A 50,080-nucleotide genomic window follows, 5' to 3' on the forward strand; every position below is an offset into this window, starting at 1 on the left:
AAAAAGAAATGTACTCTCCTTCATCTGAAGCCATCGTTTCTATCCCTATTTCAATCGGCGTGGATAGTACACGTCCCCACTTGCGTTCATTTTCTGTTATTTCAGCAATGCCGTTTTCTTTATCCGCGTGGTTTCGGTACGCCATAATTGTGACTTCATCAGCGTACTGAATAACCCACCGCCCAAGCGAACCGGAACCGTTGCTATTTTTGAATGGAACTTCGTCAAACCAAAACGGTATATCTACAGCAAGCGGCAAGTGTAACTCATGAGACTGTACAGCGGCTTGAGAAATAACATATTGATACTGCAGAATACTTTTCGCGCGATTATTTTCCCAACTTTTATACAAATAAGGCTCTACATCCAAATGAACCCCTGAAAATTGCTGTTGCTCGTCTGCTTCTGCTTGGTAAGCTGTTATCCAATTAAAAAATGCTTCCTGCTCTTCTATACCAGAAGACCCTATCCAATAAGGAGCGCCGTTAAGTGCGTAAACATTTATGCCCTTGGCTTGTGCTTGTTGAATAAAGTGCCTATATAGGTAAGGTAAAAGATGAGTATCAATTTGCAAATAAACGTTTGTCACCTTTTTTTCTTGAAGCTTTTCGAGGATAGCTTCTTGGTTCAGCATCCATTTCTTTGTATCCCACACCCACGTCGACAGCGGTATATTCATCTCTGCATTCACCTTTGATCCACATCCTATTCCTTTCCCCATATTACACAGCCATACAACCACCAGAAAAATAAGAACGCACTTGCTTTTCACACTCTTTTTCCTCCTTTATACGAGCCAGAACTCATATAAAGAGAGTCTGACAGCTTGGCACAACTTTATGGTGAATTTCCCCCTTAAATCTGTAGCTTTTAGCAAACTCCTCCTTATCAATTTTTTGCAGCTTAATCTCTATACGTTCTATCGGTTGCTTGATTTATTTCTCTATATCTTTCTTATTAAATAAATATGCCTGTTTTGGATGGTTTGGCTGATTTGGATATTTCAACTGTAATTGTCCTTTTCGTAATAGCTTTGTTAAATAATTATTACGTACTCCATCCGGCGTTCTTTCTAGTAAATAAGCAAACTCTTTAAGCATGAGCGGTTTTTCTTTACATAACTCAAGAATAATATGTTCCATCTGATTCGGCGAAAGCCGTTTTTTTTCACGAGCCAGCGCTGCAATATCCCATAGCTTCGTATCAATATTCTCTACATTTACCAAATTAGAAGAATTCTCTCCTTGTTCATTATTATAGGAGTTATGATTATTATTACAGGAGTTAACATCGTTATTGTATAAGTTACTCTCGTTATTACAGTAGTTATCTTCCCTATTTAAGGAGTTAACATCGTTATTGTATGACTTTAACTCCTCTATTAATTCTTTATTATAGGAGTAATCGTTTTTATTATAGGAGTATATTTCGACATCGTTTTCAGGTTTATTTTGATATTTTTCGACATCTTTAAAATTATTTCCCGAATCATCTATAGACGTATTATAAGTGTCTTTTTCAGAAGAACTTACCTGTCTTTCTTGAGTGGACAGAGATAACATGACCACTGTACGATGCATAGAAACATCTTGATCAATAGCCGGCGTTTTATAATGATGCAGGCTCCAATTTTGCTTTACTTTTTTCAAACCAGAGCCCGAACGTTCACATAGCCCTAGTAAACTAAATAGCTTAACGATATTTGGGTTTCGAAGTTGACTAACGGTATTGCTAAAAACTGAGTCTGTAGGTACTAACAAAAGACCTGGATTAGAAAAAACGTAATGAGAAGGTTGCTTTTCTAAAATAACGCCGCCCTCGCCATTATAATCTGCATGAATAAGCATATTAATCAAAACTTCTGTTAAAGAGGAAGCGATTGACGGCTGAGGTTCGCTATTACGAACAATTTCATGAATATGAAAATAAAAATCAAAAATATTTCCTGACCACGTCCCGTCTTGAGAGGTAAAGCGCTCTGTCCATTCTTCGTTCCCTTTACTTTCCCGGTATTCTAAAAAGTATTGTGGTAAAACTTCTGTGATAATCCGTTCTTCACTGAATAAAAGCAGGCCTGCGAGTGTGACTCCCTCTTTATGGGTATCTCTAACCTTTCCCCAAGCTCCTACTTTGTATAAAAACTCCTTTGTTTCAAGTGCATTCCAAGGATGAGCTGGTTTTACTTCAGCAAACCGATCCCGGTAGCTTTTGATCGTATCAAAATTTAATTCGTTTAATCCATAGTGCTCTAGGATGAGATTATCTTGTAACATATTCAACTCTCCTATTATCTTTGTATATTTATTTAACAGCGCGAATATGCTGTTTCGTACCTCTTGTTACTAACGTACTAACTTTATTTATCTAGATGCCATCAGTACACCAAAGTCCAGTCCGTAGATTGTACTTCTGCTGTGCAATTTCTTCTAAATCGATATATACATCTTATCTATTCTATCATTTTTTCTTTATTCTCTCCTTCATTTTTCAATCTTCAAAACAGTCGAGTTTATTGTGTAAAAGCTGTGGATATTTATCTTTATCCACAGCTTTTACACAGACTACAAACCCTTTTCTAGCTGTTTCAATATAAATTTGTTATAATACCCTTCATAACAACGGATTAAGTGAGGGATTACGTATGGAAAAAGCTACATTTGCAGGTGGATGTTTCTGGTGTATGGTTACACCTTTTGAAGAGCTAGAAGGTATTCACGGCATTGTATCAGGATATATGGGGGGAACTGTGGATAACCCTACTTATGAGCAAGTAAAATCTGGAACAAGCGGTTACTACGAAGTGGTTCAAATCACATTTGACCCCGAAGTGTTTCCGTATAAACGTTTATTAGATCTTTATTGGCCGCAAATTGATCCAACAGATGACGGAGGTCAATTTCAAGATCGCGGCTCGCAGTATCGAACAGCAATTTTTTACCATAACGACAGCCAAAAACAAGCAGCTGAAGGGACGAAGCTAGAGGTCGCAGAAAGCGGACGTTTTAAAAAACCAATCGTAACAAGCATTCTTCCTGCCTCTACGTTTTATGAAGCCGAAGAGTATCACCAAGATTTCCACAAGAAAAATCCAAAGCATTATAAAGAAGACCGTGCTAAGTCCGGTCGAGATGAATTTATTCAAGAGAACTGGAAATAATTCTTGTGTTCAAAATAAAGCCGCATAGCACGTGCTATGCGGCTTTGTTTTACCAATTATCTGTATACGTCATTGTTGTTGAAGGTACGCTCCAATATTGCTGCGAAGGCTGCCATGCTTTTAACGATCCATCAGCTCTCTTCACAATTGCTTTAAATTGAACATTTTGACTCGCAGGAAAATAGACGGTGCCTCTCCAATCAGCTGTAGATGAATTATATGTTAATTTAATTGGATACATGGACGTATCCCACTGACCTAGCTCAGCTCTGTCTCCAACAATATAAACCGTTTCTCCTAATGCGGTTGGCGCATTTTTTACTACAACCGTTTGCGCAACAGGTGTAACGCCCAACGTATTTTTAAATTGCCCCATCAGCGTATCATTGTTAATAACATCGTAGAAACGAAGCAACGTAAATCCTGCAAAATTATAGTTAAAGGCCATTTCAGCTGCTTTTTTATATTGATCTTCACTGCCTATAGTTAAAGCATTTTCCCCGTTTAAAACAACTCCTTTTGCATTCGCAATACCTGCTACCTGGCGTACAAGTGTCTTTGGCATAGAATATTCTGGATAACTTCCGCTGTCCGTCATTTCTAAGCACGTAAACGTTATATCTAATTTAGCTGTTTTAAACGCATCTAAAAGCGCATTGTAATCATTATATCCAGCAGGTTTTTCTGCAGCATGAGGAATCGTGGGATTGTTATACTGCCAATGAATTCCCGCCACTTTTGCACCGATTGGTACGTTAAAGGTGGAATCAAAAGCCTGATGAGCTAACTGTCCAATACGTTTTGTGTGATCTTCCAAAGCTCCTTGATACCATGCTAAGAAATCTTTTCCATAAGCTGTTGAATAACCATCTTTTAAGAACTGATAGCCATCTGACGGCGGTAAAATTTGCGATGCAGACGTTAAATTGGTTCCCCATGCTTGATTAATGCCCGCGAGTGAACCGTATTTAGTCAAAGCATATGATTGAAACTTGCTTTTGGCAAAGTTCGTATACACTTGAAATTTCCCTCTAGACGGATAGCCGGTTCCGTCTGCTGCTGTATAAGACGGATAACGAATTTCACCTGCAGGGCCTCCTGATAAATAGATTTTAGCAATCACTTCTTTATAAGGTGCTAACGCTTGCGCAAATGCCGTGTAGAGCTCACCGTATTGCTTAGAAATAACGTCTGTTGCAAGCGGGCTTAGCGTTTCTTTATTTATCGTTCCCGTTTCAGATTTAAAGTAAAGGCTATCATCGCTTTTTAAGTTCCATACCCAAGATGGAAGCGGAACGTTACAATCATCTCCTACATTGCCTCCGCACTGATGAGTAGAAATAATAGGAACGATCTTTATACCTGCATTACGAGCAGCTTGAGCAAAGCGCTGCGCATAGGAAAAATCAAACTGCTGATCGCCGTTTTTCTCCATATCTCCCCACCAGAAGTCTACTGTCACTGCATAAAATCCATTTTGTTTCGCTTTGCGTAAATCGTTCTCAAAGGCTTCCCATGTCGTATAGTCTGTTACCTTTTTTAAAGGCGCCATTAAATAGGTTTTGTAACCTGGATTCATTGAATTTCCATCTACGGCAGCCACTCCGTTAATTGGACTTAAAATGAAAGCGTTAACAAAAATGAATATCAAAACGAAAGCCAATCCTTTTTTACATAGCTGTTTCATATCTTCCCTCCATTTTTTTCAAAATCACCTATAGGTATTCGGCGGATTTTAGTTTTTTCCTTTTTCTTTTATAAAAAAAAGACGCCCTGCCAGGACGCCTCCTTCATTAGTTCCAAATCTCATTCACCCATTCAGGATGGTCAATAAACGGGTTGCGGTTATGCTGATAATCTGAATAAATAATGTCATTTCTACGTCGTTCTCGATCATCTACTGGATCTTGGGCGTTCCATTGAAGAAGCACAGATAATTTCCCGTGATAAGGAGCAGTGCCATTATTTACTGTGTTATTAAGTTCTAAGTCAGGCTCATCACTTACATCGCCTTCATAGCGCACGGCCATATAAAACAACATACGAGCCACGTCGCCTTTTACTTGATCTCGAGGTTCCCATGAATCACTGTCAAAATAATTTCCGAGTGCTTCGCTATGTTCCGTCCCTCCGTTATCAAAATCTAAGTTTCCTCTCGTACTGTTTACAGACACGTCGGTTGGACGTAAGTGATGAAGATCTGTTCCAGGTCCCATAGCTGTTCCAAAATCCCCGTGAGACTTTGCCCAGACGTGCTCACGATTCCAATCGTCCACTCCGCCTCCATTTGTACTCTTAGCCTGTGAACGCCCCGTGTAGAGCAAAATAACGTTATTTACGTTAGCTGGATCTTCATCCGTTTTCTTTAAAGCTTCCCATACGGCTGAATACGACAGTTCTGTATGATGATCAATAATGTTATGAAGCTCTGTCTTTAAGGTATTTCCTGTTTTTCCAGCTGCAGTACGATAATAGTCTTCTACTGGAACAGTTGGCTCTGTGGGATCTGGAGCCGGATCAGTTCCTCCTGTTTCTGTACTGATAGAAGTAACTGATTTTATTCCTGGGTGTGAAAAATAAGGAGTGAGTGTGCCCGTAACAGTAAGATTTTTCCGTTTTAACTCCGAGTGACTTTGAAGTCCAAATGTACTTCGCAAATTTGAAGGAATTTGAACGTATACCATCTTGTCTGTATTGGTTTCATTTGCACTATCAGCAAGTGCAAGTGCATAATCGTTTGGGTAATTGCTCGTAATAACTGTAGATGTGCCTGTAGGTTGACCTACTACATATCCTTTAACCGTTTGTACACTATTGTTTTGATTCTCAAGAGCTTGTGCAACAGATAAAAATGCGGCTGCTTGACTAACAGGAGTTAAGCTCACTAAAAGAACAAAAACAAGCAGGGATAGTGCCCATGTTTTTTTACACAGATCGTATAATTTCACTTTTTTATTCCTCCTATATGATAGGTTTGAAAACTAGTTTTCTTCCACCTCTTTATATTATTTTTTCACTGTGAATTCCCTGCCTCTTTTTTGTTAAGTTTTATAGTGAAAAAGATGTATTCTTCTTTACAGTGACGGCCACTTTATGCGAAGGGTTATATTTTTAAAAGTCCACATTGGAAAAAGCATTATGTGTCTTTCTTTATATATGGTATAATCAACCGAATCGTAAAAGAGCTTATACCATTTCAGAAAATGAAATGATTTAAATAGAAATGAGGATTGTGTATGCTTAGTTTTGACGAAAAATTAGCTATTATTTCATCGTTTCCAGAGCTGCATCGAAAAGATGTATCTTTAGGACGCGTGAATTTTCATTATGAAGAAAGCGTGTACGATAAAACGGTTGTTGTGCATCATCTGCATCCTAACGGAAATGGATTTGTATATGGAGGGTTTTTAAAAGGATATGAAACAAATGACAAAGGTCTTGTAAATATCCGTGATTATACAGAAGAAGAGCTTCGCTCAATTATTGAAGCTTCTATTGAATCTTTGTCAACCCTTCCTGATACAGCTAGAGAAGAAGCTATTGTAGGGAATGGAAATGAACAGCGCTGGAACGGTCCAGACAATGCAACGCTTTTACTTGTTCATGAAGATGATCTGTGGAATGTTTATTCTGGCTTGAATTTAGAGGCAGCATTTCTATCTTACGAAGAAGCCGAAGATTATTTGTTTGAAGAAGGCTTCCGCCGCCTGTAAATTTACGTCTATACGCAAAAACCTCGCTGTTGATTAACAGCGAGGTTTTTTCATTTTTTCACAGAAGGCTGAGGGCTAATGCGCGGTATTAAAACCGCAAATAATACAACAACCCCCACACCAATCAATAATAAATAAAACCATTGTAGGTCTGATGACTTTTCAGAGGCAGTTTGTTCTGTTCGATCTTTCTTGTAGGAAGTGTTTTTAGAAGAAAACAAGTTATATTCTTTTGCTTTCGCAGAAATCGTATTATCTTCAGCTGATGCGTTCGCAAAAAGACTTTCTTTTAAGCTCTCTTTCTCTGCATCTTCCTCTTTTTCAAATGTAAGATCCTTTATTTCCTCCGGAATATTTCCTACTTCTTTTTTATTTTCCAGCAAAGATTCGGGGTCCAAGTTAATCGGATCATCCTTATATACATTTGGTTTAATCTCTTCAACGTTTCCGTCATCATCTTCAGCCGCTGCTGCTATAGGGAAACAAAGAAGTGAAAAAATAAGAACAATACTTCCAATCTTCTTATTAAGCACTATAGGTTTCATCATTTTCAACCTCTTTAGTCGTCTTTAAAGCACGAATAATAGATGGCAGAACACTTAAAACGGCAGTCATTCCCAGTAATACAATAAGCGCCTGTCCAAACAGCGACTGCGTATCATATTGAATTGACATATATACTTTAGATACTGGATCTTCGTAATTAAAGTTTGGCATAGATAAGTTAAGAAGTGGGGTAATATAAAATAAAATCAACCCTACTGTCGTCACCCATCCAGCGAAGCTCCCTAATAAGAAAGCAATACGTACGAGTGTAGATGTAGCAAGTAATAAGACAATCGTAAAGATTGACCATTCCATTGCCCGGTCTCCCGATAACGAATAAATATTAAGGCTAAAGATACTTACCATTAACCCTACAATCAAATTCAATAACCCAAACAGCGTACCTTTCACAAGCATAGGTGCATGTCGGTAGTATTGACTGAAATAGCCAATTAGTAAGCTGCTGATTAAGATAATAACCAAAATGACAACTGGTGGAACCTCTTTTACTTTTTCAGCCGGCACTTCACCGCTTACTTGAAGAGGATTGGCTAAATAATGATAAACGTAATCATTATTCTGTCCATCTACTAATGTATTATTTAACAAACGGTATACCTGGCCGCGAACCAACTTCGTTGAATCCACGTTTTGGGCCCACTTGCTGTTAAGCGTGTCAGCTTTATCCTGGACTTCATTTACACGCTTCTGCAATTCATCTGTGTATGTGACAACATTTGCTTGTCTTTCACCTAAAGATGAAATGAGTTCGTTCATTCCCTTCAACTCTTGACCCATGCTTTGTTGCAGCGTCATTAAGCCCGTTACGTCCGGAGCTTCTTTCTTTTCTAATGCTTGGTCTTCACCTGCGCTAGATTGAAGCTCTTGATTCATTGCATTTGCTTTTTCTTGAATAGCTGATAGCTCTTCCATAATAGATGCTTGTTCAGCATCAACTGTTTGTCCATATTGATCAGCAAAATCTTGCACTGAACTTTGGAACTGTGCTAACTCTTCTTTTGTTAGAGACAGGTTTTGTTGGATTTGCTTACGTGCATCTTGAGAAGAGACGGTGCCAGCTAACGCCTGCTGTAAACTTCCCTTAATAGAGTCATTGTTAAGGACGCTGTTCTGTATGTCTGTATTTCCTACCTGAGCTAAAGTCAAATCATACTGCGATAAATCACCGTAGTACTTTAGCAGATCTTCTGCACTGCTGCTTTGAATCTTACCTGAGAATGTATTGCTCAACTTTTCCTTGCGAGAAGCTGAAAGGTTTGGAGAAGATAAAATTTTATCTTCTTTGTTTGTAATCATCGTAATGAGATTGTCTACATTCACACTACCTTTAGAAGGCTTTTTGTCGTCTTCTTTCAACTTTTCATTCTCTTTTTTTAATCGTTCATTTTCTTCTTGAAGCTTAGCAATTTGACTGCTGGACGACTTGGTCGCTTCTTCTAAGTCTTTCTCTGCTTTGTTTTTCTGTGCTGTCAAAGACTTAACGTCTGCTTCCAAACTGGCAATTTTCTGCTTCAGCGCATCCGTATTTTCTCCTGAAGCTTCCGGCTGAACTGTTACATTTTGCAGCTCATCTTTGACTGCTTGTACCTGTATTTTCAGATTAGCCACTTTTTCAAGCGCACTTTTCACAGCATTGGATGTACCTGATGCATCCGGTGTGTCCGGTGTTTCAGGCGTTTCAGGCGTTTCCGTTCCCTCAGATGTCTCAGGTGCTTCAGGTGTTTCGTTCACCATTCCTTGGAGCTGCTGTTCTAAGTCTTCAAGACCTTTTGATATATCATCAAGCTTTGCTGTTTGCTGAGATAAATCCACTTTAATTGGTTCTGACGTTCCTTCGCCTTGACCAGCATCTGGCTGAGTTCCATCATCTTCTCCAGGATCCGTCGGCGTCTCTCCACCTTGATTCGGATCTGGCTGAGTTCCGTCACCTTCCCCAGGGTCCATTGGCGTCTCTCCGCCTTGAGTAGGGTCTGGCTGAGTTCCATCACTTTCCCCTGGATCCGTTGAGCCTCCGCCACTATCATTTGATGAAGCTGTCTCTAGCTGCGCACGAAGCGGCTTTAGCTTACTTTCAATTTGATTTAGGGTTGTTTGCTCAGACTGCTGTTTATAGGAACTGACTATTTGGCCGTTCAAATCTTGCAGAGCTTTTTCTTGTTCACTGATGTTATCCGCTTGTTGGTCTCCAAGTTCTCCAACGGCTTTTTGATTTTGATCCAACTGCTGTTGAATGGAAGATAAGCCACTAAACACTTGATTGGCCTGCTCATTAAAATTTTGCTTAGAGCTTGGCTGATTAGATTCAAGGGAAGAAAGCCCTTCTTGAATCGCAGTGACGCTTTGAGCCTGCGTTTTTTCAAGCATTTGTTTCTGTGTTTCTTGATATGTTTGATATTGATTTACATATTCAATAAAGCTGTTTAAATTCTTTTCAACCTGTTCTACGTCGCCTTGTCTGTCACTCGAACCTTTTTCTGCTTTATTTACATTATCTTGGATTTGCTGAAGAATTTTCTTTTGATCATTTAATTCACCTGCTAAATCTTTTGAATTCGGTTTATAAAAAGCGACCATTGTTTTTTGAAAGGCGATTTCTTTATTTAGAATTTTATCGAACTGTCCGCGTACTTTATCCACTTCCTGTGATACATAACTCCAGTACAAAGAGGACATTTCATTATTAACCTTTGTAGTAGCATCTTCTAATTCCCCTACTACTTTTTCCTTATTAACTGCGTTAAGCTGACTTTGAACTTTGTATTCCAAAGTAGCTTTTTCTGGCTTTTTTTCCTGATACGATAAAATATTTTGTGAGAAAGTCGAGGGAATATAGATAACCGCATCATATTTTCCATTCTGTAAACCGCTTGTAGCTGCGCTTCGTCCAAGCACGGTCCATTGATAATCCGACCCCTCCTGTAAAAGAGGAGTCACTTTTTCTCCAAACTCTATCGCTTTTTCACTATTTTCTTTTACTCCATTATCTTCGTTAACCACCGCAATCGTTCTTGTTGAGTTTTCTGTGACTTGCAGCGGATTGTCTCCAATATACTGGAAAAAGAAAGAAGGAAGAGCCAAAATTAAAACAACAGCTAATATGACTTTAAGTGTATACTTACGCTGTTCGGTCATGTTAAGATCTTCCTTTCACTTACACATAGCGGGATTTGAATTCTTGTTTCTTTTCCACTTTTAATATAATAACCGAAGCCAGGATTAACGTCGGCTTCTTTTCGGTCATAAGGAAGTGTAAATAAGCTTTGCTCTGTTTTCTTCATCAGCAGCACAGCTTGGCTAATTTGCTTCACTTCTGTTGTTAACGCGTCAAATCCTTTTGAAAACTCATTGTTGTTCCCTGCAACAATCAAGTTAAAGCCCAGGTGACTATAATTTTTCATCAATTTTGTAATACGATCCTGCAGGACGCTGTCTAAGTTTTGCTGGAATCGTACAAATCCGTCTACTACAAGCATGATCGGAGCAAATGAAAGACTGTGTACCGTTCCTTCCTGCACTGCTTCCAAATACTTATTTTCACGTCGCTGCAACCGTTCTTCAGTTAAATCAAGCCAGTCGATAATCTGTTCTTTTGTTTCCATGTAAACAACTTCATCTTCAGCTGTATAACTTGATAAACCGCGATCAACCGAATCAAATAATCCGATTTGCTTCACGCCTTGTTCAAGCGCTGTTTGCAGTATGACCTTCACTACATTTGTTTTTCCTTTTTGCGTCTGCCCCATGACGATGCAATGCTTATTTTTCGTAAAGTTCATATGCACCGGTCGAACAAACTCTTCATCTAACCCAAGAGGAATGACTCCTTTTTCCCGAATAACCCTTCTGTCCGTCATAAACTCGGCAAGCACAAGTTTCGATGACAGCATTGGTACAGGCTCCGGAACAGTAGCATCAGCATATTGATTCTTTAATCGTTGAATGTGCAGCTTAACTGTATCAAAAATTTCAAAATCATCTTTTCCTTCCGCAGGTAAAAACAGCTGCGCAAAATAAGGCTGATCCGTTTTGATAATAGCCCGGCCTGGAATAGACTCTAGCGCATACGGCGTACGTCCTAAAATAGAATACGCTTCTGAATGATCCATTAAATAATGAACAACCTTCGTTTTCAAGTTATTCATAAGCGACTGACGAATAGAATTCACGCGCGTCGCGGTAAAGATCATATAAATTCCTAAAGACTGGCCGTCACGCACGAGCTGTGTGAACTGCATTTCTAGATCTTGCATTTCTTCTTTGACAAGATCAAAATTATCAATCGTGATAAAAATTAGAGGAAGCTCTTCTGAACTTAGAGCATTATACATTTTGATATTGCTAACTTCCTGCTGTTGAAATAACTGCTTTCGCCTTGCGATTTCTTGTTTGATAATCGTCATAAATTTTTCAATTTTACGCATTTGATCCATTAAGAAATAATCCGCCGTATGAGGCAGCTGACGAAGCGGCAGCAGCGTGCCGTTTCCAAAGTCAAAAATGTAATAATGAAGCTGCTCCGGGCTTTGTCTTTCAGCTAGACTAAGAAGCAACATCATGACTGTAAACGATTTACCGTATCCTGACGAACCAAATATACCAATGTTTCCATCGTCCATCAGCTGATAGTTGTATACCGTTTGACTTTGCTTTTCCGGTTCATCAATCAAGCCAATTGGGAATACGCCGTCTCGCTTCTCTGTGTACTCACTGCGAAGCAATCTCTCTTTAAGAGGCGGCAGCCATGGACTATTTAATTTTTTGATAGCTAGTTCCTGCTGCGTTTTTTCAATTTTTTGCACCACAACATCAATTTCTGCTTCCGCTTGTTTAGATGACGTCTGCTGAGTAGATACATCAGATAAAGGAATCAACCCGAGATCTGTGACAATGGCGACTTCATCTTCAGCCCCATACGTATCTTCCATGTACGGCGCGCCGCTCCAAGCTGACTGAAACAGTTCATACACTTCATTATTTCCAACCTGCAGATAGCCTCGACCCGTCACCGTAATAGAAGCAGCGTCTGCATTTTTTAAGATTTCTTTACTGTCAGCGGCATCTTGGACTTTTAAAGCTACTTTAAAGCGCGCATTACTCCATATTTGATCGTCAATAACACCGCCTGGCTTTTGCGTGGCTAAAATTAAATGAACTCCTAGACTACGTCCAATGCGCGCCGCGCTCACTAATTCCCGAATGAACTCTGGTTCTTCACTTTTTAACTCGGCAAACTCATCCGAGATTAAGAATAAATGAGGCAGAGGTTCTTCTGCCATACCTTGCTTATATAAATCTGTATAGTCATTAATGTGATTGACTTCATATCTATCAAACAAGCGCTGGCGTCGCTTTAATTCACTTTTAATAGAAGCTAAGGCTCTTGTACTAAAATTCTTACTTCCTTCAATATTTGTAATGGTTCCAAGCAGATGAGGCATGTTTTTAAACGGCTGAGCCATTCCTCCGCCCTTATAGTCAATCAATAAAAACGCGACTTCATGGGGATGGAAATTCACTGCTAGCGAAAGAATGTACGTTTGTAAGAATTCACTTTTCCCTGACCCCGTCGTACCTGCAAGTAATCCATGAGGGCCGTGAGCCTTTTCATGAAGATTTAGTTCAACAATATCTTCTTTTCCTTTTAACCCAATAGGAACTGCTAGCGACTTAGCTGATTCATTGCTTTGCCACCTTTGCATGATATCCAACTCACCAATTTCTCTTGCTTTAAATAATTCTAAGAATGAAACGCTATTTGGAATTGAGTTGGTCATGCCAACTTGGTGATCCAATGTCCGCAGCATCCTTGCAAATCTTTCATTATAATCAAGCGTGTGTTTATCAAGCTGAAATGGAATATTCACAGCCTTTTGCTTTTGAATTAATATATCCCCCTCGGATTCGTTAATATAACGGACGAGTGTATGAACATGCTCCGTTAAGCTTTCCTTTGTCTCTGCCGCAAATATCGCAGAAAACCCAAGGTGAGGGTGATACCCTTCTAAATACTCTAAGATAACGTGATCTGCAATTAACTGCTGATTCGTAATAATAAAAACAAAGTGAGGCAAGAAAACCCCTTCTCCTTTTGCTTCATCCAAATCGCGTTCTCTCAGCATTTCATAAATAGAAGATAAAAGCTGATCTCTCGTTTGTTCATTATAGATGAAACCTTTCGCAAAAGAATGCGGAAGCTGAAAATGCGGAAGCCATTTCATCCATTCCCACTCTTTATATTCTTCTTCATCAAAAATGAATACGAATCTTACGTCATGATAACTGTGGGAAAATGCCAGCTGTCCTACAAGCTGATGCAGTTCATTCTTCACCGTTTTCATCTTTCCTACCAGACCGATAGAGCCTAAACCTAAATGAGCGGTAACAGGGGCATTTTTCACTTCTCGATAGACCTTTTCCATGTGCTGAGACTGCTCAAGCAAATCATCAATTTCTCGATTAGCCATATCTCCGCTATTCAAAGAAATTTGGTAGCTTCCCGGAACTGTTCCTGTTCCAAGGCGCACCTGTAAAAAATCACTGCTTTCTACAGTTCGTTCCCAAATTCGATCAGAAATCTGTTCTGTTAAATATTTCATTCGTTCAAACGTCGGAAAATGATAAGATAATACATCTCGTTGAACTGATACTAGTTCTTGTAATTCCTCGCGCTTGTTCTCTAAATACTTTGTATAAATTCGACGACGACGCTCCTGCCGCTTCTTGCGCTGTTTTTTATCTTTGAAATATTGAACAGTAGATACAATCAGCGTGGTCGTAAACATCATGACAGATATAATAATAAAAATTCCCCTAGGCTGAATAATCGAGACCGTACCCATGACTAAAAGCATGACTAATGGCGGTAAAATAGTAAGCCATAAGCTTCGGTTATTTTCATCATTGTCTTGCGACGGAAAGGACAAGCTCACCTTATCATTAGGCAAATCATATATCATGCGCGGTGTCCGTCTATAAACCGGGTACTTCTTTTTCATTTCAGAAATAGGCTGTGCCGTAGCTGGAAGCTTAGATGCATAATCATAGCAGCTTTGAATCTTCAGCAAATCTTTTTCGATCAATTGAATTGTCATAGAAGACCATAAAATAAGATCTCCAGGCTGAAGGTTCGTATTCTCTTCTAGTCGGTGTCCGTTAAGATAAAGCGGTTCTTGGTTATAAAAGACCTTCCACTTCCCGTTTATCTTTGATAAGTAAAATCCTTCTTTTGGCTCTATTACACACTTTTCTTTCTGCTGATACACATCAGCTGCTTCATCACTTGTGGAAAACGAGACTTCTGAGCCGTAATCAATATAATAGACAGCTTCTTTAACAGCCGTGTCTGTAAGGACAAAGGTTAAAGCATGTCCTTGTTCTCGCCATACAAACGACTGAGAAACAGATAGCTCTGCTATCCTTTTTTCTCCGTAGGAAATCAAGAGCCGGCCGTTCTTTTCAGATGACAGCGTCATTTGCCCTTTCTCAAACGGATAGGAAAACGTAAAAGTTTGATGCTGAGTGTTTCCTACCGTTGCTTGGCGAAAGGTTTTAAAATCTACAGGCAGCTGCTGATACGTTTGCCCACTAACTACCCAAAGCATATTCATACAACTACCTCCCTACTTCGATTGATCTTCCTGCTGTTTTTTCTGCTCTTCTTGTTTCTTTTTCTCGGCTTCTGCAGCTTTCTGTTCTTCTTCCTGCTGCTTGGCCGCCTGTGCTTCCTCAGCTTGTTTCTCTTCTTGCTGCTTGGCTGCTTCCGCTTCTTGCTGATCATTTTCTTTCTTAAATTCTTCAAGTTCGTTCGCTACTTTATCAAGCTCCTCTTGCTTTTTATCAGCCGCTAAATCGTTGTCTGTCTTTAGCTGACCTTCGTATTTCATTAGTGCATAGATAATTAACGAACGTTCTTCTAACAACCTGCTGACTTCTAGCGCTTTTTTGTTGTCTCCTCGGCCAATGTAAAACCAATAGGCAAAATACTGAGGATCTGACTGAAGCGTAATGGTCTTTAAAGCATTTGCTTTTTGCTCCTCCCCTAACTTTTCATTAACAAGATAGGAAGTTGCTATTTCGTATTGCACAATTTTAGGCATGCTTTCAATGTCATAATCTTCAAGTGTGTCGACTACTTTGCTGTAGTTTTTTTCAAGAAAGTATTCGTTGCTTTCTACAAATGCTTCTTGTTTCGGCTGAGCAAAAAAGTAAGAGTAAAAAGTATAAATAAGAGCTGGAATTAATAAGACAAGTATACCCACAGATGAAAACTTAAAAATGGTCCAGCGTTTTTGAGGAAGTTGAACGAGTGTCTTTTGATGCTTTTCAATTTGAGTTAGCTTATGCTGAACAAATTGACTCAACTCTTCCTCATTGCTGATATGCATTATTTTTTTAGCGTCTTCTTTTAATTGCAAGGTCTCATATAACTTAAAATACTGTTCAAATGTATGTGATGAGTCAACGGCCGCTGCTATCGTAGCCTTTAACTCTTGAAAGCTTTGTTCCTCGTTAGACTCATAAGGAGGTAAACTTTCTTTCACTCCATAGTGTAAAAAAGCCGGACTTAAACTTTTATCAAAAATGATATTTTCTGGACAAATCAACAAATGCAGCCTTGAAAAAGAATGCTGCTTTACCTGTTTGATAAGCTGATCTGCAAACAGCCACTTTTGCTGTTCTTCTTTTCCTCTTAATGCCGTAAAAGGTTGAAATTCAGAGGTAGGCTTAATTGTTATTTTAAGTTCATCATCGCTCATCATGATTTCTTTTTGAAAAGCCATGTTTACATCCTTTAACATTTCAATTTCAACAGAACGATTAAGTCGAATTTTTTCTTTTTGAAAAACAAATGTATATTCATTATTATGACGTGTCATTACAGCTTCGAGCTGTTCTTCTAAGTAAGTCGGTTTCTTCTCTGACATTCTAATAGACTCCTTTAGAGAATTTCGATACAATCACCTGTGGTAATTCCGCAGTTAATCATCGTCTCATTTCCCGAGAAAATAAGATTTTTATTTGAAACACGTATCCACGCACCGTCCTTTGGTGATTGAGTAATCTTTTTAGCTTGCCAAACGATCTCGACTACTTTTTTGAGTGAATGATAGTTTGATAGTCGCAAATCGAACCGATCACCTGTATAGTGCTTTAAGTCTACTGTTACTTCTATATACATAGGGTTTCATCACCTCAAAACATAGAAAAAGCGCCTTCATCTTTTGAGAATAGGGCGCTCCTTTTATTACTTCACTTAGATTATTAGATGAAGTTAACCGCGGATTTGGCTAGCGATTTGGTTATCTGTATCTTCAAGAACGTTTGCAGAGTCATCTAATTGCTTAGCAATCTTTGTAAGTAGGTTAGACATTTCAACGAAAGAAGGCTTTAGTTCTTCGTATTGAGCAGCAAACGCTTCGCTTGAAGCACCTTCCCACATGTCTTGAAGTTGATTTTTCATTGTATCAAGACGACTTACTAATTCTTGAACTTGACCGCTTTCGTTAGTATAACGACCTGCCATGTCGCGAAGCTCTGCTGGTGTTACGCGAATAATTCCTGACATACATATCTCTCCTTCGGTTTATATATTTACTATTATTGTAAGAAACTCTAGTGATAAGGTCAAAGGTTACTTGCAAAAGCCTCCAAAAATGAGAATATGTATCTACAAATACCCCTAAAAAATGCAAATAAAACCTAAACAACCAAGATTTTGTTCTCATTTAAACCTTTTCCATATGATCTATAGGTACCTATTTAAAGGAAAATAAAAACTATAAGACTATTAAATTACATTTTCGTTCATTATCTATAGAACTATTTACTAGTAATAAAAAAGCAGCAGCCTATTTAAGGCCCTGCCTCTTTATATATCTTATATTTATTTAAGATTCAGACATGCTTGGAAAAAGCACATGCGCTTTTTATTTTTTGGCTACTGCTTAAAATAATTTTGATCTTCTTTTAACATCCTTATTTCTTCGGGGATGAATAATTTTGAGAGAGGCGTGTCAGGGTTAAGTAATATCGCTATTTCTTCATTTAATACAGGCAGCATATCCTTAAATGATACGCATACGGTCTTTTCATCTTTCAGCATCTGTTCAATCGGATATTTTGACGAAAAAACAGGTAAATATCGGTACGCTGCGCTTTTCATTGTCTGAACGTAGTGCTCTGCAATCAATATATCTGATGCTCCATGCTCTGAATTCACAACTAGCCATAAATTGCTATTCATTAAAGTTTTATAAAATTGAGCAATTTTCTTATTATCTTTCATTGCTTCAATTAATGATTTTTCTAATAAGTTAAATGTATATTTCATTGCCGAGACAACCCTGTAAGGAACTGTACCATTTCACTTCCAGCGCCATCATATACTTCATTCATTCTCTCTTCACTTCCTCTGTGCTGTCACTAAACATAATGTTTGAAGGATTCATTTCCTGACTTAAAATGCCCAACCCCATTTGAATAACGCCATAAGTAAAAAATTCCGTTCGACTGCATGTAGAACCATTCACTACTTTTTCTTCCCAAGACATAGAAAGCGAATTCCACATAACATTAAGAGTACCTAAAGGTTTTTCAATCGTTCTATGCATATTGTCATACGTATTCCATTCTTTTAAGTTCTTTATATCATTCCACGTATCTTGTGAATGGGTGCTCCCATCGCTCCATACGCTCGACCAAAACTCCGTCCAGCCTGAAGAGCCTTCTAGCTCTCCATCTGCTTTTCTCATTTGTTCTGCCGTGTCTTTTACTAATAAATGTGCGTTTTCCGTTAGCGAATCAAGTTTGCGAATCATATGCTGTAACTCTTCCTGCAAGTCCAGCACTTTATCAATATCTGCAACAGACAAGAAATGTAGATTTGTAGCTTCCCAGCTTAGTTTTTGAAGTGCATCAGCCGTCTGTGAATGAGACTGCTGAATTCGCTCTGCAAATGTCTGCAGCACCTCTGGATTTACTTTTATCTCCATGTATGTCCGTCCCCCTATCTCTTGTAAGCCTTCAGTCATCATCTAAACATTTTTTAAGCCTATACGGAAAGACTCACTTTCTAAAGGAGTGAGTCGATAATGTTATTTATTACGCCGATGCTAACTCTCTTAGTCGTGAAATTTCTAAGCGTAAAGTTTGAAACAATTCATCCCTTACGTCGTACAGATGAAAAGTAGATTGCGTAATATCATTATAAATATCCTCATATGAGCTCTTAGAACGCCCTGACCAATCTGACGCATATTGTTGGTGCGAATTTTGAAACAGATAGATACCCTCTTCAAGAAATTCCATGATACGTTGAACTTCATGTAAATATGATTCTAATTGATCTGCATCTCGACTATATTCTTTACTTTTTCTTCTTCGCTCTATGTCGTCAAAGAGATCATCAATTGCATCCATAAAATGTCCCCACGTCCTTCTTCCTCTTTTATTAGAAGTCTCTTAAAGTAATGTTAAAATAAGGTTACAAAAAACAAAATCCATCATTCAAACTATTTTCATACCTAGGAAAAAATATCTACATTTCTCTTTTTTTACTTATTTATACAGGGAAAATAGAGAAAATAAACAACGCCAGGCTGCTGTAATAAAGCAGTAGACGTTGCTTTTTAGGTTATGACACTGCTGTTATAAAAAGGAAGAATACCTAGTTTACATTCGACCTTTTTGTTTCTTTTTCTTGTTAAACGGCTTTTTTGAAGGTTTTTTAGCTGTACGGGACTGCTCTTTTGTTCCTTCATCCACGATTTCACCCATATAAAGTTCTTTTTTCACTAATGAAAGTTGAAGTTCACGTGCGATTTGTTTTAAATTTCGTTCTTCACGTTCAGTCACAAGAGAAATGACCGTACCTTCTGCTCCCGATCTGCCTGTTCTACCTGAGCGATGTACGTATTGATCTGCATCTTGAGGAACATCGATGTGAATTACATGCGTCAATCCCTTAATGTCTAATCCTCTAGCTGCGACATCCGTTGCTAATAAGACAGGGAAATCTCCTTTTCGAAACCCTTTAATCGTCGTAGCACGATCTTCTTTTTTCGTTTCACTGTGTAAAGAGCCTGCTTCTACACGCTTAAATGTTAATTTTTCTTCAAACTCGATTAAAGTATCAATTCCTTTAAAAAAGGCTAAAGCTTTCATTTGTTCTTGACGAACTAGTTTTCTAAGCACGTCCACTTTATCTCTAGCTTCACTTTTGATGTATACATGCTCTACCTTCGAAGCAGGAAGTTCATCTCTTCCTACCTCTATTTCAAGAGGGTGGTTCATCATATCTTTCGCTAGCGATTTGGTACGTTCTGATACAGTAGCTGAGAAGACTAGGATTTGACGATCACTTAACGCCATTTTTACAATCTGTTGAACCGTTTGAACATGCTCAGGTACAAACAATTGATCCGCTTCATCAATCACAATTGTTTTGACTTCGTGCATTTTTAATTTCTTCATTTTAATTAGCTCGTTCAAACGTCCTGGGGTACCAACAATAATATTAGGACGTTTTTTGAGTTTTTCTAATTGCCGTTTCATATTTGCTCCGCCAATAAACGCAGCGCTTGAAATACCGCTTCCCTGCGACCAAGTTTGAATTTCACCGTGAATTTGCATAACTAATTCATGGGAAGATGCTAAAATAACTGCTTGAATATGAGATGGTCCCGGCTGAATGCGATGTAAGACAGGCAACAAATATGCCAGCGTCTTTCCTGTTCCCGTTGGGGATTCTCCTATTACATCTTTATTAGCTAAAATCTCTGAAATAGCTTTCGTTTGAATGGCAGTAGGCTCATTGAACCCTGCTTTTTTCCATGCCTCTTGTAAAAAAGGCTGTAAAGTCTCTATAAACTGACTCATATCTATCTCCTTTTCCATGCTTTTCTCGATATTATAAACGATTTTTTTCATTTCAATTAAACGAATGTATCAGTGGCCATTTGCGTTAATACTGACCTTAATTTCTATTTATAAATAAACCTTTCTTATCCCAAGGGACCCTGTCAATCCGTCAGTAGAAAAATCGGTTGTTACCTTAACTTTTCTACATCAATAAACATAGCTTCAACTATGATACACTATTGCTTCTATAGAAAACAATATGATCCTCTTTATTATGGACGAAAACTTGTATAAGAAGGAGGTTTTATGTCCTATATGGATCCAGACCAAAGGGCTCAGCTGCTTACTTTCTCTTTTTCACGAAAACAGCCGCCTCTCTGAACTACGAGAGGCGGCTGTTTCGTTCTATAATTGGCATATCAATAGTAACCGTTGTCCCTTTTCCTTTACCGCTTTTAAAATGCATGGTACCTTGATGACGCTCCATGATTTTGTAACACACGGCCAGCCCTAAGCCAGTGCCAGCTTCTTTTGTAGAATAAAACGGCGTTCCTACTTGTTCAATCCTCTCTTGACTCATTCCAATTCCATTGTCTTCAAAGTGAATCAATACTCGTGTATCTTTTTCTTCAACTGTTATTGTAATATGACCTTTCTCCATAATAGCTTCTACACCGTTTTTGATCACATTGATGAACACTTGTTTCAACTGATTTGCATCAGCCGAAACATAAATAGGCCTTTTTGTTGTTTCTTTCAATAAAATAGAAACATTATTTAAATTGGCCTGCGCTTCCATTAGGGTAATAACTTGTTTTAAAATCTCGCATAAATTGGTCTTTTCAAAAGATACATGCTGCTTTTTTCCAAGAATGAGCATTTCACTGGAGATTAAGTTGATGCGGTCGATTTCAGACATCATGATATCTAAATATGTGTCATTTGTTTCCTTAGAGGCTTGCATAACCTGTACAAAACCTTTTAAAGAAGTAAGCGGGTTTCTAATTTCATGTGCGACGGCACCTGCCATTTGTCCAATAACCGACATTTTTTCCGAGGTTATCATAAGCTCTTCATCTTGACGGTATGTAGTAATATCGCGTGCAATCATAAATACACCTACTACCTGCTTATGAACGATAATGGGAAGCAAAGAACACCTCAGCAACCGTCTTTCTCTCTTTCTATTGATCACATTCATTTCGAACTTAGCACCTTTTCCATTCAGCACTTCTTTAAAATACTCTTTACACATATCAAACTCTTCAGCTGCGATAAGAGCTGAAGGTTTCATCTTTTGCAATTCTTCACTGGAGTATCCAACGATTGCTTCACCTTCTGGATTAGCAAGAAGAACTTCACCCGTTTTACTTATTTCAAAAACGCCATCGGGATTATGTTTGAATAAAGATTGATAGTGCTGGTTGCTCGTTTGAAGTTCGTGTTCTTTCACTACGAGCTCTTGCTGGGACTCCACTAGTTTATAAGCTCTCCTATATACCAATCCATACAAAATAATCCCCGTAGCTAAAATAAAAAACCAACCTTTGTATTGTTGAAAAAAAATATATACTTCAAAACGACCTTGCGCTAATGTTCTAGATATATTATCAGATATCAAGATCCATACAGCGCCAATAATGATATATATAATTGAAATTCTTAAAGCTACTTTACGCGCGTGTTTCACCAAATTTTAATCACCTGTTTATCAATATTGATCCCCTGTCTTATTGTCTTTATATGAAGTGTTCACTTTTTGTAGCCATTTCATGCCGTTGTAAAAAATTGATGAATGGCCTGACCTAAGTTACTAATAGATTTTACATTTGCTTGAAAATGATACTGGTGAAGCCACTGACTATGATCGGGTGTCACACCTGTTAAATAAATCTGTACACCCATTAGCTGAAATTCCCATATTAAATGTTCTAGGGCTGCAACACCTCGTTCATCAATTTGACCTATTCCATTAAAGTCAATGATAACTCGATCAACCGTTTCCTCATCTATTTGTCTGAGCAGCCGATGTTCATTTTTCATGATGACTTCCTCAAATAAATCGCCAAATAGAGGTATAAGCACCATGTTGTTCGATAAATGAATAAACGGTCCCGACAGTTCTATAACTCGGTTCATTGCTTTTTCTAATCGTTCTTTTTGCAGCAGCAGTTCTAAGTCTGTTTCAGATAAACGCGCTGTATGTTGTTGGATTTTTTCTGAAAGAATTCTAATTTGAGAATCTTCCTCTACACATATTACATGCGCCTTATCTTGCTCCCATTTGCAATTCACGGTATAAAGAGACATCTTAGCTTTGCGCGAATGCATGACTAATTCTGTTTTTATTTTTTTTTCTGCCCTAATCGTTTTCTAGCTTTGATCTGACTATCTTCGTCAACAATTTCTAAAAAATGTTGAACCTCTCCGAATAAAGTGGCTGCTTCATCAGATCGCGCTAGAATATTCATTTCCTCATCCATAATAAAAACAGGAAGCGGAGCATATTTAATAGTCGACAACCTTAATCCCCCTAATTGATTGATAATGAAAAAACTCTTTCAACTCCTCTAACTGTGCAATAAACCGAACTTGATTTGTTTGAGCAAGAGGAAACTTATAGTTTGAAACTACTCGGCCTCCAACCAAAATAAGCGGCTGATGTTTTGTCTTTTGTAATCCTTCTATATATTCATTTGCTTTTTCTATATGATGAGTTAAACTGAACGAGATTCCTACTAAGTCAGGTTTCCATTGTTCAACAGCGTGCGTTGCATGTAAAAGCGGAGAATCTGCTCCTAAAAGTTTCGTCTGCCATCCGTGCTCTTCAAAGAGAATGGAAATCATTTTTAACCCTAAAAAATGCTGCTCATTTTCTATACACAAAAACAGACCTTTTTTTTCATTTTTAATAACTTCTTCTCTTATACACAATTGATAGCGTGACAAAACATAGTCACAGGTAGTAGTAGCTAAATGTTCATCAGCCACTGAAATTTCATCTTCTTCCCACATCATACCGATTTGAGCCATTGACACTGAAATGAATTGCTGAAAAATATAAAATGTATCGAAACCCTGCTGTCTTTTTTTCCACACAATATTCCAAGCTTCATCTTGATTCCCTGATAACAGTAATTCAGTCAAGCGTTCTATGCTTCCAATCAAGAAACCACCTCTTTTTCAGTCAAACGACTTGTTTTTTTCTTTGTTATTATCAACCATACCACTTAACTCACTGGCACTCTACAGTAAAATATTCTCACACCGACAAAATAGCACCGGACGTCTCTGACAGGTCAATCTCTTTATTTTTCAAAGTCAACGAGGTAGTGATGCAGCAAGTGACGGTTTTGTTCATTGTATAAGTACGCATACACAGGACGTCCTATTGTGCCGTAAGTCATTCTTTCTCCAAGAAGACCTATATCTGTTAGAAATTTTAAATATTTTCGAATAGACACTCTTGAGATTCCCGTTTTTTCAGCTACATCATCGGTCGAAAAAGGGTGATCTTTAAGATGCTCGATGGCTTCTACGATAACTTCTAATGTTCCAGTCGTTAAACCCTTAGGCAATGGCTCTACCGGAGCTTCTTTTATTTTTTTATTAGACAACAGCCCGTCCAATTCCTGTTGATTAAGCTGAGGTTGCTGTTTTAACGTGCGAAATGTTTGTTTGTAAGCCGAAAGTGCTTGATAAAAGCGTTCAAATGTAAAAGGCTTAATCAAATAATCAATCGCTCCGTAGCGTAAAGCTTGCTGAATCGTTTGGGCATCTGAAGCAGCGGTGATAAAAATGACATCTATTTCCTCTTGTTTTGTTCGAATCTCTTGTAAAACTCTCAAACCATTTTGCCCGGGCATAAAGATATCAAGCAGCACTAAATCAACTTGATATTCATTTACCTTCACCAAGGCTTCACGACCCGAATGAGCAACAGCGACTACTGTAAACCCCTCTATCTCTTCAATGTACTTTTGATTAAACTGAGCAACCATGGGGTCATCTTCAACAATTAATACTTTAATCAACTTGATCTCTCCTTGTTTCGTACGGAATATCAATATAGAATGTGGTACCGCTATTTATAAATGAGTCAATGACGATTTGGCCACCTAATTCATCAATCGTTTGCTTTACTAAATGCAGCCCAAACCCTCTGCTCGTGCCTTTTGTAGAAAAGCCTTTCTTGAAAATCTGATTCATTGTATCGGAAGGAATGCCGCAGCCTGTATCCGTGACTTGAATCGTAAGTTTATTGTTTTTATACACAAGCATAACGGACACTTTTTTAGAGGCTTGATGACAAACTGAATCAATTGCATTATCAATTAAATTTCCAATAATGGTAATGAGATGATGAGTAACGTGTGGATCTGAAGGTTCTGGAATAACTTCATCAGCGGAAAATGTCAGTTCTACGCTTTCCTCTCTAGCATAACTCATTTTGCCCATGAGGAACCCTGCCAACGCATGATCTTTAATAGTTTTAGTCACTGAACTAGATTCATCGACACGGTGATTAACAAGCTGATGAATATACGTTTTTAGCTCATCATAATAATTCATCTGCACCATTCCTAAAATCACATGAAGTTTATTCATAAATTCATGCGATTGTGCTCGAAGCGCTTCCACATACATTTTAACACCTGTTAGCTGCTCTGCTAAGATATTAACTTCTGTTTTATCCCTAAACGTAGAAAGTGCCCCTACAATCTCTTCGTTTACTACTAGCGGAACCCTATTAACCACAATGGCTACTCCATTTATGACTTGCTCTTCATCATAATGAGATTCCCCCGTAGACAAAACGTCGTCCAACCTGGAGGTGGGCATATATTCTCGAATAGACAAACCGATTGGCTCTGGTGCTAACCCAGCTTTAACAAATAAGCGGCGTGCAGAACGATTAGCAAGTGTAATATTACCTTCTTTATCAACAGCTATCACTCCTTCACGAACCGACTGCAGCATGGTGCTTCTCTCTTCTAGAATTTTAGCAATTTCAGAAGGTTCCAAGCCAAATAAAATTTTCTTTATGTAATTCGCTAATAAAATAGCACCAAGAACGCCTACAAGTAAACCAATTAATGAACCTAAAACAATTCGACGATGCCCATCTCTAATTGCTTCATTTACATTATTCAAAGAAATCCCCACAGCTACTGCGCCAATTTGCTGATTTTTCTCATTATAAATAGGTGCAAAAGCGCGCAGAGATTTATCAAGCGTTCCTTTTGATACAGATACATAAGATTTCCCGTGCAATGATTTTTGCTCATCGCCTCCGGCAAACCTCTTTCCTATCTTTTTAGGATCTGGGTGAGATTGGCGAATTCCATTCATATCCATAACAACGATAAACAAGACGCTTGATTTTTCACGAATTCGTTTAGTAAATTCTTGAATTGACTGAGGTGTTTTTGTCTCTAGTCCTTCTTTCACGTTCGTTGATTCTGAAATAATCGTAGCAATAGTCCGAGCTTTTTCAGCCTGTTGATCCCGAATATTTTTTCCAATTGAACTGCTAACTAATAAATCCGTTAACAATAGCGATAGAATCACCACCATGCATACAAGCAGCACCGTGATGCTTCGCAGCCCCATTCTTCCGTGTTTCACATTCTTCCCTCGCTTCCCTGCTTTTCTTGTTTATAGCACAAGAAAAAGATCTTATCTAGAGTCAGATAAGATCTTCGCTTATTTAATTTCATTTTTACTGAGTTGATTAACATTTATACAGGAAGGTTAACAATCTACTTTATAGTTTAGGTCCTTTTCGATATTTAAACCATCCCATTTTATAAAAAGCAAAGACCATTACGCCTACAAGCCCAATCATAATGCCAAGTACAATAAAATAATTATATTTCCCCGTCAGTTCCGGCATATATGAAAAGTTCATGCCATAGAGGCCAGCAATAAACGTCAACGGTAAGAAAATAGCTGACATAAGCGTGAGCGTAAACATGATCGAGTTCATACGATCCGAGTTAATGGACATAAAGCTTTCTCGGATGTCATTTGACAAATCCCTGCTTGCTTGCATAATTTCAATCATATTTAATAGGTGGTCATAAATATCATTAAAATAGCGAACCTGCTCTTTTGCTTTTAACGCATTAGTTGACATAATACGATACATTAAATCTCTCATAGGGTTTAAAATGCGGCGCATTCGTGACAAATCACTTCGGATGTCATAAAGCTGCCTCATTAATTCATCCATAGGTTCGTCTTTTGCATTGTCTTCAATGTCGTCTATGTGATCTTCAAATTTATAAAGCACAGGGAAGTATTCGTCAACGGTATGATCTAAGAGTTCATACATGATATCCCATGTTCCATCTTCGGTAGCCTCAGGGTCTTTTTTGATAAGCTCCCACACCCTAGCCACGCTCGTTAGCTTATCCATATGGTAAGTGACTAAAAAGTTATCTCCTACAAACGCAGATACTTCTAAGTGCTCAAGCTCTTCTTTATGAAGGGCATAATAGACTAAAAAATAATGCTCATCATACAACTCAAATTTAGCCCGCTGACCTTGATTTAAACAGTCCTCAACTGCTAAAGGATGAAAATTAAATTGTTCAAGCTGCTTTTTTTCTTCCTCGGTGGGGTTGTAAAAATCAACCCAATACCATTGAAAGTCATGGCTTGAACGAATCTCATTCATTTCTATTTCTTTAATAGCTCCTTCTTTGGTTTTAGCTACAATTTTAATCATAAGATAACCTCTGTCTTTTTTGATACTATTCTCTGCACATACCCTTTTTACCATTTTGTTAAACTTTTTTCTTTTAATGTACGTCTGTTCTTGTCTATACATACGATGATGGTGACGACAAGAGAACAAAACGGTGAGGAGGTATATCCATATGAATGAATTTTACTCCCGGCATGAAGAATATTGGGAAGATGATACAAGACTAGATGAACAGCTTCTAAGAGATATAAACAAAGCTGTAAACGATGAGTTTTCCGCTATTCACTACTATACACGCCTAGCAGAGCTGGCTCCTAATAATCAATTTCAACAAGCTATATCAGGTATTCGGCAGGATGAAATTAAACACTTTGACTGGTTTTCTAAAGCCTATTATGATTTATCAGGCAGCTATCCACAGATTTCATTGAACATAAAACTGCCAAATACTTTTCAAGAAGGGGTCTCTGAATCCATTAAAGATGAAGTAGAAACCGTTCCATTTTATCAATCAATCGCTAGAAGAATCACAAATGCTCGAATTCAAAGCCGCATTGTTCGAGCTGCGAGCGATGAACAGCGCCACGGTCAAATTTTCCGAACCATTCAGTCCCACTTCTCATACTAAATAATACGCTTGCAGTGGCAAGCGTATTATTTGGTATGGTTTTATCATTACCTCTTACTTGGTAGCATTAAATTCTTGTTTGATTTTTTGGAGCAACGCTTGATTTGTTAATACGTCATACCCTGTTAATGCCATTGTTTGTGCCCCGAGTATCATTGCTTCTCTTCCTTGCTCACTTAAAGCTGCTTCTCTAAATTCGTGCGTATGACAAACAAAATAATCATCACAAATTTGAATATAAGGATGAATAGCCGGAACAACTTGGCTTACATTCCCCATATCTAAAGATCCATGATCGCCTTGGTCTTCTGTAATGCTTTGTTCACTTACGCCTAATGAAATGAGATTATTTGTATAGACATCGGATAATGTTTGATTCGTTTGCATATCATCATAAGAAAACTCGTAGTTTGAGATTTTCAATTTTGTTCCCGTGGCTAAAGCAGCACCATTTGCACATGCCTTTACTTTTTCTGTCACTTTATCTACATATGCACGAGTTGAAGCACGGACATAAAATTGCGCTACTGCATAATCAGGCACAACGTTGGCCGCTTTGCCTCCCTCTGTAATCACTCCATGAATTCGTACATCCGGCTTCACATGCTGGCGAAGCGCATTAATACTGTTGAACGTTTGTAATACGCCGTCTAACGCATTGATTCCTTCATGAGGAGCAGCAGCTGCGTGCGCGGATTTTCCGAAGAACTCAAACTGAATGGCATCCATCGCAAGAGAACGTCCGCTTTTTTGGTGGCAGTAATAAGGATGTACCATCATAGCTACGTCTAAATGATTAAAAATACCTTGCTCGGCCATCGTCACTTTGCCGCCTCGTGTTTCCTCTGCAGGCGTGCCGTATACGTATACTTTGCCGCCTGTTTCTGCAACTGCTTTACTAAGACCAATACCAGCTGCAATGGACATGGTTCCAATTAAGTTATGTCCGCATGCATGTCCGAGATCCGGCAAAGCATCATACTCAGCCATAAACCCAATCGACGGACCTGGCTTTTGACTGTCATAAACAGCGGTAAAAGCCGTTGGTAAGTCACATGTACCAATTTCAACTGTGAAGCCTTGTTCTTTTAAAACATCCGTTAATGCTTTGCAAGCTTTGAATTCTTCGTGACCAAGCTCAGGATTTTGCCCAATATATTTGCTTACATCATAAAATGTATCCTGTAATTTATTGATTGTTTCATTTATTAATTGTTTCATTAGTTGTACTCCTCTTTTAAATATTTAAACAAATTATAGTATATTTATTCGTTTTTTGAAAGCTAGTTTTTAAGACGGGTTTTCCTATCACCTTAATATGCCTTATAATTAAATTACTAACTGTTTTAAAGAAGGTATGCATAATGATTAACGTAAAAAAATTCAATTTTTTAGGCGGTCGTATTATTAAAACAGGCATTGCCGTTTTTTTAACTGCGCTCATTTGTCAGGCCATTGGCTGGCCTTATATGCTCGCTGTTATTACAGCTATTGTTACGATTGAATCAACCGCTGCCGATTCTATCAAAAAAGCATTCATCCGCTTTCCTGCTTCAGCAATCGGAGCTGCTTTTGCCATGCTTTACACATTTCTATTAGGGGTAACGCCGCTTACCTATATGCTTGTTGCCATTTCTACTATTATATCCTGTTATAAATTACGTTTACATGCAGGAACACTCGTTGCTACGCTAACAGGAGTGGCTATGCTGACGATTGTGCATGACCATTATTTTATATCGTTTTTAATTCGCTTAGCGACCACTAGTATTGGGCTGCTCACTTCTTCACTTGTGAATATCATCGTTCTTCCTCCTAATTATACACCGATTATTACGGGGAAAATTCAAAATCTCTCAAAACAAATGGGCGGCGTTTTACAGCAAAGAGGCAGTGAGCTTTCCCAAGTACACGCTTGTCATAAACAAACAAAGCTTCAATTTCAGCAGCTTTCTGCTGAAATTGAAAAAATTGAGACGCTTTGTGAGTATCAGCGCAAAGAATGGAAGTTTCACCATTTCACTCGTACAGCTATGAGAAAATTTCACTATGAATATAAAAAACTTTCTCTTATGAGACAGCTTGTCTACCATATTGGTAATTTAATTTATTTGCCTGCTCATCAGCTGCAAAGTGCAAGACATCAAGTAATATGGGATACTTTCACTTCCTTTCATAACGTCTTACAAAATGAACAATATAAAAGCTCTTTGCACCATCAAACGCTTGTTTTGACTTTAAAACAAAGGTTTTGGGCACATAAGCAGGAAGAACACAGAGGGGATCACCCTTTTTCAACAGAAACAACAATGCTGTACGAACTGCTTGCAATTCACCATCTGCTTGAAGAACTGCACCGTATTCATTGTTTGAAGGATCGATATAACTTAAATAACTCATCTGTCTCACTTTCTTCATAAAAAAATCCTCACATATGTGAGGATTTTCTTATTTACGAAACTTGTGACTCATCTTTTTTATATTCTTTCTCCCAGTAGTCTGCATTTTTAATTCCTAACTTAACAGGATCAAACACAGGATCTATCCCTTGTTTTTTCTGAGCTTCATAGTCTTTTAATGCAACTAACGCAGGCTTAGCTAAAATTAAGATAGCAATTAAATTTAGCCATACCATGATACCAAGTCCAGCATCACCTAACGCCCAAGCTAGTGATGCTTGTTTAACTGACCCGTAGAACGTAGCTCCTAGAAGGACAAGCTTTAATGCAAACATAGCCCACTTTCCGTTCTTGCCGCGAGTTAGGTAAGCAATATTTGTTTCAGCAATGTAATAATATGCCATGATCGTTGTAAACGCGAAAAAGAATAGGGCTACTGCCACGAAGCCAGCTCCGAACCCTGGCAACACTGTTTCAATAGCAGCTTGTGTAAATCCAGGCCCTGCTTCTACACCTGGTAAATTTGAAATAATAAATGAACCGCCTGGTCCTTCCGTGTTGTACATGCCTGTGAATAAAATCATAAACGCTGTTGCTGAACAAACGAACAGTGTATCAATATAAACCGAAAAAGCTTGTACAAGGCCTTGTTTCGCCGGATGTGAAACTTCTGCTGCAGCTGCTGCGTGAGGTCCTGTTCCTTGTCCTGCTTCGTTTGAATAAATGCCGCGCTTAACTCCCCAAGAAACAGCTAAACCAACGATTCCTCCAAAAGCAGAATCTAATGCAAAAGCACTTTTAAAAATAAGGGCGATAACTCCCGGCAACTCGGAAATGTTCATGGCAATAATAATAAGAGCTAAAATAATATACCCAAGTGCCATAAAAGGTACAACGAATTGGGCCACCCCTGCAATACGCTTAACGCCTCCAAAGATAATAAAAGCAAGAATAATAACTAATCCTACTGCTGTAACCGTTGGACTAACGCCGAATGCGTTGTCGATGCCAAGCGCGATGGAGTTAGACTGAACGCCCGGCATTAAGATACTCATCGCAACAAGTGCTGCAATAGCAAATAAAATGCCATACCATTTCATCCCTGTTCCTTTTTCAATGTAGTACGCTGGACCACCTCGATATTGGCCATCTTGTTTAACTTTATAAATTTGAGCAAGTGTTGATTCGATGAATGCACTAGAAGCACCAATAAAAGCAACTGCCCACATCCAAAATACAGCTCCTGGACCTCCAAAAGCGATAGCTGTTGCAACTCCAGCAATGTTTCCTGTTCCAACTCGTCCCGACAGCGCTAAAGACAGTGCCTGGAAGGAAGAAACTCCTGCTTCTGAGCTTTTACCCTGAAACATCAGCATAACCATGTCTTTTAAGTGTCGTACCTGCAAAAACCTCGTTAAAATTGAGAAAAACAGGCCAATCGCAAGACACCCATAAATAACAGGTGTGCTCCATAGCACATTATTCAAACTCGTTACAAATTGCTCCAAACGATAACCCCCTTATTTTTTCATTCAGACTATTTTAAATTATAAGTTAAATTATAAATTTTAACAATAAAACTCTAAATTAAAACTCGTTTTTAGTTAAAATACACAAAAAAACTTATAAAACCCTCAAAAACATCCAATGATAAACCGTTTACATTCCGTAATTATCGCTTTCAAAAGAGAGATATCTGCACCTTTCTTCTCAGGAACACATAGGCTATAGGAGTTATTTTCTATTAAAAGGTGTGAAAAACAATGATGAGAATAGAGCCTTTATTTTATCGTCCTTTAGCTCTAGACCTTCTTTACGCGTGCGTCTTAGCTTATAAGCAATACGCACAGGGAGGCACATTTGATGTACCTGAAGGCTACCGGCTTATTAAATCGTTTAAAGCTTCTGCCGTAGGGGTGCAAGAATGGTTTGGTTTTATTTTAGAATCTGATGACTCTATCGTAATTGCCTTTCGAGGAACTCAATCTGAGGCAGACTGGATTGCTGATGCTCGCATTAGGCAACGCCCTTATCCATACAATCAACAAGCTGGTCTCGTTCACGAAGGTTTTTTAGCCGTTTACGAATCATGCCGTGATGAAATTTTTGAAACGTATCAGTCCCTTACCCTCAAGCCACTTTATATAACAGGGCATAGCCTAGGTGGTGCACTCGCGGCTCTTCATGCCTTAGATGTCGCCACAAACGCATCTTTTCCGGAAGTTACAATGTACAACTACGGAGCTCCTCGAGTAGGTGATCCTCAATTCGTTCAAACATACACAAATCTTGTTTCAAATAGCCGCTGTTTTGTTAACACGACGGATACGGTTCCTAAAATCCCTCCGAAGCGCCTTTATTCCCCTTCCACCAAGCAAACGATTTATTATGATCAAGATCCTCTGCAACTCTCGTTTACCATTCAAACAGGCTCTACCGTAGGGAACCATAATCCCCAAACATATAGTGTTGGTATTTGGATGATGTCGGATTATCCTATTTTGGTCCAAAAATAAAAAAACAGGCGGACTGCCTGTTTTTTTTATGCACCAATTGCCGTTTTGATTTCTTCTATTTGTCCTTGATGACGCTTTTCATGATAGCCAATAAAATCAATCCACTGCTTTAAATCCATTAACCCAAACACAGGGTGTGGAAATGATTTTTGCTTTAGCTTGTTTTCACTTGCTGTTTCTTCTAGCTCTATTAAAGCCGCTCTCGATTCTGCCAACTTACTCTTCATTTCTTCTAATGTCTGCTTTTCATTAGAAGGCGTAACTTGAGCCGGTGCATCTACTTTTCGCGCACGGTCTACCGCTAAATGAAACGGCTTATCTTCAGTCGGCTGATCTACACCGTTTTCTAACTGATCTTTCACACGTGAAACAATCATGCGCTCCATCAAATATAAATGTTCTAATACTTGCATAACGCTCCACGTATTAGATGCTGGCTGTTGATTTAATTGTTCATATGTTAATGATTCTACACTGCTCAATACATCATTTCGAAACTGTTCATTTTTATTCATTTTTCATCCTCCTCTAGGATTCCTCTAGCTTATCGTATCAAAAAACTCTTCCATATAAAAAAGATATCCCTTTCTTTAACCATGTTTTAGCTGCAATTGTTTCACGTGAAAAAATTGCATTTTCTATTTGACATAGATCAACTGAGGTGTTATATTTAGATTTCTGGCTTTTCTTTAAAAGCTGGACATAGTGAAAGTAACTTGAAAGGATGTATCGTACAATGCAAGGTAAAAATACTGGCATTCGACACATGTCTTTGAACAAAACTTATTCACACTGGATCGGCTTCGGAGCCGTAAGGATGCAAGAGAGGTAGGGCTTGCGTCGTTTAGGTTAATCGATCATGTGGAAAAACAAACCGCGGCAATGGATGAAATCCATGCAAGCACAATCAATGCTAATTGTGCCCTAACAACAACGAAACATACAAAAACCGTAATCATGGATTTTATAAAGAAAGTAATCATTTTGTTTTTACACTTGCAGAAAGCAAGTTACTGATAAGAAACACGAACAAAAGCGAGCAGATGCATCTGCTCGCTTTTTTAATGATTGTTTTTTATTTGCTTTATCATTTCTTTTTTAGCGGACCTTACAAAAAAAGCCAAAACCAGTATGGTTTCGACTTTTTTTCTTATTGCTCTGCTAGTACATCAGCAAATGCTTTTGCATAAGGAGGAAGGTCTGGCGGGCGGCGGCTTGAAATGATGTGGCCGTCGATTACGACTGCTTCATCATGCCAAATAGCTCCCGCATTTTCCATATCATCTTTGATTCCTGGCGTACTTGTTACGTTTCGGCCATCTAAGATTTTTGCAGAGATTAATACCCATCCTGCATGGCAGATTTGGCCGATTGGCTTTTGCTGTTCATCCATATGACGAACCATTTCAATTACTTCAGGGTAGCGGCGCAGTTTATCCGGCGCCCAGCCTCCAGGTACTAAAATAGCGTCATATTCAGCTGGATCAACATCTTTAAACGCGTAGTCCGATATGGCTGGAACACCGTATTTCCCCATGTACGTTTCGTTTGCTTTTTCTCCAACTAAATGTACTTCTGCTCCTTCTTCTCGAAGACGCATCACTGGATACCATAGTTCTAGATCTTCAAAGTCTGCACTAACAAGCGCAATAACTCTTTTATTTTCTAAGCGCATCGTAACACCTCCGCCATCAGTATAGCATGTTGGAGAATAAGATTGAAAATAAGGGACTAAATTATACATAATTAAAGGATTTTTCAAGTGCCCTTCAGAAAATTTTCGTATGCCAAATGGTCTAATTTTATATTTTTACTTGACTGGGGACAAACATCACACTACAATGTGTAGTGTGATGTTCATAATGTTGTAAAATTATCCAAATCAGAAAGACTTTCTGATTTAATTGCTACATTTCTTTTTTCAGGCTTTTACACTACATAATGTAGTGTTTTTCAAATACACTTAAAGGAGGAAGTAAAGTGAATAAAAACGTTGAAATTGGTTCACTTATTATTCGTTTAGTATTAGGTTTTACATTTTTAGTGCACGGCTTTCAAAAATGGCAAGGCGGGATTGAAAATACAGTAGGGTTCTTCGATAGCTTAGGAATCCCTGGTTTCATGGCATATATTGTTGCAACCATTGAACTTGTAGGTGGGGTTCTTATTATTCTTGGTCTAGCAACAAGAGTCGTAGCTGCTTTATTTGTGGCAGTTATGCTTGGCGCCATTTTTACAGCCAAGCTTAAAAGCGGATTTGTTGGCGGGTTTGAGTTTGATATTGCCTTAATTGCCATGTCTGCTCACTTATTTCTTGCAGGAAGCCAGTTCCTTGCTCTTGATGCAGTGGTATTCAAAAAGAAAGAAACTGCCTTTTCTCTTCAAGAAGAAAGCAGTAAATAAAAAAGAAAGCTTATACTCTCCCAATATAAGCTCTCAGATTAGTCCCCTCCGTTTGAGGCGGGCTTTTTTTATATTTGCAGCAGCAAATTCGCAAATAAAGAAGAACGCTCGGATAACGTATCAATTTGAATATGTTCATATTCCGCATGTATTCCTTTTCCGCATGCTCCTAGCCCATCCAACGTGGGAACGCCAATGGCCGCTGTAAAATTGCCATCACTTCCTCCTCCAACAGCTGCTTCTTCTAATTTCATACCCAGTTTGGCCGCGATTGACTGAGCGCATTCAAATAACTCTTCCGTTTGTTTAGACTTGACCATCGGAGGACGATTCATGCCTCCCGTTACTTCGAGCTTAATCCCTTTTAAAATGGGTGTTAAATTCAAAATAATATCCGTCATGCGTTTTGCTTCTTCTTCTGTAGAAACACGTAAATCCACGTGCGCTTCTGCATATTCCGGCACTACATTTGTACCGCTGCCTCCCGTAAATGTCCCAACGTTCACCGTTGTACCTTTTTCATAATCTGTTAAGCTCTGCAAGAAAATCACTTGGCGCGCCAGCTCTTCAATCGCATTGATTCCTTCTTTGTGGTGATTACCCGCGTGTGCTGCTCGTCCCCATACTTTTACGGTAAAAATTCCCGCTCCTTTGCGCGACGTTTTTAACGCACCTGAACCCGCCACCGCCGGTTCCGCTACTAGCACTGCTTCACTTCTTTGCGCTTCTTCTTCAATGTATTTTTTAGAAGAAATTGACCCAATCTCTTCATCCGAATTGCAGAAAAACACAATTTTTTTATCCAGCGGTAAGCCAAGCTCTTGAATCGCTTTAATCGCCCATATAGATTGTACAATGCCCCCTTTCATGTCTAAAATTCCCGGACCGTACAGCTTGTTTCCCTCTGTTCTTAGACTCAGCCTTCCCTTTTCCCACACCGTGTCAAAGTGACCGATGATTAAAAGCTGCTTTTCTCCTTCTCCAATCGTAAATTTCAAGTGGTTTCCTACTTCTTTTTCTTCTATGATTTCGTACCCTACCCCTAAACGCTTTTGAAACAGCTGCGTTAAATACTTTCCACACTGATCTACTAACTCTTTACTGTAGGACGGTGATTCTTTTTTCACAAATCCCACTAAATCTTCGAGCATCTCTTGTTCGTGTTCTTTTAAATAACTAAACACGCTTTGTTCTACCATTACCTGACTCAAATCAATTCCTCCTCTAGAAAACCCCTGCTGCTTGCATTAAATGCTTTTATTTATCGTACGTATAACTATGTTCTACGTTTCACATAACGACCTTAAATTATCCTTAATTATAATGGTTTTCAGACAATTTTCCATCCTTTAAATACAGATAATACTTTAACTTATTCATAACCGACCGAAAATAGCCATAAACTTCAACAAATTCATACAAAAAAGCTTCAATCTTCAACAGATTAAAGCTTTCGTTTGACTAATTGACATTTATTTTAATATTTTTCCCTTTTGACTTCACACTCACAAAAACAAACATAGACACTAAAAAAATAAACAGAATAACGCCAACCATTTCAAAGTTTACTTCGGCCCATGGGTTAAAGAAAGTGAATGCTAAATAGAACGACACACCATACGCGAGGACAACAATAACCCAGCCCATCAAGCGGGAAGCAGATTGTCCAAATTTACTCGATTCATTTACCATTTTGTGTACAATCATCGAATCGATTGTATCTGTAAGCATCATGCCAAACATAAACACTAGTCCCAACAAAAGCGGCGTATACTTGCCTGCGTTCCCTACAGCTAGAGACCACACGGCCGTTTGACTGACCGTTTCGGCTGCTAAAGCGAACAATGCCCCTACAAGAATAATTAAAAAAGGATTCGTTGTTCCTTTTGCGATTTTCGGAATAAACTTCCCTTTTAATCCGCTCAGCTGAAACTCTTCTTCTTTATTTTTAGTTCGAAGCAAATGATATGTGTTTAATGTTCCAATCAGAAAGAGAGAGATAATGGATACCCAAGATGCAAAATGATCGAAATATGATGGAAACGTAAAATTCTTCATCACCACGCCCAGCACCCCGGCCGTGACGGCCACCATTCCTCCATGACCTAGTGAAAACAGCGTTCCGACCCACGGGGCAAAACGGCTGCCCATTCTCCAATTATATCGGGTCTGGCCGTCAATAAAAGCTAAGTGATCTGCATCCAATCCGTGCCTGATTCCTAATAAAAAGACAAGTAAAAAAACTGATAAACCTTCCATTTCCTACACTCCTTTTTTTAAAATAAAACGTAAAAAAGCCTCAATTCTATAGAAATTGAGGACGTGTCGGCATATGAAAATAAACAGCAATTGCTCACTGCGTACCTTGATACACCGCCTCTTTCCTAGAAGAGTCAAGTGTACAGAATAGGTAGGTCTCCTGGCTTGAGATCATCATTTTCTACCGTCTTCCCCATTTTGAGTGACGATAAGATAGAAAACTCCCTGCTTACAGTGGCTGGACCGCTCGAGATTTGCACTCGATTCCCTGTTACCTCTTACGCTATGTAAGAGCACCTAAACTGTGCGAATGATTCATTTTCTTCCTCATTATACTAGTACCGCTTACAAATGAATAGAGAAAATTCAAATAAAAAAGCCCTGCTAAGCTTTACATGCTTAGCAGGGCTTTTTAAAGCAATTAAACTACTTCTACCGTTACGTCTACGTTGCCGCTGATTGCTTTTGAATACGGGCAGTATGAGTGAGCTAGGTCTACGTATTTTTTCGCTGTTTCTAAATCTAAGCCTTCAATATGAGCTTCAAGCGCTACTCCAATTTTCACTCCTTGATCAGCTTTATCAGGAAGCAGCTGAACAGTAGCTTTTACTTCACTGCTTTTGATTTCTACGTTATGTTTTTTCAACATAAATTCTAACGCGCTGTTGAAACAAGCACTGTATCCAGCTGCAAACAGCTGCTCTGGGTTTGTTGCTGTTGTTGCTTCTCCACCAAGCGCTGGAGGTGTTGCAACGTCTAAGTTAAAGATGTTATCTAAAGAGTGAACTTCTCCTGTTCTTCCACCTGTGTTAACGACTGTTGTTTCATATAAAGCTTTCATGTATAAACCTCTCCTCTTTTTCATTAATTTTATTAAAAGTTTTTTGTTTATCGTTTCTGTAATTTAATTGTACACAATTTAATTTTAAAAAACAAGTATTAAATACATTAAAAATTCCCCAATAAAAAAAGCCGCGTATTTGCGACTTTTTCTTAATAATATTGAGACTGTTCGTCATAAGCTGATTTTCGAAAAATAGACAAGTTGGTAATAGCTCTCATCAGTTTCGTATTAAAAATAACATAATGAATAAACAGCGCCAGCACGCAGCCTAGAACGGCTCCTGTTAACACATCGAATGGATAATGAACGCCAACCCATACGCGTGAAAAGGCAATGAGTACGCCCATGACAACCCACATGCGCCCTGAACGTTTGAAATGCAGCCAAATGGTAAAAGTGATAACTAATGCAGATGTAGCATGATCGCTTGGAAATGAAGAATTTGCGGCGTGATCAATAAGCTGATTCACGTGGTGAGAGATAAACGGACGATCTCGATAAGCAAATAAACTAATCACTTTATTGATAATGACTCCTGTGGCACAAGCACACAAAGCTTGAAATGCTACAACACGGCTGCCGTTTTTATTAATAAGTAAAAACAAGCCGAGTAAAACGATAAGTACATACTGGGCATAATCTGCAAAGAATACCATCAGCGAATCTAGAGGCTTTACGTGTGAGGCATACTGATTCACCGCGTGGAAGATGGTATAATCTACTGAATTAATAGCTGATAACATAATCGAAATCCTTTCTTATTTTTAAATGTCATTAGCTATCTTATCAGTTTCTTGAGAAAATGAACATTATTTCTCGGGCTATTATTGATATATTTAGTCAAATAACTATTGATTTCCCTGTCATTTATACACCTCCAATCTCTCCGTGCTATAATGTACGCAGCTATACATAGACACAAGGGGGAATTTTCGTTGAGTAAAGGCAGAATTTTAATAGTAGAAGATGAGCGCAAAATTGCTCGTTTAATTCAACTCGAGCTTGAACATGAAGGGTACGAAACGGGCATAGCTTACACGGGAACAGAAGGATTGGCAGAGTTTCAAGAACACGATTGGGATTTGCTGCTTTTAGATGTGATGCTTCCTGAACTGAGCGGACTCGAAGTACTTCGTCGCATTCGAGCAAATGATGATCAAACGCCCGTTATCTTATTAACAGCTCGAGACGCCCTTCCTGATAAGGTAAGCGGACTAGATTTAGGAGCAAACGACTACATTACAAAGCCTTTTCAAATTGAAGAGCTTTTTGCACGCATTCGCGTATGGCTTCGCCATCCCGCATCAACATCGACTGCTGAACAAGAAACAGCAACTCTTCAACTAGGGAATTTAGTCGTTAACGAAAAAACGCGAGAAGTTACGCGTGAAAATGAAGCTATTGAGCTGACTCCTAAAGAATATGATTTACTTGTCTATATGCTTCAAAACAAAAATCAAGTGCTGAGCTTTGAACAGCTTCTTACAAACGTTTGGGGATTTGATTATTACGGAGACACAAATATTGTATACGTATACATTCGTTATTTACGTAAAAAGATTGATGCTTCATTTTCAACTCCGTACATTCAAACAGTGCGCGGCGTTGGCTACATGCTGAAGGAGTAGCTTATGAAACTACAAACAAAGATTATTCTTACATCAACTGCGCTGCTTTTTATTCTGCTAGTAATTGCAAACAGTTCGATTTACTTCATTTTCAAGAAGACCATGGAAGACAACGCAATTGAACGTTTGCAAACAGAAACAAGCAATGTAACAAATGGGCTAAAGCAAACGAGTGCGACGGTTAAACAAGCCAACTTGCTTCGTGCCTATTTGCCCCCTAACGGAATGATTCGTATTTTACCCAAATCCGGCAGTCCTTTAGTTGTATCCGTTACGGATCAAACGAAAGAGCTTCAGGACTTACCTTATTCCTATTATTCAAATGAACAAACAAGCATCAAAGAAGATGACGGCCATCTATACGCGATTTCACACACCCCTGTCATTTGGACGAACGGTGAAGTTGTTTCTTTGGAAGTCACGGAACAACTGGCAGATGTGGAACAATCTCTGCAGACATTAAAATTTATCTTGCTCATTGCCTCGCTTGTTATATTAATTCCAACCATATTTGCTGGACGGCTTTTAAGTAAAATTATTTTGCGGCCTATCAAATCTCTTATTCAAACCATGGAAGAAATTCAAGTGTCTCGCACATTTAAAAAAATTGACCTCTCTTCTTCTTCTAAAGATGAGTTAGATCAAATGGCCAACACCTTCAATAATATGATGGATTTATTAGAGGAAAACTATAAAAAGCAAGAGCAGTTCGTATCCGATGCTTCTCATGAATTAAAAACACCCCTGACCGTTGTAGAAAGCTATGCCAATATGCTAAAACGATGGGGAATGAAGCGGCCTGATATTTTAGAAGAAGCCATCGAAGCCATTCACTCTGAGTCTTTACGCATGAAACAGCTTACGTCTCAAATGCTGGTGCTTGCGAAAGATGAGTCGCAGCGGGAGCTTCACATGGAACACGTAGATGCGGCGGCCATCTGCAGACAAACAATCAAACATCTAGAACAAGCCTTTGAACGAACCATTTATTTAAATATAAAAACGGATCATCCCGTCGTAACAGCGGATGAAAAACGCTTAAAGCAGCTGCTGTACATCCTCTTAGATAATGCCATTAAATATAGTGAAAAAGCGGTAGAGGTAACCATAACAAGAAGCGAAAGCTTTATGATTACGGTCACAGATCAAGGAATTGGTATTCCAAAAGAAGACTTATCAAACGTGTATGAACGCTTTTTTCGCGTAGATAAAGCAAGAAATCGAGAAACCGGTGGTTCTGGACTTGGATTATCTATTGCTCGAAAGATTGTAGAAGCTCATAGCGGGCGTATTGAGATTAGCAGCCAAGAAGGAAAAGGGACATCAGTAACGGTTTCCTTTCCTCTTTGATTTCTCGCCTTTTCTTAGAGATTTTTAAGAATCGCCTGCTATACTACTTTTTAAGATACTGGAGGTGAATGTATGAAGAAAACGGTACTTTTTATACTTATTTTTCTTGCTGTTGGTTCAGCTAGCTTTTACGGAATAGCAAAAGCAGTGAATCGGCCTGATACAATTTTATCGGAATCGGACGTCAGCAGTATGATTCAGCAAAAATATGGCGGCACTATTGAAAATGCAAGCTTTTCCCAAAAAGATGATGAACCGATTTATCGAATCACTTTGCTTAAAAATGATATTCCATACCACATCACAGTAAATGGAGAAAATGGAGAAGTCCATTCATTAATCAAACAAAAAGTAAAGAAACAAACGTCTACTCAAACTAAAAATAATATAGAAGAAGAGCAAAAAAAGAACGAGCAGCCACCAGTTTCTCTTACATCCGACGAGCCTCTCATTTCAATGGAACAAGCAAGAGACATTGCTTTACAAAAAGTAAAAGGAACGTTTTCCTCAGTTGAAATAGAAGAGGAAGAAGGCCAAACCTTCTACGAAGTCGAAATTGATCAGTCTAAAACAAGAGAAGCTAAAGTGATGATCAATGCTTACTCCGGACATGTAGATTCCATCACCTATGAAAATGACGATGATTAAAAGTACAGCGGAAAGCTGTGCTTTTTTTATCTATTTTTATTTATTTCTAAGAAAATTTTAAACTTCTTCTTCTTTTCCTTTAAAGTTCATTGGCTAAGATAGTCTTAACAACAAATCGAGGAGGCCATAACATATGAAAGTTATTACAACCGTTTTAGCCAGTGCAGTACTAGTCGGTGGATTAGGTGCAAGCGCATATGCAATGACAGACCAGTCCAAAAGCAATGATAAGAAGCAAACCACAACGATTGAAGAAGCAAAGGCAAAAGACATTGCCCTTCAAAAAACAGATGGCGGCGACATTACAAATATCCAATTAGCCATAGATGATGGCGTTAAACAATATGAAGTAGACATCACAAAAGGTAATAAAGAATACGATGTAGACATTGACAGCAGCAGCGGTAAAATCATTGAATTTGATGAAGAGCAAAAAGACAATGAAGATGAGAAAGAAGAGGAACTTCAAAACATTTCCCCTGCTATTTCATTAGATCAAGCGATAAAAACAGCTTTAAAGAGTGCTAAAGGAACCGTCAATGAAACGGATCTAGACCAAGAAAACAACCGTTTAGTATATGAAATTGAAATTGACACAGCTGATAAACGTGAAGCAACTGTTTCAGTAGATGCCAAAAACGGCGGCGTAATCAGTGTAGAACTAGATGATTAATAGAAAAAGCACACTCCAAAACGAGTGTGCTTCTTTTTTTATACCGCTAATTTAATAACCGTTAATACAATACCAATCAAGAATCCACATAGAGCTCCGTTCACTCGAATCCACTGCAAATCTTTTCCGACATTGTTTTCCATCATATCCACAAGTGTTTCATCATCTAATTTATCTAAGTTTTCTTGAACAAGCTGTCCAATTTTCGAATGATTCTCTTCTACAAAGCTCATGATTTGCTTTTGAATAGCCGTATCAATTGCTTCTTGACGCTGTTCATCCTCTTCAAGAGCATTCAGCCAGCTCTCTACGTAAGGAACCGCGTAGCTTTTCATAAATTCAGGGCTTTCAATGAATGCTGTCACTTTCGCTTTCATTTTATCGACGATTTCTGTTAATTTATTCGTTACATTTAATTCATTAATCGTTTTTTGTTTCCATGCTTCTAATTTTTCAAGAAGTTCTTCATTCTGCTCCAAGCCTTGCAGCTCTTTTCTAATTCCATTTACCAAAGCAAGGCGGTATTCATCATCTTCGTTACGAAGACGTCCTGTAATAGAAAGCAATAAATTTTGCAAAATAGATCCTAGCTTCTCTTCATTAATCATGCTTTGAAATGATTTGAGAGCGAATTGTAAAATACCATCAAGCTCAATATTATCAAGCGCATTTTTAGCAATACTTCCGAGCTGATACTGCGTTTCTTCTTTTTTAATCCAGCTCTCCCCTTTATTTAAAAGAACATCAAGCGCTTTTTCATCATACTGATTTTTTACCACTTCTCCAACAATCGAATGCACAATAGGCTTTAACTCTATTGCTAAAAGCGATGATTTGAGCTCTTTTTCAATAATAGGAACGACTTTCTCTGTATCCACACGATTAATCGCATCAACAAGCAGTGCTGTTCCTTTTTGTTGAATTGTTTCCGAATGAACACCTTTTCGAACAATCGGAAGCAAACGCTGTGTAAACGCAATTCTTTTTACTTTTTCTTGAATACTTTCTTTTGACAGCCAGTCGTTTTCAAGCGTTGAGACTAGCCCTCTTGTAATACGCTGTCTGTTTTTAGGAAGCAGCGCAGTGTGTGGAATAGGAATGCCTAAAGGGTGACGAAAAAGAGCCGTAACGGCAAACCAATCCGCTAATCCGCCGACTAACCCAGCTTCGAACCCACCTTGAAGCAACCGACCCCAAATTGAATCACCAAAAGGCATTGTGGCAACGAAGCCCACTCCCATAATCGCCAAAGAAATCACGGCTAAGTGCTTTGATTTCTTCTTTGGGTTTGTTGTAAATACATTATTTGATTCCATTATAGTCCTCATCCTTTATTTATTTAACTAAACATTTCATCTAGAAATATGTAACGTGATACAGAAACTTCCACAAAAAAAGAAAGACAAGCTTTTACCCTCGTCTTTCTAGTATATTGCCTTTTTGCTATACTTCAAACTTTTTTTCTTTTCGACTTTTATTAATAAATGAAAAAATGAGGAGTACGACCAAGATAACCGCACATACGCTGGATCCAATCACATTGTTTTTATTAAACATAAATGATACAAAAATAACAAGCAGTGCTGCTGTTGCAAAAAGCGTTGTATAAGGAAACCACTTTAATGCGAAAAACGGCTTTTCTTTATACCCTTTACGCAGCTTTAATTGAGCTAAACAAATGCTTACCCAAATAAGAATAATCGTGAAGCCCGGAATGGTCATTAAATAACTAATTACATTATCCGGTGTTTTATAAGCTAAAAACACACCCATTAAAATACAAACAGCCGTAATCATTAAACCATTAATCGGAATACCGTTTTTTGAAACTTTTAAGAAGCGCTTTGATGCTTCTCCGCTTTGAGCCATAGCATAGAGCGTACGCGAAGTTGCATACATCCCTGAATTCGCTGCTGATAAAACGGCCGTTAATAAAACGAAGTTCATAATATGAGCCGCACCCGGCAGTCCGGTGATACTAAACACTTGGACAAATGGACTGTCTTGTCCTGATACAGAATTCCAGGGCATAAGGCCGCAAATAATTAAAATAGGCAAAATGTAAAAGCCAATCACTCGCCATACTGTGCCTTTGATCACTTTCGGTAACACGTTTTTCACATCTTTTGTTTCCGTTACGGCCACACCAATTAATTCAGCTCCGCCGTAAGAGAACATCACAATTAAAAAGGCACTCAGCACACCGCTCATGCCGTGAGGAAAAAAGCCTCCATGAGCCGTATAATTTGCCCAGGGGTTTTGCACATCACTTGGAATTACACCGAATAAAATGAAAGCTCCCAAAATGATAAAAGCAGTAAGAGCAATTACTTTAATACCGGCAAACCAAAACTCAATTTCTCCGTAATACTTCACTTGAAATAAATTCATCCCTACAATCAGCACTGCACAGAGAAAGCTTAAGAGCCAAAGAGGTACAGAAGGGAACCAAAACTTCAAAAAGCTTCCTCCCGCAAGCAGTTCAACAACTGTCACGACAATCCAGTTCACCCAGTACAGCCACCCTACAATAAAAGAGGTTTGCGTACCGAATGCCTTATGCACTAAATTTTGTACGTTCATATTCGGATAGACAATTGCCATCTCTGCCAATGCTGTCATTACAATAAATAAGATAAGACCGCCAAACAAATACGCCAGTACAACACTTGGTCCTGCAATACCTAGCGTATCAGCACTGCCTTTAAAAATGCCTGTCCCAATCATACCGGCAAGCGCAATGAGCTGCACATGACGAGGCAACAGACCTTTTTTTAAATTTTGATCTTGTTTTTCCATGATGCCCGTCCCTTCTGTTCATTTTACGTGTTAGTTTAACCAAATCACTTCTTGCGCAAAAACCCCTACCGGATATTCAGTAGGGGGTGAACCAACACTGTTTTTCTTCTCTATGATGAATGAAAATGATCTGATTTTACCACTGTTACTTTAGTCATTTTATGCGTTGAATCAATACATTGTCAATGTTATTTATTTTCCAAAAATAAAGTCAAAAGAGTATCTACACCCTTTTGACTTCTAGTCTTCTTGCAATGATAGATAAAGCATAGTTTACAATAAAATACATCATCGCGATGATCAAAAACATTGGGACTACGTAGCTTTGTTTCTGTCCGTAAATGATTTGAGCGTTATGCAGCAAATCAGGAAGTGCGATCACTACTGCAAGCGACGTATCTTTTAATAAGGAAATAAATTGACTAACTAAAGGAGGCACCATTCTCCGCAAAGCTTGGGGCAGCACAACGAAACGAAGCGTTTGATAATAGTTTAAACCTGATGATCGCGCCGCTTCGATTTGTCCTTTTTCAATTGATTTTAATCCGCTTCGGATAATCTCTGAAATCATAGCAGATTCAAATACAGTGAGGGCCACAATCGCTGCTGACGTAATTTCCATATCAATTCCGATTTCAGGTAAAGCAAAGTATGTAAAAAAGATGATTAAAAGCAGCGGCAAATTCCGGATAATTTCTACGATAAAAGCAAGTACATAAGACAGAACTGGAATGCGGGCATACCTTAAAATACCTACTATACTTCCAATAAGAAAACTTAATACAATCGAAATGAATGCTACTTTTAAAGTGACCCAAAATCCTTCCATTAAGAAGGAAAGGTGATCAGGAGAATAAGCACCCATAAAATCCATCACTTTCACTCCTTTCAGCTTGTTTTACCAAGACGTTTCTCAAGATAACCAACTCCTAAGCTTAACGGAATCGTTAGAACTAAATAGAACAGAGCCACAAAAATATACACATCAAACACTACGTAAGTTTGAGAGGAAACAAGATCTGCCTGATACATTAAATCAAAACCAGCAACAATCCCTAACACCGATGAGTTTTTGACTAAATTAATGAATTGATTCCCAAGAGGAGGAATGACGATTTTAATGGCTTGAGGCAATACAATGAAACGCATCGCCTGACCGTACGTAAGGCCAGATGAACGTGCCGCTTCAAGCTGCCCTTTTGGAACTGCCATAATTCCCGCTCGTATGGCTTCGGCTATAAAAGCTGCCGTATAAATAGTTAGTCCCAGCACTCCGGCCGCTGTACCGCTGATTCCCGCCACAATAAAAATAAAAAAGACGATAACCACAAGGGGAATATTTCGAATGAACTCTACATAGACCGTACCAATTACATTTACTATTTTGAGAGGGGCTATTCGCATTACCGCAATGATCGTACCGAGTGCAAAGCTGGCGACTAGAGCGATCAGACTGGCAATAATAGTGTATTTAAATCCTTCTAAATAAAGATCCATATTGTCCGTCAGAATTGAAAAATCCAACAATTTTCTTCCTCCTTTCAACTAAACAAGCAGGATGAGCATAATGCTGCTCATCCTGAGAAAAGAAAACTGTACGCTTATTATTTGATCCACTTGTCGTGAATTTCATCATATTTTCCAGAGTCTTTTATCTTTTTAAGCGCATCGTTTAATGCATCTACAAGCTCTTTGTTTCCTTTTTTCACAGCAATGCCATAAGGCTCTTCTGTGAACGGCTTTCCTACTAACTCATAAGAAGGATCTTCATCAGCCATTCCATAAAGAATAGCATCATCAGTTGTTAAAGCATCTCCTTGCTTAGATTTTAAAGCTGTAAATGCTTCTGCATAGTTTTCAAACTCTAATACCGTTGTCTCTGGTGCTTTTTCGCGAATATTAATAGCTGAAGTTGATCCTTTAACAGCCAACACTTTAGTACCTTTCTTCAAATCATCAACGCTCTTAATTTTACTGCCTTTTTTCACAAGCAGAGACTGGCCAGCTTGGAAATATACATCCGTAAAGTCTACTTCTTTTTTACGTTCATCTGTAATAGTCATTGTTGCAACAACAGCATCAATATCTCCTTTTTGAAGAAGAGGAACCCTTGTTTTAGACGTAACTTCTTTAAATTCTACCTTGTTTTCATCGCCTAAAATCTCTTTAGCCAGCTGCTTAGAAATATCAACATCAAAACCTTCCACTTCACCCGTCTTCGGATTTTTTAATCCGAACAACCGCGTATCATTTTTAACTCCAATGACGATCTTCCCTCGGTCTTTGATTTCAGTGAGCGCATCTTTTTTAGCTGACGATCCACTCGTTTCTTCACTTTTCCCTCCACAAGCTGCTAACATCATAGCCGCTGCTAATGAAAGCACAGCTGCCTTTAAAAACGTTTTTGATTTTTTCATATTACTCCCCCTATTAAACAATTAATGATTTAAAATACGGCTAAGAAATAAACGTGCCCTTTCTTCTTGAGGGTTTTCGTAGAACTCAGCCGGAGTTGCCTCTTCTAAGATTTTTCCTTGATCCATAAATACAATGCGGTCCGCTACTTCTTTTGCAAACCCCATTTCATGAGTTACAACTACCATGGTCATTCCTTCTTTAGCCAATGTTTTCATGACATCCAGCACTTCTCCAATCATTTCTGGATCAAGAGCAGAGGTAGGCTCATCAAAAAGCATAATTTCTGGCTTCATCGCGAGTCCCCTCGCAATAGCTACCCGCTGCTGCTGCCCGCCTGAAAGCTGGGACGGGTAGGCGTTAGCTTTTTCACCGATTCCGACTTTATCTAAATAGTATAGAGCTGTTTTCTTAGCTTCTTCTGACGACTGTCCCAATACTTTCATAGGTGCTAACGTGATATTTTCTAAAACCGTTTTGTGCGGATATAAATAAAAATGCTGAAACACCATACCTATATTGCGGCGCAGTTTGTTAATATTTGTTTTTTTATCCGCCACCAATATATTATTTACCGTTAACTGTCCGTTAGATATTGTTTCTAAATAATTTATGCATCGCAGCATCGTGCTTTTACCCGAACCCGACGGTCCAATTACGACGACAACTTCCCCTTTTTTAATGGTTAAATTGATATCTTTTAATACGTGAAAGTCACCGTAATATTTATTCACTCCGTCAAAAACAATCATTTTCCCCCTCCTAATCTGCGAACAACAATAAATATTTAAATTTTTAAAATTTTTAAAATATATTAAAAATTATATTCTTACCCTCAAAAAAAAGTCAACAGTTGACAAATTATCTCTTTTTTGTAATCAAAATGAACTATCTTCAAATAAAATATGCTAGAAAAATAAAAGGTTTTGTCGGCATCCGCCGATATGTAAGCATACGTTCGCTAGGCTGAAGGTACTTGTATAAGCTTAATCAATAGATTATATTAGTTAACGCATATCTTTATACAAATTGTCTTTCATTTTTATAGGGCATTTTTCTCTAATCACTTTTCTTTCTACTCATCCATTTATGTTTTTATTATATTAATATATATAATTGTCTTGTCAAAAAATTAACAAAAAAGAAAGTACAAGATTTCAGTCGCGGTAGAGGTTCTGACATAAATATAATGAAATTATGTTGTTCTTTTAAAAAAACACACGCTTTATTAGCGTGTGTCGTCTGTTATATTTTCCGGACTCATTTGAAAATGCGGATAATCTTTAAACCCTTTCCAATCTCCTCCCCATTCGAATCCTAATTTTTTTGCTATAGCTACAACTTCCATCCAATCAGATTTATTGTTGTTATTACCGTCATATTCCATGTCCCAAATAACTCGTCCATCTTTTGACTGAATAGCAAAATCAATAGCTAATCCGTAATTGTGATAAGACTGGCCGCCCTTTGAATAGGTAACAATGTTGCCTTCTTCCGTCCTGCCTTTTGCATAAAGCTTATCTTGTTCTTCTTTTGAACGGAAACCTTCCGTAATGACAATCGAGATTCCTTGGTCACTTGCTTGTTGAACAAGTTTATTTTTCTTTTCTTCTACGACAGGATGCAACTCAGTTGCTCCTGAAAAATCTTCTAGCCTTGGACCAGGCTTTAACTCATCGCGAAACAAAAATACCAGGCTTACCGCTATTACAACTATCAAAGCTATTGCCAATTTTTTAAGAACGTTCATCTATATAAAGTCTCCATTCTTTTTTGCTGCTGTTTAGATAAAATCATATCGAATTTCATTTTGTTATCCAATAAAAGAGCTGTATTGTTCAACAAACGTCTATATTTTTTCGTTTTTTATCTATTTTCACCATTTTTTCACTATTGGTGGTTACATTAACAATTGTGGACAGCTCTGTACCACACCCCTATAACTTTTAAGGAGTGACAACAGCATGAAAAAGAAACTATTCGGTTATATCATGGCAAGCGGTTTAACACTAGGAGTTATGGCCGCTGCAAATTCCACGGCATTTGCAGCAAGCAAAGATGAAACAAGCTCTTCAACAGTTGTAGAGCGAACAAATGGCAGTACAACAAATACGGATGATGCAACACAACAAAAAGTTGATGATATTATGAAAAAAGCACAGGAAAAATTACAGAAGCTCGGCGTAAGCTTGCCTCAGCACAAAGAAGGCCCTTTCAGCAATCTAGATGCAGCTACTAAAGAAAAAGCGAAAGCTATCATGAATCAGTTGCGCGACGGCACCCTGACTAAGGAACAAGCGGAAGCCAAATTAAAAGAACTGGGCGTGAATTTTCCTGAACATAAAGGCGGTCCTTTTAACAATTTAGATGCGGCTACAAAGAAAAAAGCGAAAGCTATTATGGATCAGCTGCGCGACGGCACCCTGACTAAAGAACAAGCGGAAGCCAAATTAAAAGAACTGGGCGTGAATTTTCCTGAACATAAAGGCGGTCCTTTTAACAATTTAGATG

The 50,080-nt window shown here is 38.4% G+C and carries 47 protein-coding genes and 1 riboswitch (1 of these 48 running past the window's edge); of the genes, 11 read left to right on the forward strand and 36 right to left on the reverse strand.

What is annotated here, in order from left to right; all coding sequences use genetic code 11:
• Together AC3WJG_RS22855 and AC3WJG_RS22860 are read right to left on the reverse strand one after the other, a co-directional pair.
• Window positions 1-772 carry the 5' portion of a hypothetical protein gene (locus AC3WJG_RS22855; protein WP_028410148.1) on the reverse strand. 125 nt of this gene lie to the left of the window's left edge, so the window shows 772 of its 897 coding nt (coding positions 1-772); it begins with the start codon at window positions 770-772; the stop codon falls past the left edge of the window.
• A 163-nt stretch (window positions 773-935) separates the two neighbouring features.
• On the reverse strand, window positions 936-2,273 hold the full coding sequence (locus tag AC3WJG_RS22860; RefSeq protein WP_328240768.1) for a DUF8451 domain-containing protein: 1,338 nt from the start codon (window positions 2,271-2,273) through the stop codon (window positions 936-938).
• 368 nt (window positions 2,274-2,641) lie between these two features.
• Here AC3WJG_RS22860 and msrA point away from each other — a divergent pair, with 368 nt between their 5' ends.
• Window positions 2,642-3,157: a peptide-methionine (S)-S-oxide reductase MsrA gene (msrA, locus tag AC3WJG_RS22865; protein WP_221841217.1), complete on the forward strand. Its 516-nt coding sequence runs from the start codon at window positions 2,642-2,644 to the stop codon at window positions 3,155-3,157.
• A 49-nt stretch (window positions 3,158-3,206) separates the two neighbouring features.
• Here the strand turns inward: msrA and AC3WJG_RS22870 are convergent, their stop codons facing one another.
• Both AC3WJG_RS22870 and AC3WJG_RS22875 read right to left on the reverse strand, forming a co-directional pair.
• Window positions 3,207-4,844, reverse strand: a complete 1,638-nt coding sequence (locus AC3WJG_RS22870; protein WP_337134563.1) for a family 14 glycosylhydrolase — start codon at window positions 4,842-4,844, stop codon at window positions 3,207-3,209.
• A gap of 106 nt (window positions 4,845-4,950) precedes the next feature.
• On the reverse strand, window positions 4,951-6,105 hold the full coding sequence (locus AC3WJG_RS22875) for an endonuclease (protein ID WP_337134562.1): 1,155 nt from the start codon (window positions 6,103-6,105) through the stop codon (window positions 4,951-4,953).
• A 288-nt stretch (window positions 6,106-6,393) separates the two neighbouring features.
• On the opposite strand from AC3WJG_RS22875, the gene AC3WJG_RS22880 reads away from it, so the two are divergent.
• On the forward strand, window positions 6,394-6,870 hold the full coding sequence (locus AC3WJG_RS22880; RefSeq protein ID WP_013081504.1) for a hypothetical protein: 477 nt from the start codon (window positions 6,394-6,396) through the stop codon (window positions 6,868-6,870).
• A gap of 50 nt (window positions 6,871-6,920) precedes the next feature.
• Here the strand turns inward: AC3WJG_RS22880 and essA are convergent, their stop codons facing one another.
• The 17 genes from essA to corA form a co-directional block, all read right to left on the reverse strand.
• Complete coding sequence (gene essA, locus AC3WJG_RS22885) at window positions 6,921-7,418, reverse strand: type VII secretion protein EssA (RefSeq protein WP_060746112.1); 498 nt, start codon at window positions 7,416-7,418, stop codon at window positions 6,921-6,923.
• On the reverse strand, window positions 7,396-10,569 hold the full coding sequence (gene esaA, locus AC3WJG_RS22890; RefSeq protein ID WP_337134561.1) for a type VII secretion protein EsaA: 3,174 nt from the start codon (window positions 10,567-10,569) through the stop codon (window positions 7,396-7,398). Before esaA ends, essA begins: the two co-directional genes overlap by 23 nt.
• Entirely contained in the window at window positions 10,566-15,044 is a 4,479-nt protein-coding gene (gene essC / locus AC3WJG_RS22895; protein ID WP_337134560.1) for a type VII secretion protein EssC, read from the reverse strand. Before essC ends, esaA begins: the two co-directional genes overlap by 4 nt.
• 12 nt (window positions 15,045-15,056) lie before the next feature.
• Window positions 15,057-16,361 (reverse strand): type VII secretion protein EssB, encoded by a 1,305-nt coding sequence (gene essB / locus AC3WJG_RS22900; RefSeq protein ID WP_028410156.1) that lies wholly within the window; start codon window positions 16,359-16,361, stop codon window positions 15,057-15,059.
• A gap of 14 nt (window positions 16,362-16,375) precedes the next feature.
• Window positions 16,376-16,615 carry an ESX secretion system protein YukD gene (gene yukD, locus AC3WJG_RS22905; protein WP_013055106.1) on the reverse strand — a complete coding sequence of 80 codons (240 nt, stop codon included), beginning with the start codon at window positions 16,613-16,615 and terminating at the stop codon, window positions 16,376-16,378.
• A gap of 93 nt (window positions 16,616-16,708) precedes the next feature.
• A complete protein-coding gene (locus AC3WJG_RS22910; protein WP_013055105.1) occupies window positions 16,709-17,002 on the reverse strand; it encodes a WXG100 family type VII secretion target in 294 nt (97 codons plus the stop codon).
• 372 nt (window positions 17,003-17,374) lie between these two features.
• Complete coding sequence (locus tag AC3WJG_RS22915) at window positions 17,375-17,767, reverse strand: SseB family protein (protein WP_028410157.1); 393 nt, start codon at window positions 17,765-17,767, stop codon at window positions 17,375-17,377.
• Window positions 17,768-17,828: 61 nt separating this feature from the next.
• Complete coding sequence (locus AC3WJG_RS22920; RefSeq protein WP_013055103.1) at window positions 17,829-18,428, reverse strand: WXG100 family type VII secretion target; 600 nt, start codon at window positions 18,426-18,428, stop codon at window positions 17,829-17,831.
• A gap of 109 nt (window positions 18,429-18,537) precedes the next feature.
• Entirely contained in the window at window positions 18,538-18,855 is a 318-nt protein-coding gene (locus AC3WJG_RS22925; protein WP_013055102.1) for a hypothetical protein, read from the reverse strand.
• 252 nt (window positions 18,856-19,107) lie between these two features.
• Window positions 19,108-20,313 carry a DEAD/DEAH box helicase gene (locus AC3WJG_RS22930; RefSeq protein ID WP_013081498.1) on the reverse strand — a complete coding sequence of 402 codons (1,206 nt, stop codon included), beginning with the start codon at window positions 20,311-20,313 and terminating at the stop codon, window positions 19,108-19,110.
• A 364-nt stretch (window positions 20,314-20,677) separates the two neighbouring features.
• Window positions 20,678-21,772, reverse strand: coding sequence for an ATP-binding protein (locus AC3WJG_RS22935; RefSeq protein ID WP_253352081.1), 1,095 nt, complete (start codon window positions 21,770-21,772; stop codon window positions 20,678-20,680).
• 293 nt (window positions 21,773-22,065) lie between these two features.
• Window positions 22,066-22,626 (reverse strand): STAS domain-containing protein, encoded by a 561-nt coding sequence (locus AC3WJG_RS22940; protein WP_492588615.1) that lies wholly within the window; start codon window positions 22,624-22,626, stop codon window positions 22,066-22,068.
• Between the two features lie 14 nt (window positions 22,627-22,640).
• Window positions 22,641-22,817, reverse strand: coding sequence for a hypothetical protein (locus tag AC3WJG_RS22945; protein ID WP_279620958.1), 177 nt, complete (start codon window positions 22,815-22,817; stop codon window positions 22,641-22,643).
• Entirely contained in the window at window positions 22,804-23,463 is a 660-nt protein-coding gene (locus tag AC3WJG_RS22950; protein WP_028410160.1) for a cobalamin B12-binding domain-containing protein, read from the reverse strand. Before AC3WJG_RS22950 ends, AC3WJG_RS22945 begins: the two co-directional genes overlap by 14 nt.
• Window positions 23,464-23,603: 140 nt before the next feature.
• A complete protein-coding gene (locus AC3WJG_RS22955; protein WP_098332935.1) occupies window positions 23,604-24,329 on the reverse strand; it encodes a response regulator in 726 nt (241 codons plus the stop codon).
• Entirely contained in the window at window positions 24,322-25,908 is a 1,587-nt protein-coding gene (gene dcuS, locus AC3WJG_RS22960; RefSeq protein ID WP_060746139.1) for a DcuS/MalK family sensor histidine kinase, read from the reverse strand. Before dcuS ends, AC3WJG_RS22955 begins: the two co-directional genes overlap by 8 nt.
• 154 nt (window positions 25,909-26,062) lie before the next feature.
• On the reverse strand, window positions 26,063-27,028 hold the full coding sequence (gene corA, locus AC3WJG_RS22965) for a magnesium/cobalt transporter CorA (RefSeq protein WP_013055095.1): 966 nt from the start codon (window positions 27,026-27,028) through the stop codon (window positions 26,063-26,065).
• 151 nt (window positions 27,029-27,179) lie between these two features.
• Here corA and AC3WJG_RS22970 point away from each other — a divergent pair, with 151 nt between their 5' ends.
• Window positions 27,180-27,635, forward strand: coding sequence for a ferritin-like domain-containing protein (locus AC3WJG_RS22970; RefSeq protein WP_098248780.1), 456 nt, complete (start codon window positions 27,180-27,182; stop codon window positions 27,633-27,635).
• Window positions 27,636-27,689: 54 nt separating this feature from the next.
• Here the strand turns inward: AC3WJG_RS22970 and AC3WJG_RS22975 are convergent, their stop codons facing one another.
• Window positions 27,690-28,856 (reverse strand): M20 family metallopeptidase, encoded by a 1,167-nt coding sequence (locus AC3WJG_RS22975; RefSeq protein ID WP_028410164.1) that lies wholly within the window; start codon window positions 28,854-28,856, stop codon window positions 27,690-27,692.
• A 143-nt stretch (window positions 28,857-28,999) separates the two neighbouring features.
• Here AC3WJG_RS22975 and AC3WJG_RS22980 point away from each other — a divergent pair, with 143 nt between their 5' ends.
• The gene (locus AC3WJG_RS22980; protein WP_337134559.1) at window positions 29,000-30,055 is read left to right on the forward strand and encodes an aromatic acid exporter family protein; all 1,056 of its coding nucleotides are present in this window, start codon (window positions 29,000-29,002) and stop codon (window positions 30,053-30,055) included.
• A 32-nt stretch (window positions 30,056-30,087) separates the two neighbouring features.
• On the opposite strand, the gene AC3WJG_RS22985 is transcribed toward AC3WJG_RS22980, so the two are convergent.
• Window positions 30,088-31,542 (reverse strand): alanine/glycine:cation symporter family protein, encoded by a 1,455-nt coding sequence (locus tag AC3WJG_RS22985; protein WP_050688464.1) that lies wholly within the window; start codon window positions 31,540-31,542, stop codon window positions 30,088-30,090.
• Window positions 31,543-31,797: 255 nt separating this feature from the next.
• Here AC3WJG_RS22985 and AC3WJG_RS22990 point away from each other — a divergent pair, with 255 nt between their 5' ends.
• Window positions 31,798-32,550, forward strand: a complete 753-nt coding sequence (locus AC3WJG_RS22990; RefSeq protein WP_098579327.1) for a lipase family protein — start codon at window positions 31,798-31,800, stop codon at window positions 32,548-32,550.
• 26 nt (window positions 32,551-32,576) lie between these two features.
• Here the strand turns inward: AC3WJG_RS22990 and AC3WJG_RS22995 are convergent, their stop codons facing one another.
• Both AC3WJG_RS22995 and AC3WJG_RS23000 read right to left on the reverse strand, forming a co-directional pair.
• Complete coding sequence (locus AC3WJG_RS22995) at window positions 32,577-33,065, reverse strand: DinB family protein (RefSeq protein ID WP_337134558.1); 489 nt, start codon at window positions 33,063-33,065, stop codon at window positions 32,577-32,579.
• A gap of 635 nt (window positions 33,066-33,700) precedes the next feature.
• Entirely contained in the window at window positions 33,701-34,225 is a 525-nt protein-coding gene (locus AC3WJG_RS23000; RefSeq protein ID WP_028410168.1) for a type 1 glutamine amidotransferase domain-containing protein, read from the reverse strand.
• A 305-nt stretch (window positions 34,226-34,530) separates the two neighbouring features.
• Between AC3WJG_RS23000 and AC3WJG_RS23005 the strand changes: the two genes are divergently transcribed.
• Window positions 34,531-34,953, forward strand: a complete 423-nt coding sequence (locus AC3WJG_RS23005; protein ID WP_060746104.1) for a DoxX family protein — start codon at window positions 34,531-34,533, stop codon at window positions 34,951-34,953.
• A 68-nt stretch (window positions 34,954-35,021) separates the two neighbouring features.
• Here AC3WJG_RS23005 and AC3WJG_RS23010 read toward each other — a convergent pair whose 3' ends face one another.
• The 4 genes from AC3WJG_RS23010 to AC3WJG_RS23025 form a co-directional block, all read right to left on the reverse strand.
• Complete coding sequence (locus tag AC3WJG_RS23010) at window positions 35,022-36,152, reverse strand: M20 family metallopeptidase (RefSeq protein ID WP_060746138.1); 1,131 nt, start codon at window positions 36,150-36,152, stop codon at window positions 35,022-35,024.
• Between the two features lie 262 nt (window positions 36,153-36,414).
• Entirely contained in the window at window positions 36,415-37,212 is a 798-nt protein-coding gene (locus AC3WJG_RS23015; RefSeq protein WP_013055084.1) for a HoxN/HupN/NixA family nickel/cobalt transporter, read from the reverse strand.
• A gap of 133 nt (window positions 37,213-37,345) precedes the next feature.
• Window positions 37,346-37,528: riboswitch (cobalamin riboswitch) on the reverse strand.
• Between the two features lie 105 nt (window positions 37,529-37,633).
• Window positions 37,634-38,053: an organic hydroperoxide resistance protein gene (locus AC3WJG_RS23020; RefSeq protein WP_013055083.1), complete on the reverse strand. Its 420-nt coding sequence runs from the start codon at window positions 38,051-38,053 to the stop codon at window positions 37,634-37,636.
• Window positions 38,054-38,205: 152 nt separating this feature from the next.
• Window positions 38,206-38,799, reverse strand: coding sequence for an undecaprenyl-diphosphatase (locus AC3WJG_RS23025; protein WP_013055082.1), 594 nt, complete (start codon window positions 38,797-38,799; stop codon window positions 38,206-38,208).
• A gap of 153 nt (window positions 38,800-38,952) precedes the next feature.
• Here AC3WJG_RS23025 and AC3WJG_RS23030 point away from each other — a divergent pair, with 153 nt between their 5' ends.
• The 4 genes from AC3WJG_RS23030 to AC3WJG_RS23045 all read left to right on the forward strand — a co-directional run bounded on the left by AC3WJG_RS23030 (window position 38,953) and on the right by AC3WJG_RS23045 (window position 42,355).
• Complete coding sequence (locus AC3WJG_RS23030; RefSeq protein ID WP_276538749.1) at window positions 38,953-39,684, forward strand: response regulator transcription factor; 732 nt, start codon at window positions 38,953-38,955, stop codon at window positions 39,682-39,684.
• Between the two features lie 3 nt (window positions 39,685-39,687).
• The gene (locus AC3WJG_RS23035) at window positions 39,688-41,034 is read left to right on the forward strand and encodes a HAMP domain-containing sensor histidine kinase (RefSeq protein WP_102813417.1); all 1,347 of its coding nucleotides are present in this window, start codon (window positions 39,688-39,690) and stop codon (window positions 41,032-41,034) included.
• 72 nt (window positions 41,035-41,106) lie between these two features.
• Window positions 41,107-41,682: a PepSY domain-containing protein gene (locus tag AC3WJG_RS23040; RefSeq protein WP_337134557.1), complete on the forward strand. Its 576-nt coding sequence runs from the start codon at window positions 41,107-41,109 to the stop codon at window positions 41,680-41,682.
• Window positions 41,683-41,815: 133 nt separating this feature from the next.
• Window positions 41,816-42,355: a PepSY domain-containing protein gene (locus AC3WJG_RS23045; protein WP_102813416.1), complete on the forward strand. Its 540-nt coding sequence runs from the start codon at window positions 41,816-41,818 to the stop codon at window positions 42,353-42,355.
• A 38-nt stretch (window positions 42,356-42,393) separates the two neighbouring features.
• Here the strand turns inward: AC3WJG_RS23045 and AC3WJG_RS23050 are convergent, their stop codons facing one another.
• From AC3WJG_RS23050 to AC3WJG_RS23080, 7 genes are all read right to left on the reverse strand, one after another.
• Window positions 42,394-43,671: a DUF445 domain-containing protein gene (locus tag AC3WJG_RS23050; RefSeq protein ID WP_102813415.1), complete on the reverse strand. Its 1,278-nt coding sequence runs from the start codon at window positions 43,669-43,671 to the stop codon at window positions 42,394-42,396.
• Window positions 43,672-43,798: 127 nt separating this feature from the next.
• Window positions 43,799-45,154, reverse strand: a complete 1,356-nt coding sequence (locus AC3WJG_RS23055) for an amino acid permease (protein ID WP_013055076.1) — start codon at window positions 45,152-45,154, stop codon at window positions 43,799-43,801.
• A gap of 223 nt (window positions 45,155-45,377) precedes the next feature.
• Window positions 45,378-46,028: an amino acid ABC transporter permease gene (locus tag AC3WJG_RS23060; protein WP_047931859.1), complete on the reverse strand. Its 651-nt coding sequence runs from the start codon at window positions 46,026-46,028 to the stop codon at window positions 45,378-45,380.
• Between the two features lie 14 nt (window positions 46,029-46,042).
• A complete protein-coding gene (locus tag AC3WJG_RS23065) occupies window positions 46,043-46,681 on the reverse strand; it encodes an amino acid ABC transporter permease (protein WP_025752890.1) in 639 nt (212 codons plus the stop codon).
• 77 nt (window positions 46,682-46,758) lie between these two features.
• Window positions 46,759-47,571: a transporter substrate-binding domain-containing protein gene (locus AC3WJG_RS23070; RefSeq protein WP_337134556.1), complete on the reverse strand. Its 813-nt coding sequence runs from the start codon at window positions 47,569-47,571 to the stop codon at window positions 46,759-46,761.
• A gap of 21 nt (window positions 47,572-47,592) precedes the next feature.
• On the reverse strand, window positions 47,593-48,321 hold the full coding sequence (locus AC3WJG_RS23075; RefSeq protein WP_028410185.1) for an amino acid ABC transporter ATP-binding protein: 729 nt from the start codon (window positions 48,319-48,321) through the stop codon (window positions 47,593-47,595).
• Between the two features lie 476 nt (window positions 48,322-48,797).
• On the reverse strand, window positions 48,798-49,319 hold the full coding sequence (locus AC3WJG_RS23080) for a M15 family metallopeptidase (RefSeq protein ID WP_252124017.1): 522 nt from the start codon (window positions 49,317-49,319) through the stop codon (window positions 48,798-48,800).
• Window positions 49,320-49,533: 214 nt separating this feature from the next.
• Here AC3WJG_RS23080 and AC3WJG_RS23085 point away from each other — a divergent pair.
• The coding region (locus tag AC3WJG_RS23085; RefSeq protein WP_492588619.1) for a hypothetical protein at window positions 49,534-50,080 on the forward strand (547 nt) is incomplete at its 3' end.

Source organism: Priestia sp. FW507-14D1A, assembly GCF_058781295.1.

Excerpts from the sequence above, each read along its gene's own strand:
- AC3WJG_RS22860 (WP_328240768.1), bottom strand. The coding sequence starts at position 2,273 with ATGTTACAAGATAATCTCATCCTAGAGCACTATGGATTAAACGAATTA.
- msrA (WP_221841217.1), top strand. The coding sequence starts at position 2,642 with ATGGAAAAAGCTACATTTGCAGGTGGATGTTTCTGGTGTATGGTTACA.
- AC3WJG_RS22870 (WP_337134563.1), bottom strand. The coding sequence starts at position 4,844 with ATGAAACAGCTATGTAAAAAAGGATTGGCTTTCGTTTTGATATTCATT.
- AC3WJG_RS22880 (WP_013081504.1), top strand. The coding sequence starts at position 6,394 with ATGCTTAGTTTTGACGAAAAATTAGCTATTATTTCATCGTTTCCAGAG.
- essA (WP_060746112.1), bottom strand. The coding sequence starts at position 7,418 with ATGATGAAACCTATAGTGCTTAATAAGAAGATTGGAAGTATTGTTCTT.
- esaA (WP_337134561.1), bottom strand. The coding sequence starts at position 10,569 with ATGACCGAACAGCGTAAGTATACACTTAAAGTCATATTAGCTGTTGTT.
- essC (WP_337134560.1), bottom strand. The coding sequence starts at position 15,044 with ATGAATATGCTTTGGGTAGTTAGTGGGCAAACGTATCAGCAGCTGCCT.
- essB (WP_028410156.1), bottom strand. The coding sequence starts at position 16,361 with ATGTCAGAGAAGAAACCGACTTACTTAGAAGAACAGCTCGAAGCTGTA.
- yukD (WP_013055106.1), bottom strand. The coding sequence starts at position 16,615 with ATGTATATAGAAGTAACAGTAGACTTAAAGCACTATACAGGTGATCGG.
- AC3WJG_RS22910 (WP_013055105.1), bottom strand. The coding sequence starts at position 17,002 with ATGTCAGGAATTATTCGCGTAACACCAGCAGAGCTTCGCGACATGGCA.
- AC3WJG_RS22915 (WP_028410157.1), bottom strand. The coding sequence starts at position 17,767 with ATGAAATATACATTTAACTTATTAGAAAAATCATTAATTGAAGCAATG.
- AC3WJG_RS22920 (WP_013055103.1), bottom strand. The coding sequence starts at position 18,428 with ATGGAGATAAAAGTAAATCCAGAGGTGCTGCAGACATTTGCAGAGCGA.
- AC3WJG_RS22925 (WP_013055102.1), bottom strand. The coding sequence starts at position 18,855 with ATGGATGCAATTGATGATCTCTTTGACGACATAGAGCGAAGAAGAAAA.
- AC3WJG_RS22930 (WP_013081498.1), bottom strand. The coding sequence starts at position 20,313 with ATGAGTCAGTTTATAGAGACTTTACAGCCTTTTTTACAAGAGGCATGG.
- AC3WJG_RS22940 (WP_492588615.1), bottom strand. The coding sequence starts at position 22,626 with ATGCATTCGCGCAAAGCTAAGATGTCTCTTTATACCGTGAATTGCAAA.
- dcuS (WP_060746139.1), bottom strand. The coding sequence starts at position 25,908 with ATGGGGCTGCGAAGCATCACGGTGCTGCTTGTATGCATGGTGGTGATT.
- corA (WP_013055095.1), bottom strand. The coding sequence starts at position 27,028 with ATGATTAAAATTGTAGCTAAAACCAAAGAAGGAGCTATTAAAGAAATA.
- AC3WJG_RS22970 (WP_098248780.1), top strand. The coding sequence starts at position 27,180 with ATGAATGAATTTTACTCCCGGCATGAAGAATATTGGGAAGATGATACA.
- AC3WJG_RS22975 (WP_028410164.1), bottom strand. The coding sequence starts at position 28,856 with ATGAAACAATTAATAAATGAAACAATCAATAAATTACAGGATACATTT.
- AC3WJG_RS22980 (WP_337134559.1), top strand. The coding sequence starts at position 29,000 with ATGATTAACGTAAAAAAATTCAATTTTTTAGGCGGTCGTATTATTAAA.
- AC3WJG_RS22990 (WP_098579327.1), top strand. The coding sequence starts at position 31,798 with ATGATGAGAATAGAGCCTTTATTTTATCGTCCTTTAGCTCTAGACCTT.
- AC3WJG_RS22995 (WP_337134558.1), bottom strand. The coding sequence starts at position 33,065 with ATGAATAAAAATGAACAGTTTCGAAATGATGTATTGAGCAGTGTAGAA.
- AC3WJG_RS23000 (WP_028410168.1), bottom strand. The coding sequence starts at position 34,225 with ATGCGCTTAGAAAATAAAAGAGTTATTGCGCTTGTTAGTGCAGACTTT.
- AC3WJG_RS23010 (WP_060746138.1), bottom strand. The coding sequence starts at position 36,152 with ATGGTAGAACAAAGCGTGTTTAGTTATTTAAAAGAACACGAACAAGAG.
- AC3WJG_RS23015 (WP_013055084.1), bottom strand. The coding sequence starts at position 37,212 with ATGGAAGGTTTATCAGTTTTTTTACTTGTCTTTTTATTAGGAATCAGG.
- AC3WJG_RS23020 (WP_013055083.1), bottom strand. The coding sequence starts at position 38,053 with ATGAAAGCTTTATATGAAACAACAGTCGTTAACACAGGTGGAAGAACA.
- AC3WJG_RS23025 (WP_013055082.1), bottom strand. The coding sequence starts at position 38,799 with ATGTTATCAGCTATTAATTCAGTAGATTATACCATCTTCCACGCGGTG.
- AC3WJG_RS23030 (WP_276538749.1), top strand. The coding sequence starts at position 38,953 with ATGTACGCAGCTATACATAGACACAAGGGGGAATTTTCGTTGAGTAAA.
- AC3WJG_RS23035 (WP_102813417.1), top strand. The coding sequence starts at position 39,688 with ATGAAACTACAAACAAAGATTATTCTTACATCAACTGCGCTGCTTTTT.
- AC3WJG_RS23040 (WP_337134557.1), top strand. The coding sequence starts at position 41,107 with ATGAAGAAAACGGTACTTTTTATACTTATTTTTCTTGCTGTTGGTTCA.
- AC3WJG_RS23045 (WP_102813416.1), top strand. The coding sequence starts at position 41,816 with ATGAAAGTTATTACAACCGTTTTAGCCAGTGCAGTACTAGTCGGTGGA.
- AC3WJG_RS23050 (WP_102813415.1), bottom strand. The coding sequence starts at position 43,671 with ATGGAATCAAATAATGTATTTACAACAAACCCAAAGAAGAAATCAAAG.
- AC3WJG_RS23055 (WP_013055076.1), bottom strand. The coding sequence starts at position 45,154 with ATGGAAAAACAAGATCAAAATTTAAAAAAAGGTCTGTTGCCTCGTCAT.
- AC3WJG_RS23060 (WP_047931859.1), bottom strand. The coding sequence starts at position 46,028 with ATGGATTTTATGGGTGCTTATTCTCCTGATCACCTTTCCTTCTTAATG.
- AC3WJG_RS23070 (WP_337134556.1), bottom strand. The coding sequence starts at position 47,571 with ATGAAAAAATCAAAAACGTTTTTAAAGGCAGCTGTGCTTTCATTAGCA.
- AC3WJG_RS23075 (WP_028410185.1), bottom strand. The coding sequence starts at position 48,321 with ATGATTGTTTTTGACGGAGTGAATAAATATTACGGTGACTTTCACGTA.
- AC3WJG_RS23080 (WP_252124017.1), bottom strand. The coding sequence starts at position 49,319 with ATGAACGTTCTTAAAAAATTGGCAATAGCTTTGATAGTTGTAATAGCG.